Source organism: Rhodoflexus sp. (genome assembly GCF_053489755.1).
Genome location: NZ_JBRCHD010000014.1, coordinates 1 through 57,671, shown reverse-complemented (window position 1 = coordinate 57,671; position 57,671 = coordinate 1). Strand labels below are relative to the sequence as shown.

The 57,671-nt window shown below is 48.5% G+C and carries 47 protein-coding genes (1 of these 47 running past the window's edge); 22 read left to right on the top strand and 25 right to left on the bottom strand.

Annotated elements, in window-relative coordinates; genetic code table 11:
- From ACWIP2_RS03045 to ACWIP2_RS03035, 3 genes are all read right to left on the bottom strand, one after another.
- A protein-coding gene (locus tag ACWIP2_RS03045; RefSeq protein WP_448518428.1) for a glycosyl hydrolase family 95 catalytic domain-containing protein crosses the window boundary here: on the bottom strand, window positions 1–1,640 show its 5' portion. The gene continues 418 nt to the left of window position 1, outside the view; 1,640 of the gene's 2,058 nt are visible here — the first part of the coding sequence; it begins with the start codon at window positions 1,638–1,640; its stop codon lies off the left edge, out of view.
- Window positions 1,641–1,742: 102 nt separating this feature from the next.
- On the bottom strand, window positions 1,743–2,660 hold the full coding sequence (locus ACWIP2_RS03040; protein WP_448518427.1) for a magnesium transporter CorA family protein: 918 nt from the start codon (window positions 2,658–2,660) through the stop codon (window positions 1,743–1,745).
- A gap of 62 nt (window positions 2,661–2,722) precedes the next feature.
- Window positions 2,723–4,501 (bottom strand): ATP-binding protein, encoded by a 1,779-nt coding sequence (locus tag ACWIP2_RS03035; protein ID WP_448518426.1) that lies wholly within the window; start codon window positions 4,499–4,501, stop codon window positions 2,723–2,725.
- 104 nt (window positions 4,502–4,605) lie between these two features.
- On the opposite strand from ACWIP2_RS03035, the gene ACWIP2_RS03030 reads away from it, so the two are divergent.
- Window positions 4,606–5,751, top strand: coding sequence for a methionine aminotransferase (locus ACWIP2_RS03030; protein WP_448518425.1), 1,146 nt, complete (start codon window positions 4,606–4,608; stop codon window positions 5,749–5,751).
- Window positions 5,752–5,933: 182 nt separating this feature from the next.
- On the opposite strand, the gene ACWIP2_RS03025 is transcribed toward ACWIP2_RS03030, so the two are convergent.
- Genes ACWIP2_RS03025 through ACWIP2_RS03015 form a run of 3 tightly spaced genes read right to left on the bottom strand, consistent with a single transcriptional unit; the run spans window position 5,934 to window position 7,576 of the window.
- Entirely contained in the window at window positions 5,934–6,494 is a 561-nt protein-coding gene (locus tag ACWIP2_RS03025) for a hypothetical protein (protein ID WP_448518424.1), read from the bottom strand.
- A 27-nt stretch (window positions 6,495–6,521) separates the two neighbouring features.
- Window positions 6,522–7,187 carry an IMPACT family protein gene (locus ACWIP2_RS03020; RefSeq protein ID WP_448518423.1) on the bottom strand — a complete coding sequence of 222 codons (666 nt, stop codon included), beginning with the start codon at window positions 7,185–7,187 and terminating at the stop codon, window positions 6,522–6,524.
- Entirely contained in the window at window positions 7,154–7,576 is a 423-nt protein-coding gene (locus ACWIP2_RS03015; protein WP_448518422.1) for a hypothetical protein, read from the bottom strand. Before ACWIP2_RS03015 ends, ACWIP2_RS03020 begins: the two co-directional genes overlap by 34 nt.
- Window positions 7,577–7,680: 104 nt before the next feature.
- Between ACWIP2_RS03015 and crtD the strand changes: the two genes are divergently transcribed.
- Together crtD and ACWIP2_RS03005 are read left to right on the top strand one after the other, a co-directional pair.
- A complete protein-coding gene (gene crtD, locus ACWIP2_RS03010; protein WP_448518421.1) occupies window positions 7,681–9,183 on the top strand; it encodes a 1-hydroxycarotenoid 3,4-desaturase CrtD in 1,503 nt (500 codons plus the stop codon).
- 115 nt (window positions 9,184–9,298) lie between these two features.
- Window positions 9,299–10,561 carry a type IX secretion system plug protein gene (locus ACWIP2_RS03005; RefSeq protein WP_448518420.1) on the top strand — a complete coding sequence of 421 codons (1,263 nt, stop codon included), beginning with the start codon at window positions 9,299–9,301 and terminating at the stop codon, window positions 10,559–10,561.
- 163 nt (window positions 10,562–10,724) lie between these two features.
- On the opposite strand, the gene lpdA is transcribed toward ACWIP2_RS03005, so the two are convergent.
- On the bottom strand, window positions 10,725–12,131 hold the full coding sequence (gene lpdA, locus ACWIP2_RS03000; protein ID WP_448518419.1) for a dihydrolipoyl dehydrogenase: 1,407 nt from the start codon (window positions 12,129–12,131) through the stop codon (window positions 10,725–10,727).
- 50 nt (window positions 12,132–12,181) lie between these two features.
- Entirely contained in the window at window positions 12,182–14,029 is a 1,848-nt protein-coding gene (locus ACWIP2_RS02995; RefSeq protein ID WP_448518418.1) for a response regulator, read from the bottom strand.
- A 126-nt stretch (window positions 14,030–14,155) separates the two neighbouring features.
- On the opposite strand from ACWIP2_RS02995, the gene ettA reads away from it, so the two are divergent.
- From ettA to metK, 3 genes are read left to right on the top strand one after another with little or no spacing between them, the layout of a single operon-like run.
- On the top strand, window positions 14,156–15,820 hold the full coding sequence (gene ettA, locus ACWIP2_RS02990) for an energy-dependent translational throttle protein EttA (RefSeq protein WP_448518417.1): 1,665 nt from the start codon (window positions 14,156–14,158) through the stop codon (window positions 15,818–15,820).
- 2 nt (window positions 15,821–15,822) lie between these two features.
- A complete protein-coding gene (locus ACWIP2_RS02985) occupies window positions 15,823–16,518 on the top strand; it encodes a hypothetical protein (protein ID WP_448518416.1) in 696 nt (231 codons plus the stop codon).
- Window positions 16,519–16,537: 19 nt separating this feature from the next.
- The gene (metK, locus tag ACWIP2_RS02980) at window positions 16,538–17,815 is read left to right on the top strand and encodes a methionine adenosyltransferase (RefSeq protein ID WP_448518415.1); all 1,278 of its coding nucleotides are present in this window, start codon (window positions 16,538–16,540) and stop codon (window positions 17,813–17,815) included.
- 56 nt (window positions 17,816–17,871) lie between these two features.
- On the opposite strand, the gene ACWIP2_RS02975 is transcribed toward metK, so the two are convergent.
- On the bottom strand, window positions 17,872–18,987 hold the full coding sequence (locus ACWIP2_RS02975) for an acyloxyacyl hydrolase (protein ID WP_448518414.1): 1,116 nt from the start codon (window positions 18,985–18,987) through the stop codon (window positions 17,872–17,874).
- Between the two features lie 180 nt (window positions 18,988–19,167).
- On the opposite strand from ACWIP2_RS02975, the gene ACWIP2_RS02970 reads away from it, so the two are divergent.
- Window positions 19,168–19,557: a YbjN domain-containing protein gene (locus ACWIP2_RS02970; RefSeq protein ID WP_448518413.1), complete on the top strand. Its 390-nt coding sequence runs from the start codon at window positions 19,168–19,170 to the stop codon at window positions 19,555–19,557.
- Window positions 19,558–19,622: 65 nt separating this feature from the next.
- Window positions 19,623–20,378 (top strand): PspA/IM30 family protein, encoded by a 756-nt coding sequence (locus ACWIP2_RS02965; RefSeq protein WP_448518412.1) that lies wholly within the window; start codon window positions 19,623–19,625, stop codon window positions 20,376–20,378.
- A 75-nt stretch (window positions 20,379–20,453) separates the two neighbouring features.
- Here ACWIP2_RS02965 and ACWIP2_RS02960 read toward each other — a convergent pair whose 3' ends face one another.
- The gene (locus ACWIP2_RS02960) at window positions 20,454–20,945 is read right to left on the bottom strand and encodes a RidA family protein (RefSeq protein WP_448518411.1); all 492 of its coding nucleotides are present in this window, start codon (window positions 20,943–20,945) and stop codon (window positions 20,454–20,456) included.
- A gap of 46 nt (window positions 20,946–20,991) precedes the next feature.
- Entirely contained in the window at window positions 20,992–22,176 is a 1,185-nt protein-coding gene (locus tag ACWIP2_RS02955; RefSeq protein ID WP_448518410.1) for a M20 metallopeptidase family protein, read from the bottom strand.
- A gap of 107 nt (window positions 22,177–22,283) precedes the next feature.
- Between ACWIP2_RS02955 and ACWIP2_RS02950 the strand changes: the two genes are divergently transcribed.
- Both ACWIP2_RS02950 and ACWIP2_RS02945 read left to right on the top strand, forming a co-directional pair.
- Window positions 22,284–22,790, top strand: a complete 507-nt coding sequence (locus ACWIP2_RS02950; RefSeq protein ID WP_448518409.1) for a hypothetical protein — start codon at window positions 22,284–22,286, stop codon at window positions 22,788–22,790.
- 139 nt (window positions 22,791–22,929) lie between these two features.
- A complete protein-coding gene (locus tag ACWIP2_RS02945; protein ID WP_448518408.1) occupies window positions 22,930–23,634 on the top strand; it encodes a DsbA family oxidoreductase in 705 nt (234 codons plus the stop codon).
- A gap of 1 nt (window position 23,635) precedes the next feature.
- Here the strand turns inward: ACWIP2_RS02945 and ACWIP2_RS02940 are convergent, their stop codons facing one another.
- The 6 genes from ACWIP2_RS02940 to ACWIP2_RS02915 form a co-directional block, all read right to left on the bottom strand.
- Window positions 23,636–24,367, bottom strand: coding sequence for a tetratricopeptide repeat protein (locus ACWIP2_RS02940; protein WP_448518407.1), 732 nt, complete (start codon window positions 24,365–24,367; stop codon window positions 23,636–23,638).
- Complete coding sequence (topA, locus tag ACWIP2_RS02935; RefSeq protein ID WP_448518406.1) at window positions 24,364–26,973, bottom strand: type I DNA topoisomerase; 2,610 nt, start codon at window positions 26,971–26,973, stop codon at window positions 24,364–24,366. The genes ACWIP2_RS02940 and topA overlap by 4 nt, the downstream gene beginning before the upstream one ends.
- A 7-nt stretch (window positions 26,974–26,980) precedes the next feature.
- Window positions 26,981–27,211 carry a hypothetical protein gene (locus ACWIP2_RS02930; protein ID WP_448518405.1) on the bottom strand — a complete coding sequence of 77 codons (231 nt, stop codon included), beginning with the start codon at window positions 27,209–27,211 and terminating at the stop codon, window positions 26,981–26,983.
- A 50-nt stretch (window positions 27,212–27,261) separates the two neighbouring features.
- On the bottom strand, window positions 27,262–29,145 hold the full coding sequence (locus ACWIP2_RS02925; RefSeq protein WP_448518404.1) for a polysaccharide biosynthesis protein: 1,884 nt from the start codon (window positions 29,143–29,145) through the stop codon (window positions 27,262–27,264).
- Window positions 29,139–31,547, bottom strand: coding sequence for a glycoside hydrolase family 31 protein (locus ACWIP2_RS02920; RefSeq protein ID WP_448518403.1), 2,409 nt, complete (start codon window positions 31,545–31,547; stop codon window positions 29,139–29,141). The genes ACWIP2_RS02925 and ACWIP2_RS02920 overlap by 7 nt, the downstream gene beginning before the upstream one ends.
- Before the next feature lie 137 nt (window positions 31,548–31,684).
- Entirely contained in the window at window positions 31,685–33,883 is a 2,199-nt protein-coding gene (locus ACWIP2_RS02915) for a patatin-like phospholipase family protein (RefSeq protein WP_448518402.1), read from the bottom strand.
- Between the two features lie 133 nt (window positions 33,884–34,016).
- On the opposite strand from ACWIP2_RS02915, the gene ACWIP2_RS02910 reads away from it, so the two are divergent.
- On the top strand, window positions 34,017–35,447 hold the full coding sequence (locus tag ACWIP2_RS02910) for a PSP1 domain-containing protein (protein ID WP_448518401.1): 1,431 nt from the start codon (window positions 34,017–34,019) through the stop codon (window positions 35,445–35,447).
- A gap of 15 nt (window positions 35,448–35,462) precedes the next feature.
- Window positions 35,463–36,746, top strand: a complete 1,284-nt coding sequence (locus ACWIP2_RS02905) for a spinster family MFS transporter (protein ID WP_448518400.1) — start codon at window positions 35,463–35,465, stop codon at window positions 36,744–36,746.
- A gap of 79 nt (window positions 36,747–36,825) precedes the next feature.
- On the opposite strand, the gene ACWIP2_RS02900 is transcribed toward ACWIP2_RS02905, so the two are convergent.
- Window positions 36,826–38,127, bottom strand: a complete 1,302-nt coding sequence (locus ACWIP2_RS02900) for a RagB/SusD family nutrient uptake outer membrane protein (RefSeq protein WP_448518399.1) — start codon at window positions 38,125–38,127, stop codon at window positions 36,826–36,828.
- A gap of 42 nt (window positions 38,128–38,169) precedes the next feature.
- On the bottom strand, window positions 38,170–41,310 hold the full coding sequence (locus tag ACWIP2_RS02895) for a SusC/RagA family TonB-linked outer membrane protein (protein WP_448518398.1): 3,141 nt from the start codon (window positions 41,308–41,310) through the stop codon (window positions 38,170–38,172).
- Between the two features lie 206 nt (window positions 41,311–41,516).
- On the opposite strand from ACWIP2_RS02895, the gene ACWIP2_RS02890 reads away from it, so the two are divergent.
- On the top strand, window positions 41,517–44,552 hold the full coding sequence (locus tag ACWIP2_RS02890) for a glycoside hydrolase family 3 N-terminal domain-containing protein (RefSeq protein ID WP_448518397.1): 3,036 nt from the start codon (window positions 41,517–41,519) through the stop codon (window positions 44,550–44,552).
- On the opposite strand, the gene hemE is transcribed toward ACWIP2_RS02890, so the two are convergent.
- A complete protein-coding gene (hemE, locus tag ACWIP2_RS02885) occupies window positions 44,549–45,574 on the bottom strand; it encodes a uroporphyrinogen decarboxylase (protein WP_448518396.1) in 1,026 nt (341 codons plus the stop codon). The genes ACWIP2_RS02890 and hemE overlap by 4 nt on opposite strands.
- Before the next feature lie 242 nt (window positions 45,575–45,816).
- Between hemE and ACWIP2_RS02880 the strand changes: the two genes are divergently transcribed.
- Complete coding sequence (locus ACWIP2_RS02880) at window positions 45,817–46,701, top strand: carboxylesterase family protein (protein WP_448518395.1); 885 nt, start codon at window positions 45,817–45,819, stop codon at window positions 46,699–46,701.
- Between the two features lie 160 nt (window positions 46,702–46,861).
- On the opposite strand, the gene trxA is transcribed toward ACWIP2_RS02880, so the two are convergent.
- The 3 genes from trxA to ACWIP2_RS02865 form a co-directional block, all read right to left on the bottom strand.
- Window positions 46,862–47,182: a thioredoxin gene (gene trxA / locus ACWIP2_RS02875; protein ID WP_448518394.1), complete on the bottom strand. Its 321-nt coding sequence runs from the start codon at window positions 47,180–47,182 to the stop codon at window positions 46,862–46,864.
- Between the two features lie 88 nt (window positions 47,183–47,270).
- On the bottom strand, window positions 47,271–48,077 hold the full coding sequence (locus ACWIP2_RS02870) for an alpha/beta hydrolase (protein WP_448518393.1): 807 nt from the start codon (window positions 48,075–48,077) through the stop codon (window positions 47,271–47,273).
- A gap of 53 nt (window positions 48,078–48,130) precedes the next feature.
- Window positions 48,131–48,901, bottom strand: a complete 771-nt coding sequence (locus ACWIP2_RS02865) for a LexA family transcriptional regulator (protein WP_448518392.1) — start codon at window positions 48,899–48,901, stop codon at window positions 48,131–48,133.
- 165 nt (window positions 48,902–49,066) lie between these two features.
- Between ACWIP2_RS02865 and ACWIP2_RS02860 the strand changes: the two genes are divergently transcribed.
- Both ACWIP2_RS02860 and ACWIP2_RS02855 read left to right on the top strand, forming a co-directional pair.
- Window positions 49,067–49,240 (top strand): hypothetical protein, encoded by a 174-nt coding sequence (locus ACWIP2_RS02860; RefSeq protein ID WP_448518391.1) that lies wholly within the window; start codon window positions 49,067–49,069, stop codon window positions 49,238–49,240.
- Between the two features lie 29 nt (window positions 49,241–49,269).
- Complete coding sequence (locus tag ACWIP2_RS02855; RefSeq protein ID WP_448518390.1) at window positions 49,270–50,058, top strand: alpha/beta fold hydrolase; 789 nt, start codon at window positions 49,270–49,272, stop codon at window positions 50,056–50,058.
- Here ACWIP2_RS02855 and ACWIP2_RS02850 read toward each other — a convergent pair.
- Window positions 50,045–51,499 carry a DUF4384 domain-containing protein gene (locus ACWIP2_RS02850; protein WP_448518389.1) on the bottom strand — a complete coding sequence of 485 codons (1,455 nt, stop codon included), beginning with the start codon at window positions 51,497–51,499 and terminating at the stop codon, window positions 50,045–50,047. The genes ACWIP2_RS02855 and ACWIP2_RS02850 overlap by 14 nt on opposite strands.
- Before the next feature lie 63 nt (window positions 51,500–51,562).
- Between ACWIP2_RS02850 and pssA the strand changes: the two genes are divergently transcribed.
- The 6 genes from pssA (at window position 51,563) to ACWIP2_RS02820 (ending at window position 57,328) form a co-directional block, all read left to right on the top strand.
- A complete protein-coding gene (gene pssA, locus ACWIP2_RS02845; RefSeq protein WP_448518388.1) occupies window positions 51,563–52,240 on the top strand; it encodes a CDP-diacylglycerol--serine O-phosphatidyltransferase in 678 nt (225 codons plus the stop codon).
- A complete protein-coding gene (gene purS, locus ACWIP2_RS02840) occupies window positions 52,237–52,488 on the top strand; it encodes a phosphoribosylformylglycinamidine synthase subunit PurS (protein WP_448518387.1) in 252 nt (83 codons plus the stop codon). Before pssA ends, purS begins: the two co-directional genes overlap by 4 nt.
- Before the next feature lie 3 nt (window positions 52,489–52,491).
- Complete coding sequence (locus tag ACWIP2_RS02835; RefSeq protein WP_448518386.1) at window positions 52,492–52,746, top strand: hypothetical protein; 255 nt, start codon at window positions 52,492–52,494, stop codon at window positions 52,744–52,746.
- A 135-nt stretch (window positions 52,747–52,881) separates the two neighbouring features.
- Window positions 52,882–53,769: an alpha/beta hydrolase gene (locus tag ACWIP2_RS02830; RefSeq protein ID WP_448518385.1), complete on the top strand. Its 888-nt coding sequence runs from the start codon at window positions 52,882–52,884 to the stop codon at window positions 53,767–53,769.
- A gap of 108 nt (window positions 53,770–53,877) precedes the next feature.
- A complete protein-coding gene (locus ACWIP2_RS02825) occupies window positions 53,878–55,545 on the top strand; it encodes a S41 family peptidase (RefSeq protein WP_448518384.1) in 1,668 nt (555 codons plus the stop codon).
- A 286-nt stretch (window positions 55,546–55,831) separates the two neighbouring features.
- Complete coding sequence (locus tag ACWIP2_RS02820) at window positions 55,832–57,328, top strand: potassium/proton antiporter (RefSeq protein ID WP_448518383.1); 1,497 nt, start codon at window positions 55,832–55,834, stop codon at window positions 57,326–57,328.
- 21 nt (window positions 57,329–57,349) lie between these two features.
- Here ACWIP2_RS02820 and ACWIP2_RS02815 read toward each other — a convergent pair whose 3' ends face one another.
- Window positions 57,350–57,520 carry a hypothetical protein gene (locus ACWIP2_RS02815; protein WP_448518382.1) on the bottom strand — a complete coding sequence of 57 codons (171 nt, stop codon included), beginning with the start codon at window positions 57,518–57,520 and terminating at the stop codon, window positions 57,350–57,352.
- Between the last annotated feature and the right edge of the window lie 151 nt (window positions 57,521–57,671).

The following is a 57,671-nucleotide window of genomic DNA, read 5'->3' as shown; positions in this document are numbered from 1 at the left end:
TAAGCCAGCAGGTTAACATCTGCCTGTTTAATCGGCTCGCCGTTGTAGGTTGCGTGTTCGCGGGTAGTGCCGTCGGGGAATTTGAGAATTACCAGCCCGTCAGCTACTTCTTTCCATTTCGGATTTTCGGGCAGCCCCAGTGCGCGGGCCGCAGCATTGGCATAGCCCAAGACTTCTTTTGCCATACCGTTGGTAAAGGCGTTATCGTCCACATTTTCCGCCCATTCATCGGCACATACAACATTGATAATGTGATACTTGCCATCGCTGCCTTTTTCGGCGCGGCTTGCCCAGAAGTCTGCCACCTCTTTTAGCACAGGATAGCCACGTTCGCGCAGCCATACTTTGTCCTGCGTTACCTGATAATATTTCCAGAAAGCAAAACCCACGCAGCCTGTGATATGGTGTTGAAAGGGCCCTGTCAAAGCCCAAACAGGTGTGGCTTCCTGCCCTGTATCGTCCGATTCCCAAGGGAACATTGCTCCCTGATAGCCATGGTTGCGGGCGTTTTGCTTAGCTGCCTCCAATCGCTGGAAACGATACTCCAGCAGGGATTTAGCAATTTCAGGCTGCAAAATAAGCAGCGGGGGGTACATCCACAGTTCGGTATCCCAGAATACGTGCCCGTTGTAGCCCAAGCCGGAAAGTCCCATCGGAGAGAGACTGTACGCTGTGCCTTCGCGGGCAAAGCTGTACAAGTGGTACAACGCAGAGCGCACAGCACGTTGTACAAACAGTTCTGTATCTATCTCAATATCGCTTTGCCAGAGTTTTTCCCATGCCTCTGTATGGCGTTTGAGCAGGCGTTCGCGCTTTTCCAAAGCGGCAAAAATGGTAAGGCGTTCGGCTTCATTGTGCGGGTCGGCTATGTGTTCGGTAGAAATCACCGATCCGACAACAGAAAAGCGGTAGGTCTCCCCTGCTTTCAGTTTTTTGGTGAATTTGAGGCGGTGCATCCCGTAGTCCCACTCTTCGTGGATCAGCTGCGGCTCCTCGCCGCGATGCTCTTCAAACAGAAAGCTATTGCTTGCCGCTACGGTGTGCTTGCCTGTCGGGCTTTTGGCTACAGAAGTCATCAGCGGAATAAGCGCATGTGGGCGGTCTATTAGGTGGTAGCTATTTTTCACATCGCGCAGCACGTCCGGCGCTTGAATGACACTGTGAGCGGTAAACTCTATATCCTTTTTTGCCCGAACAGTTACTTCTATCAGCGCGGTATGGGGCAGATGGCGCAGCGCCATGAGGTTGTGCGTAACGCTTGCCTCATCAGCATAATCAAAGGTTGTGGTAAGGGTTGCCCGCTTCATATCCAGCGTTTGGGCGTAGTTGCTGATATTGGTGCGTCCCAGCCTTCTGCCGTTGATGTCCATGTCCATATTGGCAAACTCAAACACCTTCATGATGTTGCTTACGCGCCCGCGTCCGTAGGTATCAAATGCACCATTGAGTACTACTTCGCTCACTTTCAGTGGGTTAGGCGAGGATACAATACCAATCATGCCATTGGCTACGGTAACGCCAAAGTAGCGGTTCGGATCAATTTGCTGTGCCTGAATATGCCAAGGCGAGTCGGCTAAATTTTGTGCCTGTGCAAGCAATGATGCCCACAAAAGGCACAGCAAAACGGTTAGTTTTTTCATATAAGTCAAAGTTTGTGTGGTGGATCTGTGCATCCCGAAATTTTCGGGAGGCTCATTGAGATAATGATTGCGCTGTTTCTTATGCCTGCATAGAGCAATCTTTCATTCGCGCAGCCAGCCTTTGCGCCTGAACCAGAAGTAAATAAACGCCACTACACCAATCATAAATAGCCATGTCAGCCCATAGCCCCATTCCATCTCCAATTCGGGCATGTGTTTGAAATTCATACCATAAACACCTACGATGAAGGTTAGCGGCATGAAGAAAACCGAAAAGATAGTTAGGATGCGCATGACCTCATTGGTGCGATGCGAGGCTAATGACAAGTGAATGCTAAGCAGGTTATTTGCATCTTCGTAGAGTTGGTTTGCCTGATAGTGCAGCCGCGATGCGTTATCTACCACATCTTGCAGGTAAGGTGATTTATTGGCATAGGCAAGCCCTGTCTTGTTCAGAATCTCATTGAGCGACATGAGCATATTTTTCAGCACGGAGGCTCTGCGGCGCAGCAGATATAACTTGGCAATGATAGCCGTTGGAGAGTTATCGCTGAATATTAATGCTTCGTATCGGTCTAGTTCTTCGGCAGCGGCATTGAGCGGCGGCTCGAACGACTGTACGACCGAGGCATAAACATCCAGCAGGATCGAGAAATTGAGCGCTGTTTCGTTTTTGTGGTAAACGCGCCACTTGTTGCGGATAATTTTGAGGCTTTCGTGATCGTTGCGGTGGATAGATACCAAGAAATTATTGCCGATAAAAAAGGCAATTTTGTTCGTCATCTGACGCACCGTATCGGCTTCAATTGTGCAAGATTCGTCAAACATGCGTACAATGATAAAAGATACATCGCCGATTCGCTCATACTTGGGCAAATGTTCAGGCTCTAAGCAGTCCTGCACGGAAGTTGGGTGAAGATCGTACTGGACGGCTACCTGTGAAAGCTCCCGCAGCGTAGGATTTATCAGGTTTGTCCATTCAAAGCCTGTGGTCTTGCTTTTGAAAACTGACTCAATCATAGTATCGCAGTTAATATTGCGATGCACAAGCACCGGATGCAATTTAATGTAACAACGCGATATTAGAAGGTATTTGCCCGGTTGTTGCTCAAACACAGTTGTTGCTGATCTTTTGCTAATGGGAAAGACATGTAAAAAATAGTGCCTTGCGGTTTGTTATCTTCACACCAGACTGTTCCGTTGTGCATCTCTACCCATTGTTTGACGATAGAGAGTCCGAGTCCGGTCGAGCGTTCGCCCTCTGTGCCGTAGCGCTGAACTTGATTAGACCGCTCAAATAGGTGGCTTTTCAGATGGTCGGGAATGCCGATGCCTGTATCGGCAACTGCAACGAGCGCAAAGTCTTCTGCTTTTTCTACCGAAACAGTAATTTTCCCGCCCATGGGTGTAAACTTGATGGCGTTAACGATCAGATTTTCTAATGCACGTGCAATTTTATCGGCAACTGCATTGATACAGATGTCGTTGTTGGCGGGCTTTATTTGCAGCAACACACCTTTTTTAGCAGCGCGATAAATTTGCGGCACTGTTACCTGTTCTACCAGACCAAACAGATCAGTAGCCTGCCCCGATAGCTGTATGATGTGCTTTTGGGTACACAAATCCAGCAGATCGTTGATGATACTGATGGTGCGCTGTTGGCTGATTCGCATCATTTCGGCATATTCGAGCAACAACTTTCTATCCCCGCCATAATTGGACTTTTTTAACTCGGCAGTTGTAAGATCAATCAGTTGCAGCGTACTTGCTAAAGGGTTGCGCAGGTCGTGGCTGACCATCGCCAGTACCCGATCTTTTGCCGCAATGGTTTCCTGTAATTGCTGTTCAGTTTGCTTGGAGGTGGTGATGTCGTGCACAATTCCCCTGCTGTGGAAAAACAGCTTATTAGGCACGGGAACAGCTTCGATACAAGAAACGGCAATCCAGCGCTCGCCGTGCCGGGGGTGCAGGCGAAAGTTAAACAGGTATTTACCACCCTCTCGTGTGCCTCGGACTAAATTTTGGATAACGAAGTCAAAATCTTCGGGATGTACATGTTCTGCAATCAGCGCTTTATTTACTTTAGCGCCCCGCGGAATGTGCAGAATGTCGTAGGTTTCTTTGCTCCAGCGGGTTTGCCCGTCGGAGGTAAATTCCCAAAAGCCCACCTTAGCAAGTTGCTGAGCGATGCGCAGTTCCTGTCCTTGCTGGATGAGTTCGCGCTGTATTTGCCGATCGGCATCTATTCTGGCAATCAACTTCTCATATACCCGATTATTCATGTTGATCAATAGCCACCCCAAATAGGTGAGGATGGCAAAGTGAACCAACATAGAAATATTTGCAAAATACCGGACTTCCTCCGCCGAGCGCGATACAGGGGCTATTTGTGGAATATCAACAAAGAGAATCCCCGCCAGTATCAGCAGTGGAAATGCTATACTTAAACCAATTTCCAAAGGACGGTTTCGCGGCGTAATCGCAAATCCAATCAGCGGAATCAAGAGCAGGATATGTTGAGTATTGAGTTGATGTCCCTCCCGATAGGAAATATAACCATTGAAAAGAGATGAAAATATAATACAGACAGGGCGGGCGATGTGGTCGTAGCCTTTCTTATTTAAAAAAATCAGCCCCCAAAACAGAAATACCAACAGCAAAATAACCATGACCCGCTCGGAAGCGTTTGTTTCAAAGCCGATCAACGGGAGAGATAAAATAGCCAGCGAGGAGATATGAAACAGGATTCGATTAAAAACCCTGATTTGATACACCTCGTATCGGCTGCGATTGCCCTTAGGAACATCATCCAAAAACAGTTGCAGACGACACAATAGATTGTTACGGCGGCTAATTTTCATTGGCGTAGGTACTGTTTGTTGAGTAACGTAAAATAAATTAGTATATTATCAACCGATGAGCAAGAATACTGCATCAAAAAGATAAATGCCGACCATATAAACGAATGACAGACGCAATACAAAGCAAATTACCCCGCGTAGGCACGACTATTTTTACTGTTATGTCGGGGCTGGCAGCCGAATACGGCGCGATTAATCTTTCACAGGGCTTCCCTGATTTTGGCAGCGACGAGGCGCTGTCAGATCTGGTTTATGCTTACATGAAAAAAGGAATGAATCAGTATGCACCTATGCCTGGTATTATGCCGCTGCGCGAGCGGATTGCCGAAAAAACGGAGGCACTCTATGGCTACCAGCTTAATCCTGAAACTGAAATAACGGTTACTTCGGGAGCAACCGAGGCGCTTTACGCTGCCATTGCCGCCGTTGTCCGGCAGGGCGACGAGGTGATTGTGCTGGAGCCTTGCTACGACAGCTACATTCCTGCCATAGAATTGAACGGTGGAACGGTCGTTCCTGTAGCGCTCCCCGCACCCGACTTTCATTTGGACAGGGCGGCGCTGGCGGCGGCAATTTCGCCGCGCACACGCGCAATCATTATCAATACGCCGCACAATCCTACGGGCGCGGTCATGAGTGCAGACGATATGCAGTGGCTGGAAAACCTGCTGGCAGATATGGATATTTTCCTCATCAGCGACGAGGTTTACGAGCACATTATCTTTTCAGGCAGCCACGAAAGCGCTTTGAAATATCCGCGCCTTGCCGAGCGCAGTTTTGTGATTTCGTCCTTCGGAAAAACATTTCATGTAACAGGCTGGAAGGTAGGCTATGCCGTAGCGCCTGCCCCGCTGATGCGCGAGTTTAGGAAAGTCCACCAATTCCTGACTTTCAGCACGGCAACTCCACTGCAATACGCCATCGCCGACTATTTGCAGCAACCCGAAAAGTACCTCAGTGTTTCGGAGATGTATGTTCAAAAGCGCGACCGCTTCTGCAAATTGATGCGGGAGACGCGCTTCCGTTTTACGCCTGCGGAGGGCACTTACTTCCAACTGGCCGACTACTCGGCAATTACCGACGAAGCCGATACTGATTTTGCTGTGCGGCTCACCAAAGAAATTGGCGTGGCAACAGTCCCCGTTTCGGTATTCTACCAACAGCCCAAGCAGGAGCAACTGCTGCGCTTCTGCTTTGCCAAAACCGATGAAACATTAGAGCGAGCAGCCGAACGCTTGGTTAAATTATAGTTAACAGCGCTTTCATTGAGCGCATTATTTCTGCATCGTCCGTAGCAAGGTGTATAATATTTTCACCATTGCCAAAGAATATACCGCATAAAGTTGACCAAACGAACTTGGTAACATCTTCTTCGGCAGAGGTAAAATTGCTACTGCTTGCAACTTATCTACACCAACCTCCAACAGCTACACTATTGCACGCAGTCGCTGCCGTTCCAGCGTGGACGGTCAGAAGGACAGGGCTGCGGGAAATCGTACAGCCAACGCCGCGCGCGCGGCGTTCCCGGATTAGTGATTAGGGCAAACTGCAATCTGTTGACTTTTTGTTTATTAGAGTCAAAGCCAATAAATTGTCCGTGTACAGTAGAAGCAGGGTTTGTCTCGCCGGGCAGTAACGTCCCAATCACGGTTTCGTTACCTTCTATCTGCTGCTGATCAATCGTCAGTTCAACACCATTGCTGCCAACTCGCCCGAATTTGACTGTGTAGCTGATAGTGCGTGGTTGTCCCAGTTGCAGAAACGTTTCTTCAAAAATCACCTGATTGTTGACAGGCGCTTTGCGGACAACGACCTGTGTATAGCGTGAAAAATCCTGATCAGTAGTAGTTTTAAACCCTATGAAAGGGCCGTTATCTGCCATAATCTGCGCAAAGTCGGGCGGTGGTAATTCGATAATGTTCTCTTTACAGCCATTGCTAAAAAGGCTTGCTACAGCTAATCCGACAATAGCAAAAAACTTTCTTGTAGTCATTCTGGTCAAATATTTTGTGGTACAAATTTACAAAGTAAAGCTCGTGTTCGAAGAATTTTCAGTAGCTACTGTAACATAGTGCAGTTTTCTCAAGGCTTCTTCAAAGGCGGGCCATTCGGTCAGCCTTACCTGAAAAGCGAGTTGCTGCTGCTGTGGATCGTTCATATTTTCGATAAACATAGGTTGTTGCCTGTGTTTTTTAGCAATCATCATCACATCATTCAAATGCGCAAAAGGCACTTTCACGCTTAATAATGCGGTAAGGTAACAAGTTTGCAACTTGGCTTTATCTAAAACGCCTGCAGCAGCGGTTTTATATGCCTGCACCAGTCCTGCCACTCCCAATTTCGTGCCACCATAGTAACGCACCACTACTACCAGTACATTTTTAACACCCTTTGCTCGGATTTGATTCTGGATCGGCAGACCTGCCGTACCCGAAGGTTCGCCGTCATCACTCTGACGAGTAACAGCCTGCGGATGGCCCACCGTATAAGCATAGCAATGGTGCGTAGCATCGTAATATTTTTTGCGCAGTTCTGTTAATTGCTGTTTGGCTTGCTCTTCGGTTTGGACAGGCAGCGCAAAGGCAAGAAACTTACTGCCTTTTTCTTTGAACTGAAATTCAGTGGCCTGTTGCAAAACGTAGTACGTATCGTTCATGGTTTGGGTTGCAGGTAGGATGCGTTCCACAGGTAGGTGCTTTCAGGGCGTAATTTATCGGCGGAAAAGAAGTCGTACACACCTTCAAATAGCTTTTGCGAGGGATTGACGCTGTTTTCAGTGATTCGGATTTGCCCCGGCTTGAACTCAAAGAATAGCTTATTGGTATCTATGTTGCCCGAAAGTTCGGTAGAAACAAAAAATTTTTCTTTGTAAGGTCTGGCCTTGCCGCTGATATAGCGCGTTTGTCGGTTGCGCTTGGAAATGATTTGAAAAGCAATCTTTCCGTCTTTCAGCATCGCCACTTCCAGAATATTTCCCGCGCAGTAGTACAATCCTTCGCGCGGTTTGCCCGTACAGCCAAATATCGCCGTCATCAGCCACAGACAAGCCAACCGCCGCAAAATAGTTAATTTCATAAGCAAAAATACGCCAAAACAGCCGTAAATTGTTCGCTTCAAACTTTACTGGTCATAATCGGTTTTCGTAGCGTAGCTTTGTAATCAATTTATCAGCTGTGCGCATGAAAGCGGTCGTTATTGGTTCAGGAATTGCCGGCATTGGCGCGGCTATTCGCCTGCAATGTATGGGGTTTGAAACAGCAGTGTACGAAGCCAACCCCTACACAGGCGGCAAACTATCGGAAATTATGCAAGATGGTTATCGCTTTGACGCGGGGCCTTCGCTGTTCACGCTGCCTGAAATGGTGAACGAACTGTTCCGGCTGGCAGGCGAAAATCCCGGTGAACATTTTCCATACATCCAATTAGACACCATTACGCATTACTTTTTTGCGGACGGCACATGTCTGAAAGCCTATGCGGATCCACAACGGTACGCGGCGGAACTTGCCGACAAACTGGGCGCTGACGCACAAAAGGTAATGCGTTTTTTGGAAGGCAGCCGCGAAAAGTACGAACTCACCGCCGATATTTTCCTGAAAAGCACCCTGCATCGTTTGAGCGCGTTCACGCGCCCCCCTACCCTTGGGAAAGTGGCAAAAGCCATCGCGCAAATCGGCAAATTGGACTTGTTCCGCACCATGAACGAGGCAAATGAGGCGTTGTTGGAACATCCAAAATTAGTGCAATTGTTCAACCGCTATGCAACCTACAACGGTTCTAATCCTTACCAAACGCCTGCCACACTAAATATCATTCCGCATTTGGAACACGGTATTGGCGCGTTTTTTCCCAAAGGCGGTATGCACGAAATCAGCCAGAGTCTTGTCAGGCTGGCGCAGCGCAAGGGTGTGCAGTTCCACACAGAAAGCCCTGTCAGTCAGATTATTACCCAAAAAAAAGGCGGTAAAAAGTCGGCTGTGGGAATTGTGGTTAAGGGTCGGGAAGTTCGGGCAGATATTGTCGTGTGTAATATGGACGTTACCAATGCCTACCGAAAACTCTTGCCGCATGAAAAAGCGCCCGATAAAATCCTCAATCAGCCAAAGTCCAGCTCGGCGCTGATTTTTTATTGGGGAATTGCCCGAAGTTTTCCGCAATTAGACCTGCACAATATCTTTTTCAGCGCAGATTATCGCCAAGAGTTTGCAAGTATTTTTGATAAAAAAAACATTAGCGATGACCCAACGGTTTATGTCAATATCACCAGCAAATACAAACCCGACGATGCGCCCGAAGGCTGTGAAAATTGGTTTGTGATGATTAACGTACCCAATAACAGCGGTCAGGACTGGGACGCGCTCATTGCCAAAGCGCGCCGCGACATTATCGCCAAACTTAGCCGCATGTTGCAAACCGACATTGCCCCGCTGATTGCTACGGAAGCGATTTTAGACCCGCGCAGCATTGAGTCGCGCACTTCTTCGGCAATGGGCGCGCTTTATGGCAACAGCAGCAACAACCGCTACGCGGCATTTTTGCGACACGCCAATTTTTCCAACAAAATCAGCAACTTGTATTTCTGCGGCGGCAGCGTACATCCGGGCGGCGGCATTCCGCTGAGCCTTTGCTCTGCCAAGATTGTCGGCGATTTGGTAGCCGAAGACTTTGGCGCGAAATTGTAGGCATAGTTGTAGCATACGCTTTAGCGTGTGAAAATCTCATGTATAACACACCCTGAAGGGCGTGCTATAATGTAACATACGCTTTAGCGTGTGCAATACTCAAACAGAAAAATATATGAAACACCTACTCCTGCTTATGGGCTTTTGGATGGCAATTTTAACGGCTGCCTTTGCTTGGCCCGTACTGAAAATGGAAGACCTGAACTATCAGCCGGACATCCGCACGGTACAACTCTACCCGATGGCAGGCAACCCGATGCAAAGTCAGTTGCTGCCGCCTGTAGTACCCAAAGGCGGTCAACTCATCCTGACCTTTGACAAACTGACCAACGAAATAGAGCGGCTTGCCGTGAAAATCATCAATTGCAATGCGGACTGGACAATTTCGCAGCTTAGCCCCGTAGAATATCTTGCGGGCTACAACGAGTTCTTTATTACCGACCGACAGTTGTCGTTCAATACCAAAGTCAATTTTGTACATTATCGCTTTGAAGTGCCGCGCGTGCAGGTTTCGGGCAATTATGTGCTGGTTGTCTATGAAGAGGGCAACGAGCGCAACTTGTTTCTCTCGCGTCGGTTCATGGTTTATGAATCGCAGGCAGGCATCAGCGCTTCGGTGAAAAATCCTGTGGGAGTAGAGGAGGCATTCCGCAACCAGCAGGTGGACTTCAGCATCAGCTACGGCGCTTTGCAGGTAGGCAATCCGCAGCAGCAAATCCGCGTGATGCTCCGCCAAAATTTCCGCTGGGACAATATGATGCGCGACTGGCAGCCTTCCTTTGTGCGTGCGCACGAGCGTGTGTTGCAATACGACAACTTCTTGCCGGAACGCCACTTCAAAGGGGGCAACGAGTTCCGCATGTTCAACATAACCAACATGAACACGCGTCTGCTCAACGTAGGGCAGATCAATTTGCGCCCGCACCTGAACGAAGTGTTTATCATGCCTGACGAGAACCGCAACGGATGGGTTTACAACCGCATGTTCCCCGACCAAAACGGGCGGTTTATGATTGGCACCGTGCAGGGCAGCCGCGACCCGGGCACAGAGGCAGACTACGCCGAAGTAGTGTTTACCTTCAAAAGTCATGAACTGCCTGAAGGCAAAGTTTTTGTCAGCGGAGGCTTCTCCGACTGGCGCTTAGATGAGGCTTTTGAAATGAAATATTACCCGACGCAGCAAGTCTATCAAGGCGTTGTTTTGCTCAAACAAGGCATCTACGATTATCAATATTCGCTCCTACGCAAAGACGGCAAGCGCGACGATGTGTTTCTGGAAGGCAGTCATGGACAAACGCAGAACAACTACGAAATTTTTGTTTATTTCCGTCCTTTTGGCGCGCGAACGGACTTTCTGGTAGGCTATAAAATGTTGTAATAAACCTCGAGATCGCTGTCAAAGCAAAGAGGCTGTCCAAAAAGACTGAATATAGCACGGACTTCAGTCTGTAGCTATTTGATTAGCAAGTGATTAATAAATCACACACCAAAGTCTGTGTTACTTTTTAGACAGGCTCTTCATTTTTTCCGGTAGCAAGTGCTTAAACGTGTAAAGCGCGGTTTTCGGTCGCTGCTAAGCAGGCTTCCTTCATGGCTTCGCTGAAAGTTGGGTGCGCATGGCTCATACGGGCAATATCTTCTGCCGAAGCGCGATATTCCATAGCTACCACAGCTTCCATAATCATATCTGCTGCGCGCGCACCGATGATGTGTACGCCGAGAATCTCATCTGTTTGTGCATCGGCAAGTACTTTTACTAATCCGTCGGTATCCATGCTGGCGCGCGCACGCCCCAATGCTTTGAATGGAAACGAACCTGTTTTGTATTTTCTGCCTGCCGCTTTCAGTTCTTCTTCGGTATGCCCTACACCGGCTACTTCCGGCCACGTGTAAACTACACTCGGAATGAGCAGATAATTGATGTGTGGTTTTTGTCCTGCGATCAGTTCGGCTACGAGTACGCCTTCCTCTTCGGCTTTGTGGGCCAGCATTTGCCCGCGCACCACATCACCAATGGCATAGATGCCTTTTACATTGGTTTCCAGATGCTCGTCAACAGCTACTCTACCACGATTGTCTAAGTTTACACCTACTTTCTCCAAACCCAGCCCGTCGGTATAAGGGCGGCGACCTGTGGAAAGCAGACAATAGTCTCCACGGAAAGTAACTGTTTCGCCTTTGTCATTTTCGGCAGTCAGCACTACCTCGTCGCCTTCTACTTGTCCGCCTGTTACTTTGTGTTTAAAATAGAAAGTAAAGCCAAGTTTGGCAAGTACTTTCTGTAATTCTTTGCCCATCGTCCGATCCATCGAAGGAATCAGCGAGTCGGTATATTCTACTACGGTTACTTTCGCACCCATGCGGCCGTAAATAGAGCCGATTTCCATACCGATAACACCACCGCCAATAATGATGAGGTGCTTAGGAATTTCTTTCATTTCCAGCGCTTCGGTAGAGGTGATGAAGCGCTTTTTGTCGAAAGGAATGCCCGGCAGCACGATCGGCTTAGAGCCTGTCGCAATGATTACTTTATCGGTTTCCAGTATCTTCACCGAGCCATCGCCAGCCGTTACTTTTACTTGATTGCGGCTTTCAAATGAGCCAAAGCCGTAGTAAACATCAATTTTGTTCTTCTTCATAAGAAACGCTACGCCTTCGCAGGTTTTGCTGACGACGTCGCGCTTGCGCTGAATCATTTGCTCCAGATTGACCTTCAGATCGCTCAGTTCGATGCCGTGCGTTTTGAAGTTATGTACAGCATTATGGAAATGCTCCGAAGAGTCGAGCAGCGCCTTAGAAGGGATACAACCCACATTGAGGCAAGTTCCGCCCAGCGTATTATATTTTTCGATGATGGCAGTTTTTAGGCCGAGTTGGGCAGCGCGGATGGCAGCTACATATCCGCCCGGTCCGGAACCGATTATCGTCAGATCATACTTAGTGCTCATAGAAGTGAATGAATTGGTATCAATAATATGCTGCAAATTTACAGTAAAGGCTATTGTGTAGCCTTCAAAAATTGCATCACGTTTTTTATTTTTTCTGCGTCCAGCGGTTTGATGATAAAGTCAATGACTGAGGCATACTTCTTTGCTTCCTCGTGATCAGATTTGCGCAAAGAGGAGGAAAGCATACAAACAGGTGGTTTATAGTCAAGTTGCTCGAAGGCTGCTAGGAATTGCCAGCCGTTCATTTCGGGCATTACTACATCCAGCAAAATGAGTGCAGGCTGTTCTTTGGTTGTTTTGAGAAATTGCAGTGCATCTTCTGCCTTCAAAAAGGTATGTATGATGATGCCCGGATAGCTGCGTTGCAGCAGGGTTTTGCTCACCATATTGACAATCGGATCATCGTCAATCAGCATGATAGACGGTGGACGAGCAGTATTGTTAATAACAGGGACGGATTTAGTAACAGGGACGGATGACATGATAATTTCAGCGGATTGATTGATTTGTAAAGGCTCCAGCGATCGGTTCATTTCACTGACAACATAATTAAGCTCTTCAGAGGCGCTTCGCAATCGTCTGATCAGGTCTTCGGTATCTTCCCTGCTCATATTGAGATCCATTTCAAACACATTGATCAGCCCCAGAATACTTGCCAGAGGCGCTCTGAGCCGGTGCGCCGTCAGGAAGGCAAACTCCTTGATCTGTTCATTCTGGATGAGCAGTTTCTCTTCGTTGTGTTTACGTTCGCTAATATTGATGCCATTGACGATAACCCCGATAGTAACCCCCATGCGGTCTATGACAGGAGTGTAACTAAAGCGATACCAACTCTTGTGTTTATCAAATTTTACTTCCTTAGTAACAATCTGACCTTTAAGTGCTAGTTGGAAATCTTGCTCGAAAGATGTCTCATCTGCCCAGAAATGCAGGGTACGAATATCAAGCCCCGGCAGCAACCTTTTTTGCACCTGCTTTAGAAATACGTCTACGGCTTCTTTATTGAACGATATGATGCGGTAGTCTGTACCGATAAATATGTTGATGTCCGACGAGCTGGCAAATACTGCTTGCAACTGACTTTCGGATTGCCGCAGCCGCTCTTGTTGCAACCGCATAAGATCCTGTATCTTTTTTTGCTGGCTGGTGTCTCTCATCTGGACGTGTATGCCAAGCACATTGCCTGCCTCATCTATGGTAGGTATCAGATGAAACGCAATCCAATGCTCTCTACCTGCTGCATCCAGTAGTTCCTTTTCTGTTACAACAACTGTTTTATTTTGCAAAGCATCCCAGATCAACGCAGCAATTTCTCCAAAAGGCGACTGCACCAGTCGTGCAAGTACGTCAGTAGTATTGATGCTAAGATCCAGATCGAAGCGTTTGAGCAATGCAATCGCTTTTTTGTTAATTGCCAGTAGTTTGCTTTCGGCAGAAATGAATAGGTTAGCATAGGGATGATTGTCGAAGAGCGAACGGAAAATGGTTTCCGATCTGGAAAGTTCGCGGTACTGTTCGCCAACAGTCAGCAATTGCTGCGGCAATTCCTCTAAGGGATAGTAGGAAATACAAACACGAGCCGCTGCGATGTCTATCGGAATGCATCGCCCTTTGAGTTTGACAACAGCGCCCGTGCTGTCGGTAACGTTGATACTAAAACCTGTAGCAATGCCGGACAGCGCTTGTTGAAAGCCGATAATCAACCTGTCCCGTTCTGCCTCCGTAGGAATATAGCGCAAAAAAGATGCGCCTTCCGTCATTTCCAGCGCAAAAAGCCGATGCATGGTCTCACTCGCGGATTGATTAAACGCTACAATCCGCATTTGGTCGTCAAGTAGGACGTTTCCTAAAAGCGGGCTGTGGAAAAGCGCATGAAATCCGTCGGTGGTGGGTAGCATTGTGAGTGTTTATTGTGCGTATCGGGATTGTATAAAATAACAATATTACAGATTTTATTTCGCATATTTGCGAAGTTTTTCATTCTCTACGCGAGCTAAAAATATTTATTCCATAAACATCTGCATATGGGCGAGACCATTATCTTTTCGATGGCGGGAGTAAACAAAATATATCCTCCTTCCAAACAGGTGCTCAAAGATATATACCTTTCTTTTTTTTACGGTGCGAAAATAGGCGTATTGGGTCTGAACGGATCCGGTAAGTCTTCACTGTTGCGTATCATTGCCGGTATAGACAAAAATTTTACGGGGGAAGTGGTTTTCTCTCCGGGCTACAGTGTCGGTCTGTTGGAGCAAGAGCCGCAGTTAGATCCTAATAAAACCGTTCGTCAGGTGGTAGAAGAAGGCGTTCAGGAAGTAGTAAACCTGCTGCGCGAGTTTGAAGCAATCGGCGAAAAGTTTGCCGAGCCGGATGCCGATTTTGACAAACTGCTTGCCCGTCAGGCGATTATTCAGGAAAAACTGGAGGCAGCAGATGCATGGAATTTAGATAACAAGCTAGAACGTGCGATGGATGCCCTGCGCTGTCCGCCCGAAGACGCAGTAGTCGGCAATCTTTCGGGGGGTGAAAAGCGCCGCGTTGCCTTGTGCCGCCTGCTGTTGCAGGAACCCGACGTATTGCTGCTCGACGAACCTACTAACCACTTAGATGCCGAGTCGGTACATTGGTTGGAACAACATCTCAAGCAGTATAAGGGTACTGTTATTGCCGTTACTCACGACCGCTACTTCCTCGACAACGTAGCCGGCTGGATTTTGGAGCTTGACCGTGGCGAAGGCATTCCATGGAAAGGGAACTACTCTTCATGGTTAGAGCAAAAACAAAACCGCCTTGCACAGGAGGAAAAGCAAGAAAGCAAGCGTCAGCGGACACTACAGCGCGAATTGGAGTGGGTGCGAATGACCCCTAAAGCCCGTCAAGCCAAACAAAAAGCTCGTTTGAATGCTTACGAAAGTATGCTCGGCGAAGAGTCTAAGCAGAAAGAAGAAAAGTTGGAGCTCTACATCCCGCCCGGGCCGCGCTTAGGCACCAAGGTGATTGAAGCACATAACGTTTCTAAGGCTTTCGGCGATAAGCTCCTTTTTGAAAACCTTTCTTTCTCGCTTCCACAAGGAGGGATCGTAGGGGTTATTGGCCCTAACGGCGCCGGTAAAACCACACTCTTTAAACTCATTACGGGCATTGAAAAACCAGATACAGGTACTTTTGAAATAGGCGAAACTGTACGCTGGGCCTATGTTGATCAGACCCACGACAACTTGGATCCCAACAAAACCGTTTGGGAAACCATTTCGGGCGGCAATGAACTGATGCTTGTTGGCGGTCGCGAGATCAACTCCCGTGCATACGTAAGCCGCTTCAATTTCAACGGAGCCGACCAGCAGAAAAAAGTAGGACAACTTTCGGGTGGCGAACGCAACCGCGTACACCTCGCTATGACCCTCAAGCAAGATGCTAACCTGCTATTGCTCGATGAGCCTACCAACGATCTGGACGTAAATACACTTCGTGCATTGGAAGAAGGGCTGGAAAATTTTGCAGGCTGCGCCGTGATTATTTCCCACGACCGATGGTTCTTAGACCGTATTGCCACGCACATTATCGCATTTGAAGGCGACTCGCAGGTGCGCTTCTTCGAGGGCAACTTCTCGGAATACGAAGATTTTCGCCGCAAGCAAGAAGGATTTGTCGAACCCAAGCGCATTCGCTACAAAAAGTTAGTGAAATAAAAATGCAAAGTCGGTTCACAAATCATATCGGCAGCATCTTAGTCCTACTGCTGGCAGCATGCTCGCTCACTTCCTGTTTCGAGGTGCGCGAAGATATTACGATAGACAAGAACGGTGCAGGCAGCTATGCCTTTCTCATAGACATGAGCAGCAGCAAAGCGATGATTGACCTTGCTGTAGGAATGCAGGCAACAAAAGATCGTACCCCATTCAACCAAATGGATTCATCTTTTGCCAAAGGCATAGCAAGGCTAAGCAATATGGAAGGCATCAGTAATGTGCAGCCTATCAACAACCGCGAGCAATATATTTTCGGCATGTCTTTCGACTTTGCCAACATTGATGCACTCAATGCAGCCCTCAACCAGTCCACACAAGAGCAAGCTGAGCAGAATAACAACCCGATTTTCAGTTTTAGGAAAAAAGTACTTATCCGAAATGATCGTTCGATGGTTAGTTCGCTGGCCGATCTGGAGGTACTGCGCAGCACCCCCGAAGGAGCAACACAGATAAAAGCCCTACTTGAAGGGGCTTCGTATGTGTACACAGTGCGTCCTAAGACAGGTAAGGTGCGTTCGTTCAGCAACAAGCAAAGCGAACTACAAGACGGCGGAAAAGTCCTGCATTACCGCGTTGGATTATTAGAAATGATGGAGGGCAAAGTTGCCCCTGCCAATACTATCAAATTTAAATTTTAACCTGACTCACTAACAAAGAATGGCGTATTTATTTACTTCGGAGTCCGTTTCGGAAGGACATCCCGACAAAATCGCAGACCAGATTTCGGATGCTGTATTGGATGCCATGCTGACGCAAGACCCCGACTCGCGCGTAGCTTGCGAAACATTAGTAACAACCGGCTTGGCAGTAATAGCCGGTGAAGTAACGACTAAGGCATATGTAGAAATTCCCGATGTTGTGCGCGAAACTATCCGCCGCATTGGTTACAACAAAGATCAGTACCGCTTCGATGCAGAGTCGTGCGGAGTCATTGTTACACTGCACAGCCAGTCGCCCGATATTGCACGTGGGGTGGATGAAGACCAAGCCGCCAACAAAGAGCAGGGAGCCGGCGATCAGGGAATGATGTTTGGCTATGCAACTAAGGAGACTTATCAATACATGCCAATGGCGCTCGCCTATTCACATCAGCTGATGAAAGAATTGGCAAACATTCGCAAAAACGAACCTGAACTGATGCCTTACCTGCGCCCCGACTCAAAGGCTCAGGTTACAATTGAATACGACAACAACGGCAAGCCCAAACGCGTACATACGATTGTTGTTTCAACACAACACGACGAGTTTGCAAGCGAAACAGCAATGCTCAATAAAATCCGCGAAGATGTTATTGGTATCCTGATCCCGCGCGTGATTCCTGTAGAACTGATTGATAAGAATACCATATTCCACATCAACCCGACAGGTAAATTTGTGATTGGTGGCCCGCATGGCGATGCAGGCCTGACCGGGCGCAAAATCATTGTAGATACCTACGGCGGTAAAGGTGCGCACGGCGGCGGAGCTTTCTCAGGTAAAGATCCATCCAAAGTGGACAGAAGCGCTGCCTATGCAGCCCGCCACATTGCCAAAAACCTCGTAGCCGCAGGAGTAGCAGAAGAGGCATTGGTGCAGGTAGCCTATGCTATCGGCATAGCACGGCCTGTTTCGGTAAACGTGAATACCTACGGCACATCCAAAACCGGCATGACCGACGTACAGATTGCCAATATCGTTTCTGAAATGTTCGATCTGCGTCCGCGTGCCATTATCGAGCGCTTCGGGCTGAAAAATCCGATATTCTCGCCAACAGCAGCCTATGGACACATGGGTCGCGAACCGTTCGAGAAAGAAGTTGAAACCTTCCGCGTAGAAGTGAAAGATGCAAATGGTGTAAAAGAAGAAATTCGTCGCAGACAGCAGCACAATGTACAGTTCTTCGGCTGGGAAAAGTTAGATTATGTGAAGCAGTTACAAGACGCATTCAAGCTGTAATTGCTTACTGCGAAAACTTTTCAATAGACAGCAACCTGACGGGCAATATGATCCCGTCAGGTTTTTTTATTGTTTCGGAAAATATATCCAATGCGCAGATCCATAAAATCTGCCGTGCGCGTATGCGACTTGAGGCTCATGCCCGCAAACAAGCCACTCGGTGTTTTGTAGCTTAGCTCAAATCGCTGATATACGGGATGCATCGCTCTGACGGGTGCGTATACATAAACCCCCAGTTGTTGTCTGAAACCAATGCGCCCCAGCAGCAACTCGTGCCCCAGCAGAACTGCTGCCCTTGTAAACTGGCGACTGCGTTCGGGTTCATTGCGCAGCAAGCGCTCGCGCAGCGAATAGTCCACAATTACCTCCATACCTGCATTAAGCCCACTTAGCCTGCCTACGCGGCGCGAAGCATCGGCTGTTGCGCCAAAAATCCAGTAGCGGCTATCGTCGTTGCGTTCGGCAGTTTTGGCTGTAGTGAAGGCAGCTACCCGATACTCCCAGCCTTGCTGATACTCCTCCCGCCAATCTGTCTGCTCAAACGAGGGGAACGCAATATTTTCCAGCGAATAGTCTATACCCAAGCCAAAAGTCGGGAAGTTGATGCCTTTGTTTGGCTCTTTCAGCCCGCCGTTGGAGATGTGATTGAAGTTACCGTATAAGCGCAGTTTTGTTTGCTGCGTGAGCCGATAGTTCAGGCTCAGGTTCGTCAATAAATTGAAACTAATAGCGGTGCTGTAAAACAGATTTTGCGGATTGCTGACCGGGTCAAATACGCGATCCAGATAACTAAAACCCGCTCCCATGCGGTAGGACACGTTGAACCGAGCAGGCGCAGCCATAAATGGTTCTACAAAAGCAATCGCCGACCATGCATTGCCAAGAATCTGCGGATTGTCGAAGCTATAGTAGCCCACTGAAAGTCCGATGCGCGGGTAGCAGGAGCAGAACTGCCAATATTGCCTACGCAGCAACTGCCGGCTGATCTCAATTTCCAAGCCACGAGGACGCGAAAAGGAAATGCTTCTGATCTCTTCGGAATGCGGCAAGATGAAGCCGTAATGCGTACGAAGTCCTATGGCAACGGGCTGCCTGACTACGGAATCAGCGTTTTGTGCCTGCACTACCCAAACCCAGCAACTGAAAATAAGCACCGATAGTATTCGTTTCATCATCTTTCTGTTTTGATAGACTTTGTTAAAAACGCGTAAGCCCGTATGTAGGTTGCTAATCGGAAAAGACACAACATTTTTCAGCCTCTTGCGTATCTAATCCTGATTTATCGGAAGATTTTGCTAACTTCCCACTGCCTTTGGATTAAACGCATTTGCATCACTCAAAAGTTAAACAAGATGAGTAATTTCGAGAAAGTAAAACACTATTTGCAGGAATTGGGCTACGACATTGCCTTTGAAGACGTAATAGACCAGATCTACATGATCAATGCGCCGGAAGACGGCATCCAGAACCTGATTATAGATTGCAACGATCCTATTCTCATTATTGAGCAATATCTGTTTGATATTGACAGCAGCAATGCTCAAGTGTTGCAGTCCTTATTGAAAAAAAACCGCGAAATCGTTCACGGTGCATTCGCCTTAGACGACGAAGGCAAACGTTTGATTTTCCGCGATACTCTACAATTGGACAACCTCGATCTGAATGAACTTGAAGCAAGCATCAATTCGCTCAAACTGCTGATGGCAGAATATGCAAGCGAAATGCTTCAATTTGCCAAGTAGTCCGCAACCAATCGAGTAAAACAATAGTTTACATGTTCATTCCACCATTCAATTAATAGAAGCATATGGGAATTTTCAGCAGACTTTTCGGCATTGGTAAGGCTGAAGCACATAGTGTTTTGGATAAGTTAGAAGACCCGATCAAAATGACTGAGCAGGGCATCCGCGACCTGAAAGAAGATCTTAATAAAAGTTTGCAGGGACTCGCTGAAATAAAGGCGCTTGCCATCCGTGCAAAAAATGACAACGCCAAGTTCATCAGTGATGCTAAAAACTATGAGCAAAAGGCGATCATGTTGCTACAGCGCGCGCAGACAGGACAACTCGCACCTGCAGAGGCTGACCGGCTGGCGGGAGAAATGCTCCGTATGAAGGAAAAAGCTGAGCAGGAAGCGGCACGTACGGCTAAGGAGATGGCGATGCACGAGCAGAGCGTGGCTACTATGGAGCAGAACATCAACAAGCTGAAAAGCAAGATAAGCACTTATGAAAATGAATTGCGCACACTAAAAGCACGTGCCAAAGTAAGTGAGGCTACCAAGAATATCAACAAGCAGTTGGCGCAGATTGATTCCAACAGCACTATTTCTATGCTGGAGCGCATGAAAGATAAAATTGCACAAGACGAGGCTCTGGCACAGTCTTACGGTGCAATTGCGCTGGAAAGCAAGTCTATTGACGAGGAAGTGGAGCAAGTGCTTGGCTCAAGCGTTCAGAGCGACGCACTACTGGAGTTGAAAGCCAAGATGGGGCTGCTGCCTCCGCCGCCTAATACAACCGGAGACGACGGTAAAACATCGCTCCCTCCACCTCAGCAGTAAGCAAACAACCCCGACATATAAAATGATAAATCCGACAGGTCTTTAGGGCTGTCGGATTTTTTGTATCTGATAAGGCTACTTTTCTACAGCAATTGCCTCTATTTCAATCAGATAATCAGGTGTAACTAACGACTGCACCCCCAATGTGCTGCGTGCAACTTTGATCGGATTCTGCGGGTTGTTGAAAAATAGTTTGTAAGCCTCAAACCACGCATTGTAGTCGGGCTGATTGCCTTTTTGCGGATCAGGCGCAACATAAACGCGCAGGAACACTACGTCGTTCAGAGTCATGCCGCCCTGTTTCAAAATTCCTTCGATGCGTTTCATAATGCTGATACTTTGCGTGTAGGTATCGCCCAACCGCTGGCGATTGCCCGGCGCTGCGGTACTATCAGCAGCAGCGGCAACAATGCCGCTCGTATGTATCCAGCGTTTCCCTGCCGGAATTTCTACACCTTGTAGGATAGCAGATCCCGGATTGTTATCGTAGCGTTTTACTAATCCTACAGGCTGTTTACAAGCTGTTGCCAGTAGTAAGATGATGCAATAGAACAAGAGTTTTTTCATGTGTTTATTCAGGTTATACCGTAAAAATACGCTCGTACCCACAAAATCACGCATGCCTGAGTTCTTCGAGTGCCAGCCAGCTCATCAGCCCGCAGCCGATCGCAAGCGCTGACTCGTCTATATCGAAGGTTGGCGTATGCACTTCTGAAACAATGCCTCGCGCTTCGTTGCGCGTACCGAGCCTGTAAAAGCAGCCGGGTATTTCCTGCGCATAATAGGCAAAATCTTCGCCTGCCATCCATAGATCTAAGTCTATCACATTGGCGGCGCCAACGTAGTCTTTGGCAACTTTGCGCATACGTGCCGTCAGTTCGGGATCATTGGTCAGGTAAGGGTAGCCCTTGCGGATTTCTATTTCACAAACGCCGCCCATGCTGCCGACTAATTCAGTGGCAAATTTGTAGATGCGCCTGTGTGCTTCCTCGCGCCACTCTTCGTTCATTGTGCGGAAAGTTCCTTGCAGAAGCACCTCATTGGGAATAACATTTGTTACACCTTCGGCGATAAAGCGGCCAATGGAAAGTACCGAAGGAATGCGCGGAGGAGCCATGCGGCTGACCACCTGTTGTAGACTCACTACTAAGTGCGCTGCTATGTACACAGGATCTATGAGTCGCTCCGGCATAGCTGCATGCCCGCCTTTGCCAACGACGCGGATGTAGAGTTCATCGGTGCTTGCCATGTACATACCCTCGCGGAAGCCCACCTGACCAACAGGCAGTTGAGGCGTTACGTGTTGCCCGATAATATGCGAAGGGGCGGGGTTCTGCAACACGCCGTCTGCAATCATCAGCGAAGCGCCGCCGGGTATTTTTTCCTCGCCGGGCTGAAAAATTAACTTGACTGTACCCTCAAACGAGTCGCGGACTTGCTGTAAGATATGCGCTACACCCAACAGCGAAGCAGTATGCGCATCGTGCCCGCAGGCGTGCATAATACCTTCGTGGACAGATTTGTAAGGAACATCGTTTGCCTCTTTGATTGGCAGCGCATCAATATCTGCCCGCAACGCGATGGTTTTCTTATGTGGATTTTGTCCCTCGATTAGGGCTACTACCCCGGTCGTTGCCATTGGCTGTGGGTGTAAGCCTATGTTTTTCAGTTCATTGGCTATAAACTCCGCTGTCCGGAACTCCTGAAATGACAGTTCGGGATGCGTATGCAGATGGCGGCGAAAACCTGTTACAAGCGCTGCAATAGATTGGGCGATGTCTTGAATTTGCTTAAGCATTAGGCAGTTTTTGGTTTCATTTTTGTAAAGTTTAACAATAAAGCGCGGCTGCTTTTTGGCAGTATGGCTTAATATTGCGTTTCATCCATCATCTAAATTACGTTCTTATGAAGAAAAAACTGAGTCTCACCTTCGCATTTTCGCTGTTTGCTTTTGCATTGTGCTATGCACAGACCGAATCCCCTGAAGCACGTGCAAAGAAAAGAATTGAGCCGGTTATTAAATATATCGACTCAAAAATTACCGACCCTGCAAAAAAACTGACCGCTGCACAGAAAAAAGAACTTACTGATGCGCGTTTGGCTTACGAAATAGGATCGGATAGTATTCCATTGTTGCGTGCCGAAATTGTTAAGGAAGCAGAAGAACTACGTGCAAAAGCTGCGGAACTTAATGAAAAAGTTGCAGAAAACGACGAAGAAGCGGCTAAAATCAACGAAGAAAAAGAAGCTGTCGCCAAGCGGAGCGAAGACTTGAAAGACAAGCAAGAATACCTGAAAGCAATGCCTGAGCGCCTGAAAGCCGATATGGAAGAGGCGATCAAAAAAGTGTTGAAAGGCGATCAGTTGAAAGCCTACAATGAAATGCTGGCTGCTCAAAAAGCTAAAAAATAGACCTGAGCGATACTTTGACTGCTTTAAAGCTGTCGTTTTGATGCGACAGCTTTTTTATTGTTACCCTATAAATGCATAGCGGCGCAACATTCCGGAAGCTGTGCGTGTTTTTATGAAAGTACATTTCCAACAACAGCGCATGAAAATAGAAATTTGGTCGGACATCATGTGTCCGTTTTGTTATATCGGTAAGCGCCGCTTAGAGCGTGCAATGGCGCAGTTTCCACAGGCTGCACAAGTACAAATTGAGTGGAAAAGTTTTCAGTTAGATGCGGAAAGCCGCACCGATACATCTAAAAACTACGCACAAATGCTGGCAGAGAAGAAAAATATACCGCTGCCACAAGTGCGCGAGATGTTTGCCAATGTAGCTGAGATGGGTCGCAACGAAGGGCTGCTGCTGGATTTTGATAAGGCAGTAGTCGCTAACTCGTTCAACGCGCACCGCTTTACACACCTTGCCAAAGCACAGGGCAAGCAGTTGGAAGCTGAAGAGTTGCTCTTTAGGGCACATTTTACCGAAGGCAAAAATGTGGACGATGCCGAAGTACTGACACAATTAGGAGAGGCAATCGGTATTGCAGCCACTACAGTACGCGAAATGCTGGCATCGGAAGCCTACAAGGCAGAAGTCCATCGCGATCAGTACGAGGCGCAGCAGATAGGAGTGCGCGGCGTGCCATTCTTCGTTTTTAACAACAAGTATGTCATTTCGGGGGCGCAAGAGAGTCGCGTATTTCTTTCTGCGCTACAGCAATCATTTGGCGAATGGCAGCAAGAACAGGCTACCCTTCAGAAGATACCATCCGAAGATGCATCCTGCACTAAAGACGGCATTTGCTAATTTATTGCCCGCACTTTTCGTAAAATAAGTCCCGCGCTTCGGGCATACCGAGGTTGACTGCTTTTTGCAAGTACTCGCAGCCTTTGAGGTCATTTTTGGCATTGGCAGGCAATTGTGAATAAGTAACCAGCCCCAGCATGTAATAGGCGCGTGCAAAATCGGGCGCTATTTCAGTGCAATATTGCAGGTCTTCGATAGCTTTGGTGAAATCTTTCAGCGCTAAATAACTTTGCGCACGGTTATAGTAGATGTTGCGGTCGCTTTTGTTCATGTTGGCGGCGCGGTTGAAGTCTGCAAGGGCTTCTTTGTGTCGCCCCATTGCTGCCAGCATCGCCCCGCGATTCAGGTAAAGTTCATAGACGGTTTGGTCTAATTCCAGCGCGCGGTCAAAATCTTTCAGCGCCTCCTCAGGCATTCCCATTTGCCAAAAAGCATTCCCGCGATTGTAGAAATATTTGTAGTTCTGGTTATTCAGCTTGATAGCCTGATTGAAGCAGGACATGGCAGAGTCGGTTTGTAGCAGCTCCATATAAGCAAAACCCAGCATATTGACTGCGTCTGCATCTCGTAAAGTTGCTTTTTTGGGTGCCAGCAGCGCAACTACCGAGCCGTAGTCTTGCTTACCCAGCAGTTCGCGGGCTTTGGTGGTAAACTGTTCATCAGTATTTTTTTGACAAGCCGAAAATGGGATTACTATTGCCAGCAATCCCATCAGATAAGTAAAAGTTTTCATTTTCTTTTGGTTGTGGTTGTCTTCTTGGTAGTTGCCGCTTTGGTCGTCGTTTTGGCAGATGTCGTTTTTTTCGTCGTTGCTTTAGCCGCAGACTTACCTGTTGTTTTAGCTTCTGCCTTCGCAGGTGTTTTAGGCGCTTCGGCCGCTATTATTGCTTTGACTTCATCAAAAGACAGTAAAGCAGGTTCCGCGCCTTTGGGAATCTTTATATTTTGCTTGCCTGCCTCAATGTAAGGCCCCCAGCGTCCGTTCAAAATGCGAATGCTTGCATCTTCAGAGAATACCCGGATAACCTTTTCCGCATCTGCCTTGCGTTTTTTCTCAATTATCTCTTTGGCTTCATCCAGCGTAATGGTAAGCGGGTCTGAGCTTTTGGGCAATGAAAAAAACTGCTTTTCATAGCTCACATAAGGGCCAAATCTGCCGATAGCTGCTATTACGGGCTTGCCGTCTATCTGCCCTACCTCACGCGGCAGTTTGAAAAGCTCCAACGCTTCTTCCAGCGTTATTTTGTCAGGCGATTGCCCTTTGCGCAGGCTTGCGTATTGCGGTTTTACCCCGTCTTCATCGCCGCCTAACTGTACATAAGGGCCGTACTTGCCGATGCGCACCACCATTTCTTTGCCGCTTTCGGGGTGATAGCCTAACAATCGCCCTTCGCGCGGCGTGGCGAGCAGTTCCAGCGCTTCTTCCAATGTAATGGTTTCTATGAACTGTCCTTTGCGCAAACTTGCGTATTGCGGCTTTTCTGCGCCGTTTTCATCGCTGCCCAATTGCACATAGGGCCCGTATTTGCCCAAACGAGCGATAATTTCTTTGCCTGTAGTTGGGTCATTGCCGATTTTGCGGGCAGTTGAGGCGCGGTCTGCATTGTTTTGCGTATCCTCTACCTGATGGTGGAAGCCTTTATAGAAACTTTCCAGCATCTTTTGCCAAGGCATTTTACCTTCGGCGATGTAGTCAAATTCTTCTTCTACTTTGGCGGTAAACGAGTAGTCGATGATGTTGGGAAAATGGGCAACCAAAAAATCGTTTACCTGCATGGCAAGGTCGGTCGGGAACAGTTTCATATTTTCCGCTCCCGTATTTTCTGTTTTTTGCGCTTTGCTGATTTGGTCTTGCTGCAAAGTCAGTTCGGTGTAGGCGCGTTCTTTGCCCTCGCGCGATTCTTTGACCACGTAGCCGCGTTCCTGAATGGTGGTAATAGTAGGGGCATAGGTAGAAGGTCTGCCGATGCCCAATTCTTCCAGTTTTTTCACCAGACTTGCCTCTGTGTATCGGGCGGGTGGGCGGCTGAACCGTTCGGTTGCTTTTATATGCTTCAAATCTAGCAACTGACCGATTTGCAGCGGCGGCAACATGCCTTTTTGCTCCTCGTCTTCTTCATCGCCGCTGAATTCCAGATATACTTTCAAAAAGCCGTCAAAAAGAATGACCTCGCCTGTGGCTTCCAGTATTTCAGGGGTAGTAGAAATGCTGACGCTTGCCGTAGCGCGTTCCAGTTTGGCATCAGCCATTTGCGAAGCGATGGCGCGTTTCCAAATTAATTCGTACAGGCGCTGCTCGTTGCGGTCGTCTCCAGCGACTTTTCGCGAGAAGTCGGTCGGGCGAATGGCTTCGTGGGCTTCCTGCGCGCTCTCCGACTTGGTTTTATAGCGGCGCGGCTGATGGTAGTCTTCGCCGTATTCGTTTTTAATCGCACGGGCCGCGGCTTCCATTGCCTCATCGGACAGATTGACTGAATCGGTACGCATATAGGAAATGTGTCCCGCTTCGTAGAGTTTTTGCGCCAGTCGCATAGTTTGCGATACGCCGAAACGCAGCTTGACGCTCGCTTCCTGTTGCAGGGTAGAAGTGGTGAAAGGCGGCGCGGGCGATTTTTTGGCAGGCTTCTTTTCCAGATTGGCAATGGTGAAGGCTGCCCCTATGCAGCGTTGCAAAAAGGCTTCCGCCTCGGCTTCGGTTTTGAAACGCTTGGGCAGCTCTGCCTGCAATTCTTTGCCTTTGTCTAAGGTAAAAACGGCGGCAACTTTATATTCCGACTCGGGCGTAAAGCGGATAATTTCGCGCTCGCGCTCTACAATAAGCCGCACGGCAACCGATTGCACGCGCCCTGCCGACAATCCGCCTTTGATTTTTTTCCACAAAATAGGCGATAGTTCAAAACCTACCAGACGGTCTAATATGCGGCGTGCCTGCTGCGCATTGACAAGGTCTATATCAATCGCGCGCGGCTGCTGAATAGCTTTTTGAATGGCATTTTTGGTGATTTCGCGAAAAACGATGCGCTTGGTATCCTTGCGGTCTAAGCGCAGGGCTTCGTACAAGTGCCAAGAAATGGCTTCCCCTTCGCGGTCGTCGTCTGTCGCTAACCAGACCACATCGGATTCTTTGGCAAGTTTAGCAAGTTGGGAAACTATTTCGCGCTTATCTTCCGAAATTTCATAGCGCGGCGTAAAATTGTTTTTTATGTCAATCGCATCATCGGTTTTGGGCAGGTCGCGAACATGCCCGTAGCTCGATTTCACCGTATATTCTTTGCCCAAATAGCCCTCTATGGTTTTTGCCTTCGCGGGCGACTCTACTATGACAAGGTTTTTTGGCATCAGTCGTTCAAGGTTGATGGTTAAGTTCGGTCGTATGTTTTTTAGCGCGCCCTGAAGGGCGCGTGTAAGTTAAGGTTCCAAAACTTGGTCGTTCGTGCGGACACAAACAACGGGGTGCGGTCTGACGCGAACGCACACCCTGAAGAATATGGTACATCGTTGCCGTTGCTCGTGCCTCCACGCGCAACTTTATTGTTTCGGTTTGACCAAGATGCACACCCTGAAGGGTATGATACATCTGTCTGTAACCACGCCTGATACATAACAAACGAAGAAAAGTTCCGATTGTTACAAACTTTTCTGCGCGCCGATGTCCGCAAACTTAGGATTTGTACTTTGAAATTCGGGTACTAAGCGCATCATCAGGCGCACAATCGCTGTATCGTCTGCGTTTTCTGCAATTTTATGTTGAAGTTCTTGTAATAAAAAATTCAACTCCTGCACAGCGATTGTAGGAATGTTTTTGGCGATGCGAATTTTGGGGTGATAGGTGGGCAAAGTATTTTCTCGCTCTAACAACAATTCCTCCACGAGTTTTTCGCCGGGTCGCAAGCCTGTGAATTGAATGGCGATGTCTTTGTCGGGTTGCAAACCTGCCAGTCGTATCATTTTGCGGGCTAAGTCGGCGATGCGGACAGGCTGTCCCATATCGAACAGGAAAATTTCCGCCTGCCTGCCCATTGCGCCCGCTTCCAAAATCAGTTGCGCCGCTTCGGGAATGGTCATAAAGTAGCGCACAATATCGGGCGATGTTACCGTCAGCGGTCCGCCTGCCTGCAACTGCTTTTTGAAACGCGGAATCACCGAACCGTCTGAACCTAACACGTTGCCAAAGCGCGTGATGGCAAAAGCCGTGGCGCTGCCCTGGGCATGCAAAGCCTGTATATACATTTCGGCAATGCGTTTGGAAGCGCCCATGACGTTGGTCGGGTTTACGGCTTTATCGGTAGAAACCAGAATGAATTTTTCCGCGCCGTAGCGCATAGCGGCATCTGCGGTGTGCTTTGTCCCGAAAATATTGACCTTGACGGCTTGTTGCGGATACATTTCCATCATAGGCACGTGCTTATAGGCGGCGGCGTGCAGGACTACTTGCGGGCGGTGTTGTGCAAATAGCCGCTCAACGCTTGCCGCATCGGTAATATCTGCCAAAATAGGTACGGCTTGTGTATAACGCTCCTCTTCGGCGAGCGATAAATGCAGTTCGTGCAGCGCCGATTCGGCTTTGTCTAACAGCAGCAGTTTTTTGGGTTGGCAGCGCGTCAGTTGGCGGCAAAGTTCGCGCCCGATAGAGCCGGCGGCGCCTGTAACCAGCGCCACTTTACCGCTGAAAGTTTCGCGCACGTGCGGCGACTCCATGCGGATGGGTTCGCGTTCCAGCAGGTCTTCTATTCGCACATTTTCCAATTGGGATGGATTAAAACCGCCTTCGTACCACTGGCTAAGCGGCGGCACTTTCATCACGGGCACGCCGGCTTCCAAGCACCACTCTATAAACTCCTGCCTGCGCTTTGCGGACAGTTGATGAATCGCAATCACGGCTTTTTGCACGCCGTTTTTGCGCACAATATCCTTAAAATGGTCGGCAACCTGAAAAACGCGCACGCCTTCAATAGTTTTGCCGCTTTTCATTGGGTCATCATCAAAAAAGGCGACTACTTTGTAGGAAAGTCCCGGCGCGTGTTCCAGCACGTGTTTGGTGATAAGTCCCGCGCTGCCTGCGCCGAAAATGAGCAAATGAATAGGCGGATGTTCTTCGGCGGCATCACTACCTGCGCTGAAATAGCGCGCCAACGCCCGATAGCCTGCCAGCGCAATTAGCGAAAGGGTGAAGTAGGCAATGCCAATAGCGGCGGAAAATTTGTCCCAAATGGCATAGGAAAATAGCCCAAGCGTCAAATCGGACGACATCAGCGCCAGCGTCAGCTTGACCACATCGCGCAAGTGGATGAAGCGAATGACAACCGCGTAAGTTTTGAACATAAAGAAAGCCGACAAACGCAAGGCGGCAGCCAGCGCCACCGTTTGCCCAATAGCGGCAGGCGCTTGCTCTTCAAATAAAAGCGCGGACAAAACGAAGGCGACCGCGCCCAGCAAAAGGTCGGTTGCCAGCAACGATAGTTTATTGAACGTGGCGCGGTTGGCGTATTGGCTAAGCCGTTTTCTTACCATGTAAATACCATCCGTTGGTTCACCAACGGGCAAGCGATTGTTTTATTTTGCTGCGTTACCTGCAAAATCGGCTTGCCCAGCGGGTCAAAGTTAGGCAGAGGCGCCAACAATGCCAGTTCTTCATCGGCAACCGAGAGCGGCCGCCCGTTGAGCGAAACCGCATCGCCGATTTCCTTTTCAAAGCCGTGCAGAATGAGTTTGAGATGGGTAAACGCGCTTGCAAACGCGCCTTCTGCGGCTTCCAGAATCAACTCACGCGATGCGCCTTGATATACGATGACGCGGCGGTAGTATTTGCCCTGCTCATAGTCATAGCTTTGTCCGTCATCTTCATAATACACAAAATCGGAACTGCCGTTGTGATGATATACGTGTAGGTAGAGCGTGCCGTCGTGCGCCTCCTGTGTGGACTGTACCAGACTCTGCATCGGAATAATAGCGCCTGCTTTGGCAAATACGGGCAGGAATTCCAGAGGACTTTCTACCAGCGCCTCACTGTCGCCGTGGTACGGCTGATTGTTGTACAGGTAATACCACTTGCCTTTGGGAAGAAATACTTTGGTGATGCTGCGACCGCTTTCGGTTGGGCAAACCAGCAAGCCGGGACCGAATAGGTATTCATTCTGATAATTGATGTCGTAAACGCGGTTGTCGTAGGGGTGGTCTAACGCCAGCGAACGCGCTACGGGCAATCCGCTTTGCGCGGCTTCATAAAATACCGAATAGAGGTAAGGCATCAGGCGGTAGCGCAGGCTGATGTAGTTGCGCGAAATCGCTTCCACTTCTTCGCCAAAGCTCCATGGCTCTTGGTCGCGGGTATTAATCATGCTGTGGCAGCGGAAGAAAGGGGCAAAAGCGCCTTGCGCTATCCATCGGGCAAACAGCGCCGCGGAAGGCTCGCCGACAAAGCCGCCGACATCGTAGCCAGCAAAGGGAATGCCTGTTAAGCCGATGCTGCTTACCAACCTTGCGCCCAGCAGCATGTGCTCATCCGAAGAGGTATTGTCGCCTGTCCAGAGGGCAGCGTAGCGCTGCGCTCCGGCATAGGCGGCTCTTGTCAGCACAAAGGGACGTTTGTTGCTCATCAGCTTTTTGCCGCCTTCGTAAGTAGCACGCGCCATTTGCATACCGTAAACGTTGCGAGCTTTGCGGGCGGTCGCTGTTTGTCCTTCGTAGCTAAATTCCACCAAATCAGGGAATTTTTGCCCCCATGTAGCGGGTTCGTTCATGTCGTTCCAGAAACCTTCTATGCCGCTTTGAACGTATTCCTCAAACTTTTCCCCCCACCATTGGCGGACTTTTTCGTCCGTAAAATCGGGGAAGTAGCACCAGCCGGGCCAAACCTGCCCTTTGTAGGGCGTTCCGTCGGGGTATTTGATGAACACATCTTTTTTCATGCCGTCGTCGTAAGGTTCGTAGCCCTCTTCTACCTTAATGCCCGGGTCGCAAATGACGACTACCTGAAAGCCCAACGCTTTGAGGTCGGCGATGAGTTGGCGGTGATTGGGGAAGCGCTCCTTGTCCCAACTGAAAATTTTGTATTTGTCCATGTAGTGGATGTCTAAATGGATGACATCCGCCGGAATTTGCTTGTCGCGGAAAGTTTGCGCCAGCGTGCGTACTTCGTGGTGCGGATAGTAGCTGTAACGGCTTTGATGAAAACCCAGACTCCATTTGGGCGGCAGCGGCGTCGTTCCTGTCAGGCGGCTGTAAGCCTTCACGATGTCGGCGACGGTAGTTCCGGCAAAGAAGTAGTAGTTCATTTCGCCTTCTTCTACGGTGAATGAGGCGAAGCGGTCGTTGGAAGCGCCAAAGTTGAAATGCGACTTCACGGGGCTGTCCATAAAAATGCCATAACAACGTTGGCTGCGCGGCAATATTCCTATATAAAAAGGCAAAGAGGCGTAAATCGGGTCGCTTTCCGTTCCATAGCCGAAAAAGTCGGTGTTCCAGTGCGAAAATCCGCTGCCTCGTCGGTCTAAGTTGCCTGTTTTTTCACCCATGCCAATGAATCGCTCATCGGGTTGCAGGGTTTTGTAGGCGGTCGCCTGATGTCCTATCCATGAAATGCCGAAAGCGGGGTCGTCTTGGTTGAGCAAAGTCCCTGTGGCATCGAAAAATTGCAGCCGCAGCGGGTGCGTTGCAATGCGGACGCTCAGTTCATCGCTTTTGAGCAGGTAGTCCTGTCCTTGTTCTTCCCATTGAACGGAAAAAGGTTTAGATTCCTTTGCAGCAAGGGCATAGGAAAAAGTTTCGCGTTCCGTGTCGGCTTGCCATGCTTGTACGCGCACAGTATCGGGGGCGCAGAAAGTAACAGCCAGCGAGCCAAAGTCAGTAGTCAGTTCAGCGCCTTTTTCGGTGCGCGTAAGGGTTAGAAGTTTGCCAAGTGATTTGCTGCGCATAAGATTAGGTTAGAAAGTTTGCTGCGGGTGAATTTACAAAGTAAATCATTTTTTGCAGCACACACTCTCTCTATCTGTTACTGGCTGCCATAGTGTGCGCTGACGATTTTGAAAAATTTCGGCAGGCTGCAATAAGTTTACTTTAAATACCTGCTCAGTTTTCGCATTGCGCTTTGGTTTTCGGGAGAGTAAATCATGGCTCGAATACCATCTAATTCGCGGGCGGTCAGTCGCCAGCTGAGCGGGGCTTTGCGCATGTTGCTGAGCGTGTCTAACTGCCCTCGAGCCAAAAGTCCCGGGTTGTATTCCAAATCAACCGTTATGAGTTCATTTTTGAACCAGCCGCCTGCGATTTCAAGCGCTGCATCGTTGCGTCCATCTTGCAGAAAGTACATGTTGCTTACAAAATGTTCAACGGGGGTAAACAGTTTAAACAGCAGCGAGCGCCCTTGATAGGGTTGGACTGCTCTTGTCTTGGGCGAATCGCGGATGCGGATAACAATTACCCCGGAGGTATTTTTAGCAATCCAATCGCGGAAGACATACAAAAACTGTACGGCATCATCAACGCCGAAGTTATCGGAAAGTCCGGCATCTATAACTTCCATAGCAGGCTCGGAAGGCAGCAACACATTGGGCATGATATAAGGAAAAGTCGCATTCATGCGCAGCGCTGTTGTAAATCGCAGGCTGTCGGCATTGTGGTATTTGAAAAAGCGCCCGAATTCGATTCCGCGCATACGCGTGCGGATGGTGCGACGGGCTAAAGGGGCTGCATTGTTCATATAAGAAAGGGGCTGCGGAGAGAAATACAGCCGCCGTCCGTCATTGACGACTGAAGCGGCAATAATCATCATCGGAATTTGTGCCTGCTGCTCGGCTGCGCGGTAGGCAGAGATAGGCTTGTCTAACCAGCCGTCCAGATCGGCGTTGAGCTTTTGCTCGAAGGCATAACCTCTGTCTTTGAAATAACGTAGCGAGTCGCCATGGATTGCCTGAAAAGGCATGAACAAATCGCTTACGATCCATGAAAGCACAAGTGGATTGAGCCGGTCTTTGGCTATTTTTTCGATGTACTGGTCGTCCTGTGTGTCGGGTATTTCGCCTTTGCTTGCTCTGTAGTAGATTTCGCGGTAGTAAGCAGCCCCAATCATGCCGCCCGATGCGCCTGTCATCAGCATGGTTTGTCGCATGACGCGCCCGCCAAAGGCGCTGTCTAAGGTTTGCAGACAGCGCAATGTCCATGCGGCAGCCCTTTGCCCGCCGCCACTGGTACAAATGAAAATCATTTTAGGTGGGTTTTCTTCGGGGAATTTTGATCGCCAGTTGTCTAATATCTTGAGCGTGTGCGCAACGTCGGCTGCATAGTAGGCATCGTTGCCGAGTTGCTCCAAGCGTTTGAGGCTGTATTCGGCGCGGATGGTGTCGTAGTTCAGTCCAAAAGCGCGATAGTATGGGTTTTGTCCGCTGTCAGTTGCAAGGATGCTGAACAGTAAAATTGCAGCTACGGTTACGCCCCATGTCCATTTTTTGAGCCAGTAAGTTAGTGCACCTGCCAGCATCGTTAGCATCGCCAGCAGCAGCAAACCGCTTGCCGCCGCCGGAATTTGAAATACGGCATTATCGCGAAACAGTCCCAGCGTCAGGAAAAGCGCAAACAGAAACAGCTCCACCATCAGCGCATTGAACTGATTGCGATCCAGAAAATGCGAGTGGTCGTGCAGTATCATCGTTGGTATTTCGTGCAGATGCCTGATGCTCGGAGGAAATGATGCGTCTATATAGGAATGTACATCATATCGGGTATCGCGTTGGCCAATATGATGCACGCGCCGTAAATTAAGGTAGCGAGTGATTTTGGACTTTTGAAGTTGCTTGTCTACATGCCAGCTTATGCCACTGAAAAGTGTTTGCCCTGTCAGGCGGAAGTAGATGAAATAGAGAAGTACTACAATCAGTTGCCCGCTGAAAAAGAGCAACACGTTGAGCATAACTTCAGAGAGTTGCATCAATTCCTCGCGAAGTTGGTAGCGAACAAAGGCAGGTACGAACAGCACGTTGAATACAAGCGGTAAAATGCCATTGTTCAAACAAAAAAGCGCCATCGGGCGTGGCAGGAAATTGAGAAAAGTAAATTTATTGATGGCGAAAATATACGCGGTAATGTGAAATGACATGATGAATGCTCCTACGGCAATGCCTGTAATGAACATCGCTGCGCCGCCCGACTTGCCGAGGTATTCCGGCGAGAGGAACAAATAGGGAATCCCTAGATCCTCGCCCCATCGCCCGATCGTAACGCCAAGCAACAATATCCACAACGAAAGTAACAGCAAGTTGCGCCGCAATTGAAAAAGTAGCAGCTGAACAGGAAACGAATAGAAAATCGCATCTAACATTGACATCAAACGCGCAATTCTTGTACCTTTAAACTTTGATTGATAAGATACTCATTAAATTCAGATATATATGGGTTGTAGTAATTGCGGAACCGGAGGTTGCGGTTCTCATGCGAAAAAAGCAGACGGAACAGTTGCCGGCTGCCGCAACAATGGCACCTGTGGTACGTCGGGTTGTAATAAACTCAATGTTTTTGATTGGCTGAGCAACATGGATTTGCCTGCCTTTCAACGTTTTGACATTGTCGAGATTCGCTTCAAAGGCGGTAGAAAGGACTTCTTCCGCAATCAGCAGGCATTAAATCTGACAACGGGCGATGCTGTAGTTGTCGAGCCTGCGGGGGGCGGCTATCATATTGGCTATGTCAGCCTGCAAGGAGAATTGGTGCGCCTGCAAATGATGAAAAAGAAGGTAAAAGACAACACAGAGATAAAGCCAATTATACGGATAGCCACAGCAAAAGACTTGGATAAATTCGCCGATGTACAGAACCGCGAAATGCCGACCCTGTACCGAACCCGCGAAATCATCAAAGACATGAATTTGCAAATGAAACTATCTGATGTTGAGTTTCAGGCAGATAATACGAAGGCTACATTTTACTATTCGTCTGATGATCGCGTAGATTTTCGCGAGTTGATTAAAGTACTTGCGGGCGAGTTCCGCATTCGGGTAGAAATGCGCCAGATTAGCCTGCGCCACGAAGCCAGCCGCCTTGGAGGGATTGGTGTGTGCGGGCGCGAACTCTGCTGCTCTACATGGCTTACCGATTTTAAGAGTGTTTCTACGACGGCAGCACGTTATCAGAACCTTTCGCTCAACCCGAGCAAACTTTCCGGGCAGTGCGGCAGGCTGAAGTGCTGCCTGAACTACGAGTTGGAAACCTACTTAGACGCGCTGGTAGATATTCCCAAAGTAGAAAAGCCGCTGCAAACCATTCGCGGACTGGCACACTTACAGAAAACTGATATTTTCAAAAAAATCATGTGGTTCAGCTACGATACCGAAAGTACCTGGTATCCGCTGGCTGCCGAGCGCGTGCGGCAGATTATAGACCTCAACAAGCAGGGCATCGTAGTAGAATCGCTGATAGAAGATAAACCTGTGGCTGCCTCAGGTGGCAATGTTCCCGATCCTGTAGTTGCCGACCAGTGGGTTGTGGATAGCATGGATGAGGATGCGTTTACTGCTAAAACGCGCGGCAAAAAGAAGCGCAAGAAGAAAAAGTCAATGCGTCCGGGTGAAGAAAATACCAGCAGTACAGCAACTGCAACAACGGCAAGTCCCGAAACGGCCGCGCCTGTTGTTGTCCGCAATCGCCCGCCGCGTCAGTCAAAACCCGATATGCCTGCTACTAACAGCGAAGAAAAAAAGCCATCTGTCAATCAGGAAAATCAGCCTAAGAAGCCGTCGCATCCGCTTCATAAGAGACCTCACAACAACAAAAATCGCAGGCCACCTGCCAGTGGAGACGGCAGCGCAAAGAACAAAAAAGAATAGAACAACAGCGCTCCAATGAGGTCTATCTTCAGGCATCCGTGGTTTGCTGTCGGTATGTTGATGCTGGCTTACGTCTGTTCTTTCATGGACAGATATGTGCTCAACCTGCTGGTAGAGCCGATGAAGCGCGATCTTGGTCTGAGCGACACAGCTGTGGGCTTGTTGCTGGGTGTGAGTTTTGCACTGTTCTACACTACGCTGGGAGTGCCTGCGGGCTATCTGGCAGACCGCATCAATCGCAAAAATCTAATTGCTGCCGGTATTGCTCTTTGGAGCTTGATGACTGCACTGGGCGGACTGGCACAAAACTATGCGCAGTTATTCCTTGCCCGCATGGGCGTTGGAGTAGGTGAGGCAACGCTTTCACCTGCTGCGTATTCGCTCATTGCCGATTTGTTTCCGCGTGAGAAACTCGCCTCGGCGCTTAGTGTCTATTCCGTAGGCATCTACTTAGGTTCGGGGCTTGCTTATTTGGCAGGTGGTAAAATCTTAGACTGGGTGAAAGATCTGCCCCCGATTGGGTTGCCATTGGGGGGGCAGATTTTTAACTGGCAACTCGTGCTGATTGCTGTCGGCTTGCCCGGTTTGCTGATTGCGCTTGGAGTAGCGCTTATACACGAACCGGTGCGCAAACATGCTCCCCGCGCAGAGAAAGTACCCTTCACGCATCTGTTTACCTCGCTTTGGGAGCTGCTGCAGACGCAAGTTGTTTTTCGCTGGCTTTGTCTGGCATCCTCTTTCTTTACAGTGGTCAGCTATGCCTTCTCTTCGTGGGTTCCGGCAGCGATGATGCGCGTTTGGGCAACTGATCTGAAAACAACGAGTATTTTCATGGGCTTGCTGATGATGTTCGGTGCGCCTGCGGGCGTGCTGCTGGGCGGTTATTTCGCCGATAGTGGTAAAACTGCCGGGCAGAACAGCGCTAAAACAACGATTTTTATTGCTACTGCTGCGGGGCTGTTGCCTGTGATGGCTTTGCTGCCTTTTTGTGAAACAGCATTAGAGGCGATGCTGCTTTTTATCCCTGTAGTGCTGTTGCTTAGTGCGCCTGTAGGGGTTACGGCAGCCTTTGTGCAACACTTAGTACCTACCGAATTGCGGGGATTAGCTTCTGCATCGCTGCTACTTTGCCAAAATTTGCTGGGGCTTGGGCTGGGGCCTACGCTGGTTGCGCTACTCACCGATTACTACTTTGGTAAACCTGAGGCAGTTGTACAGTCGCTCAGTATCGTGAGCATAGGCATGTCGTTGCTTTCCTTGTTTGCATTTACCAAAGTCAGGCAGCATTTGCGGCTATAAAAATGAGTCATCCCGAAGAATTTTTGGGATGACTCATTTAGATAAAAGTCGGGTACGATGTAGTATGCCCTTTAGTACATTACCCCGCCGGATCAGGCGGAGTATTCGGGTTGTTGTCGCGCTCTGTAAACGGATACGGGTAGAAATTGCGGTTGCGTTCAGAACCCGCAGCAGCCGGCCCCGGACGGCCAAAACGGCGGCTGTCTTCCAGACGCATACCTGTCAAGTACAACTCGATGCATCGGTTGCGGTAAATCTCTGTCAGGATAGCTTCCTGCGTTATGGGGCCTGAGTAAGGGGGCAAAGCAGCACCTACGCCGAATATGTCCTGTGCAGGGGTTTTGGTCAATACGCGGTTCAATTCTGCAACAGCTTCTGCCAAACGGTTCTGACGTGCCTGTGCTTCGGCACGGATCAGGATCATTTCGCCAGGCAGATACAGCGGAATAGGTGTTTCATCGGCTAAGAAGAACCCGCGACCGCGTGGAGGCACAGCCGCTGTGATATAAAACGGTATCCGCTGGTCATCAGCGGCAGGAGTCAAGGCGGCGGGCAGGCCTAAGTTAGTTTGTGCCTCGTGTACGTTATTAGTTACAAACGAAGTGCGGAAAATAGGGTTCTGTACCACGTTATCAAACAAAAAGCGGGAGCGAGAGGTCAGTGAAACGCGCCCTGCTGCGTCAAAAGCCTGCTGATGGCGACCCAGCATGAGGTTGTAGCGTGCGGAAAGCGCATTGAGCGCATTGGGCAGGTCTATGTCGTTACCCACCACATTAGTAAAAGCCGCAGGCACAGGATTAGCCGCAAGCAAGGTAACGGCTTCATCGCACAAGCGCACAGCGGTCTCTAATAAAGCATTACGGTTGCTGAAGACAGCGTTTCTGCCGGTGGTGATCGGCGCTTGTTCCCAAAAAGTTGCCAGCCAACCCAGCGCCAGCGCTTTGTAGAGGTGCGCATGCGCCTGAATGGCGGCGGCGGTAGCGCGGTCAGGTACGTTGCGTACGTTGGCGATGATGCGGTCGCAGTCTGCATTGAGAATGTTCAGATTTTGCCACATGTTGATAATTATAGGGTTCAGACCGTTTACGTTGTCTCTGCCATTAGATAGCGCGGCAATATCTGCATTACCTGCATTTACTACGCGCAACTCGTTGGTTGCCAAGCCTGAAGTGGTAATGACAGTGTAGAGTGGGCTTGCTCCACCGGCAATATAGCGGCGGCGCAGACCGTTGGAAAATGCGAGCAGCCCTGAGGTATTACTCAATACGTCGTCTTCGGTTGCGGCGTTGGGGTTGGTGTAGTCCAGCGTACAAGAAGGGTTTATCAGCATTGCTGCCAATAGTCCGCAGAGTACGAGTTTTTTGATATGAAAAATTTTCATGTTATTTCCGAATTTAAATCTTGGATGGTTAACAATACCGGATTAGAACTGGGCAGACAGGTTAAACTGGAAAGTGCGCGGAATAGGCACAGTACCAAAGTCGTCGCCCCGGATACGGTTACTCTGACCGCCTGAGTTTACTTCAGGGTCAAAGCCCGGGTAATTATCCCACGAGATCAGGTTACGACCTGAAATACCGAAAGTAAGATTGCTGAGTCCGAGCGCTTTCGGTGTCAGGGTGTAAGAGAGTGAAATTTCGCGTAGTTTGACAAAAGAACCATCTTTAATCATCTCTTCGCGGATGCGCTCGCCGCCGAAACCTCCTAGAATGCTCACCCAGCCGCGAGGCAGTTCGCCGCGCAATTCTTGCGCTGCCAGCGGGCCAATGCCTACGTTATTAGCGGTTGTCCAGTTAAGGTTATTTACTTGGAAACCTTGTACGGCATCAAACAGTACGCGGAAGTTGAAGTTTTTCCAGCTAATGTCGTTAGCCAATGAAGCAGTGTAACGCGGGTTGGGGTCGCCCAGTACGCGATTGACAAGTGCGCCTGTGGGCTGACCTTCTGCATCGCGACCTACGCGGTCTGGCTGTGGCAAACCTGCTTGCAGCGTTACCCCACCAATAGTTTGTGGTCGGTTGGTCAGCAGCAGCGAGCCGTCCGGATTGCGAGCGTAGGCTGTGCCGTAGAATACGCCCAGCGGGAAGCCGTTCACTGCGCTGCTCATGCGGTTTGCGTCGGTAGAGAAGCGAATTACTTCCTGCGGAATATTGACCCTATTGCGGTTGCGGCTGTAAATCAGTGTAGCGTTCCAGTTCCAGTCTTTGTTTTTCAGAATATTAGCGCGCAGCGCAAGCTCGATACCTTTGTTAGTCATGCTGCCTACGTTGGCGTTGATAAATGCACCACCTTCAGAAGGTGCAATAGTGCGCTCCAGCAAAAGGTCGCGTACTTCTTTGTTGTACCAAGTAAATTCCAGACCGATGCGGTTATCTAAGAAATAAATATCCGAACCAATCTCGATTTCCGCCTGACGCTCCGGCTTTACATCAGGGTTGCCCAACACTGCACTACGGAGCAGCGCCTGACGACCGACAACTTGTACCGGAATCGTGTTGCTGAAACGATCATAGGGCCCAATACCTGTCAGGTTACCTGATTCGCCATAAGCTGAGCGTATTTTGAATGTACTTACTTTTTCGGCAAAAGATGCGTTTTTCCAAAAGTCCATTTCAGAGAGTACTAAGTTGGCGGAGGCTTTCGGGAAGAACTGCCAGCGGTTGTTAGCTCCGAATACGGAAGAGGCATCTATGCGCCCCGCTGCTGTTACGAATAGAAAGTCGCCATAATTGAAAGTCTGCTGGACGAAGTAGCCCTCAATACTGCGTTGGGTACGGGATTCGGTGGTAGGGGTAAAGAGGTTAGTTGCGCCGCTGACCGTTTCGATGAATGGGGCCATGTTGCGCCCCTGCGCCTGTGTAAAGTTGCTCTGGTCATACTGCCAAGTAGCGCCCAATTGTGTGGTGGACTTGAACTTATCGCTAATATCTGCCTGATAGCTGATGTTCAGGTCGTTATTGAGTTGCAACACCTGTGCGGTTGCCGTAGAAGCGTAACCATCGGGAAACTGTGCGGCATTTACGCCCGGATAGGCAATGCGTGGGAAGAAAGTTTGCCCCAACTGCGTGTAAGAGTCAAAACCGAAGATATAGTCAATGCCCAAACCTTTGATAGGCGCTAGATTTAACTGAAAGTCCCCAATGGTACGGTTGGTCTGGTTGGTTTGCTTCAGATCTTTAATAACGCTCATGGGATTGATGCGCACCGGTTCTACGGGCAGCAGATTGCCGTTGGCATCGCGGGCGTTCAGATCATACACGTTATCGGTGATGAATACCGAGTTAATCGGGCTGTTGAAGGTGTTTGCATCGGGCTTTTCGTTGGCAAAACTGCGGGTGTAGTTCAAACCTGCCGAAAACTTTGCCCAGTCGTTGATCTTCTGATCAATGCGCAACCGGCCGGTAATACGCTCAAAGTCAGTATTGCGCACAATGCCTTCATTTTTGAAATACGAAGTAGAGAAAAAGTATTTTGTATCGTCTTTTCCACCTGCCACAGATACGTAATTATCTGTACCGATAGCAGTCCGGAATACATCATCCCAATAGTTGTAGCGCGTTACAGGCGTTTTTTCGGTGAATAGGCGATTGAACAAGAGCAGCATGGTTAAGCGCTGGTCGTTGCCAAAACCTGTACGGGTTACGGGAGGGCCAAAGCGTTCGGGGTGCGTATTGAGCGGGAATTCCTTGCGCAGTTGGCTGATCATCAGCGACGTTGAGAAAGTGATCTTAGGTTTGCCTGTACTGCCGCGCTTGGTGAAAATCTGGATAACGCCGTTGTTGGCTCGCGAGCCGTAGATAGCTGCAGCTGCTGCACCGTTCAAAACTTCGATGCGCTCAATATCGTTCGGGTTGATGTCCAGCAGGCGGTTTTGTCCGGGCTGGAAGTCGTTGCCGCCGCTGATGCTCACCGAAAGGTTGGATACGTTGTTCGTATTGTTATTCACAATCACGCCGTCCACAATGTAGAGCGGCTCGGAAGAGGAATTAATAGAGTTTGCGCCGCGCAGGCGAATCGAAACACCGCCGGCAGGATCGCCCGAATTTTGGGAAATCTGCGCACCGGCAATCTTGCCTTGCAAAGCTGCCGAAAGGCTTGGCGTGCCTACCTGCTGCATCTGCCTAGAAGAAACCGTGTGGATAGAGTTGCCCAACTGTCTTTTGCTGGTTGCGATGGATGTACCTGTTACTACTACCTCGTCCAGACCTATGAAGTCTTCGCGCATAGCCATATCCACGGTTACAGCTGTTTCGCTGCCCAGCGTAATTTTCTGTTCTCTGCGGGCATAGCCTACGAAACTGAAAACGAGCGTGTATTCGCCCGATGCAAGGCTCGCAGCCATACTGAACTTACCTTCTACGTCGGTAATAGTCCCCGTAGAAGTACCTTTGATTTGTACACTTGCACCTATGAGCGGCTCGTTGGTGCTTGCGTCGGTGATCCGTCCGCTAATAGTGTACATTTGCACTTGGGCAAAGGCAGCAGCGCCAATCCCCCAGCAGCATAAGAGTGCGAATAGCCACTTTACACACAAAAATGGGCGTAGTAGTTTGTTTTCATTCATCATATCGTTCAAAATAGTTAATGAGGTGAACTAACTTCAAACATATAATATTTACGCGCACGGGAAAATATTTAGGCGGAAAAATTTTGTGCATCATTGGGCGTTTATTGATAAAATGATTCTTTTGTAAGCGTACAGGTGAGATGGCACATTTTGTGTCTCTGTTTCAATATACTTTTTCACGTCTCAAAATCGGGTATTCAACAATGATGAAGTGGCTGTCGCTTAGTCTGGCATTGTTTTTTTTATTAAGTGCCAAAAGTATTTACTCACCTACACTGGCATCGGTGCAGGGCAAGAGTACGCCGCCCGAACCGGATCCGGCATATTTGGAAAAACTGAGAAAACAGCACGAATGGGCCGACAGCGTGCTGCGCACGATGAATGACGACCAGAAAATCGGACAGCTATTCATGGTGGCAGCCTATTCAAACCGCGACGAGGCACACTACAAAGAAATTGACCGTTTGGTGAGCCAATACCACGTAGGCGGACTGATCTTCTTTCAGGGCGGGCCGGGCAGGCAGGCTGTACTAACCAACCGCTACCAAAAGCAGGCAAAAGTGCCACTGCTGATTTCCTTAGACGGTGAATGGGGACTAGGGATGCGCCTAGACAGCACCATTAACTTCCCCAAAGCAATGACACTGGGTGCGATCGGCGAAAACAAGTTGATCTATGACATGGGCGCAGAAATAGCCCGCCAATTCAAACGCATAGGCATACACATCAATTTTGCACCCGTTGCCGATGTAAACGTCAATCCTGCCAATCCCGTCATTGGTATTCGTTCTTTTGGTGAAAATAAAGAGCGCGTTGCTGAAAAAGCGCTGAGTTATATGCGCGGAATGCAGCACCATGGCATCATTGCCAATGCCAAGCATTTCCCGGGACACGGCGATACGGACACCGATTCTCACTATGCCCTGCCGATTATCAAGCACGACCGCCGCCGGATAGAGGAGATCGAACTGTATCCTTTCCGCAAATTGATCGAAGACAGCATTATGAGCATCATGGTGGCGCATATTAATCTGCCTGCGTACGACGACGATCCTAAAAAACCGACTACACTTTCTCAAACGGTTGTAACAGACCTGCTCATTCATCAAATGGGCTTTCAGGGGCTGATTTTTACTGACGCACTCAATATGAAAGGGGTTTCTGCTAATTATGCTCCCGGTGAAACCGATTTGCTGGCATTCAAAGCAGGCAATGATTGTTTGCTATTCCCTATGGATGTGCCTAAAGGTGTTGCCAAAATCAAAGAAGCAATTGCTAAGGGCGAAATCCAGATGACCGAGGTGGAGCGCCGCGTTAAAAAGATATTGCTGGCAAAATATTTTGCAGGACTGCATCAGCTAAAGCCTGTATCGCTCAAAAACTTGCAAGAAGACCTGAATACCCCACAAGCCAAAGCACTGCGCATGAAACTCTATGAGCAGGCGATTACTGTCGTGCGCAATGCTGACAGCCTGATTCCTTTCAAAAATCTGGAAGAGCAGACTTTTGCATCAGTAACGGTTGGTGCAGGTGCAGGCAATACTTTCCAGCGCATATTGAGCAAATATGCAGCCTTCGAGCACCACCAGATCGCCGATAAGTCCGCAGGAGATGCAACCTACGATGCGCTGATTCCTAAGTTGAAGAATAAAAAGGTAGTGATTGTCGGGCTGTTGGGCGTAAGCACTACCAACCGCATCGAGAAAGACTTCGGCATTGCGCAGGCTACACGCAACTTTATTCAAAAACTTTCAGCCTACACTAATGTTATTCCTGTCGTTTTCGGCAACCCGTACAGTCTCAAATTTTTTGACGATGCCAAATATTTGGTTTGTGCATATGAAAATAATACTGACGTACAGACAGTAGTCCCGCAAGTGCTTTTCGGTGCTGTAACAACGGGTGCAAGGCTACCCGTCAGCGTTTCGCCAAACATCAAAGCCGGAGACGGCTTTTCGATATTTTCGCTCAACAGGCTGAAATATTCTTTTATTCCTGAATGGGAGGGAATGGACAGCCGCATTCTGAACCGCATAGATAGCATTGTGAATCAGGCAATTGCTAACCGCGCAACTCCGGGCTGTCAGGTACTTGTGGCCCGCAACGGCAATGTAATTTTCAGCCGCAACTATGGGCGCCATACCTACGAGCCTACCGCTTCTGCCGTCAGCGATGAAACAGTCTATGATCTTGCCTCAGTAACCAAAGTGGCAGCAACAATGCAGGCGGTGATGTTCCTCCACGACCGCAAACTGCTGGATGTGGACAAAAAAGTATCGGATTATCTGACAGGACTGAAAGGTACAAACAAGGCCAACCTAATCCTGCGCGATATTTTACTGCACCAGGCTGGATTGATCCAACGTGCGCCCCATTGGTGGCATACGATGGAAAAAGGCAAGCACAAGCCCGAATACTATGCGCAAGAGCCGACCGAAGAGCACGTAATTCCGGTGGATGAAAATTTATATGCTTCGGCTAAAATTCATGCAGATGTGTGGAAGTGGTTGCGCGACAGTCCGCTGCGCAGCGCCAAACGTCCCGACGGCTCTTATGGCTACTTGTACTCCGACGTAGGCTTCTATATCCTCAAGCAGATCGTTGAGCAGGAAACAGGGCTTTGCTTGGATCAGTTTGTGGAAGGCTATTTTTATCGTCCGCTGGGTTTAGCTACTATGGGCTATCTGCCCTTGCGCACTTTGAACAAGTCGCAGATCGCACCTACGGAAGAGGATAAGCATTTTCGCAAAAAGCGCGTACAAGGCATTGTACATGATCCTGATGCAGCTTTACAAGGAGGTGTTGCAGGGCATGCAGGAGTCTTTAGCAACGCCAATGATTTGGCGATCCTGATGCAAATGAACCTGCAAAACGGCTACTACGGCGGCAAGCAATTTTTCGATGACCCGCAGACCATCGCATTTTTTACCGACAAGCGTACTGTTCCACATAACCGACGCGGACTTGGCTGGGATAAACCTATTAGAGGCAACAGCGGTCCTACTTCGGGGCATTGCTCGCCGCGCACCTACGGACACAGCGGATTTACGGGTACAGGGGCTTGGGTGGATCCGCAATACAATATAGTTTACATCTTTCTGGCAAACCGTACTTACCCCAGTTCGACTAACTGGAAATTGATCGAACAAAACATCCGCAACAAGGTGCAGGATCAGATCTACCTTTCTATGGGCATTGCCCGCAACTATCTGGAAAAAGAGCAGCACATGGCAGACTAAGCCATGTTCTTAATCGTATCTATGAAACAGCGGACATGATCAGGGTGAATGTCCGGATAAACACCGTGCCCCAGATTGGCAATGTAGCGGTGTGTACCAAAAGCACCTACCATTTGTTTGGTTTCTTTGCGGATCGTGTCGAAGTCAGCGTAGAGTGCGCAGGGGTCTAAATTACCTTGCAGCGTTTTCTGTCCGCCTGTTTGCTGTCGTGCCAGTTGCGGATCCATGTTCCAGTCCAATCCTACTACCTGGCAGTTGAGTTTTCCGAAATCCTCCAGCGCAAAAAAGGCTCCTTTGGCAAATACTGTTTTGGGTGCTTCGTTGATCGCATTGCAAATCTTGGCAATGTAAGGTAGCGAAAAAGCACTGTACTGCGCAGGAGAAAGAATTCCCGCCCACGAATCGAAGATCTGAACAATATCTGCACCTGCCGCAATCTGCATTTTCAGGTAGCTGATGGTGCTGTCTGTAATCATTTGCAGGAGCTGATGCGAAAGTTCAGGCTGCTGATACAGCATTTTTTTGGCTTTAGAGAAGGTTTTAGAGCCGCTGCCTTCTACCATATACGCAAAAATAGTGAATGGCGCACCTGCAAAACCGATCAGTGGTACCCGTCCATTGAGTTCGCGCTTAGTGATGCGGATGGCTTCGGCTACGTAGCCCAGATCTGCGTGCGGGTCTGCTACGCGGACTTTCTTCAGATCGTCTATTGACTGAATGGTTTGCGGAAAAATCGGGCCGCGTTTTTCTATCATTTCGTAGGGCAACCCCATCGCTTCGGGGATCACCAGAATATCAGAAAAGATAATGGCAGCATCTACTCCCAGCAAATCTACAGGCTGGATCGTAACTTCTGCTGCCAGTTCGGGCGTTGTAACAAGTTCTATAAAGTCTTTCAGGCGCTCGCGCACAGCGCGGTATTCAGGTAGAATCCGTCCTGCTTGTCGCATCAGCCATACGGGCGGGCGCTCTACGTATTCGCCGCGTACCGCACGCAGCAATAGGTCATTTTGAAGTGTCATAGACGTTGGAAATAGCCGCTTTGACAGGCGGCAGGTGTAGTTTTTTTGCACAAATATACACGTAAAGCCCTCAATAAGTATAGGATAGGCACAGTTCTGCACTTGAGAAGCGCTAAGAGCCATGTAAGAAAAAGTGCAATTTTAGATTATTAAAACACAATTTTTTTCTTTGAAAAATTTTACGTTTGTACATAAGCAAGTCTCTTGTGCCGTTATATGCTCAACTAACGCCACTTTTCACGATGAATTACGTATCCTCATTAGTAAACACCTATTCATTGACTACTCTCTTATACATGTGCCTGATAGGCCCAATATTACTTGTTTTAGGTACACAAACCCATGCACAGCGCTTTTCTTCTTGTCGCACGGCAGATGGCATCGGCTATCTGGAACACCTGCCCGCAGACTACCAGCAAAGCAACAAGAGCTATCCGCTGCTGATCTTTCTGCACGGAATCACTGAGCGAGGTAATGGCACAACAGATTTGCGAAAAATAGCAGGCGGTGCAATGCCCTTTCAAATTGAAAGACAAACGCTAAAAATGACTTTTACTGTCAAGGGTGAAACGTTTTCCTTTATCGTCTTGTGTCCGCAGTTGAGCTATAACTATGGCTCATGGCCTGTCTCTTATGTAGATCGGGTAGTGGAATATGCCAAAGCAACCTATAGAGTAGATGAAAGCCGCATCTATGTTACAGGTCTTAGTTTGGGCGGCGGCGGTACATGGGACTATGCCGCAGCTTATCCCGATAAAGTTGCTGCCATTGCGCCGGTATGTGGTGCATCGGGCGCTAACAAGATGAAAATAGCATCATTGGTGAGCAATCAGATACCTGTGTGGGCTTTTCACGGCACAGCCGATAACGTAGTGCCTACTCATGTAACGCTTGGCTGGGTGCGAGGCATCAACGAATTTCAGGGACGCAATGCCGATGCTCCTAAGGCAAAAGTTACGCTATATCCAAAAGTAGGACATAATGCGTGGAAGCAGGCGTATAGCCCGAATCCTTTCGTTGCTGACCCCGTAGCACCTAATCCCATGACAGTCTATGAGTGGATGCTGCTGCATTCCAAACCTGCTGCTGCAACCAGTTTTGGATATACTTCAATAACAGACGATTAATTGCCTTGTCTGACAAGAAAAAGTAGCTGTCCAAAAAGGCTGAACGTAGCATAGACTTTAGTCTGTAGCTATTTGATTATCAAGCGATTAAGAAATCACAGACTAAAGTCCGTTTTACTTTTTGGACAGCCCCTTCTTACTGTGTATGCGCCAAAGGGAATTACATATGAGGTTCGAGCAATTTGACCAGTTCGCTCTTAGGTGCTGCACCAACTTTCTTAGCCACTACTTCACCCTTTTTGAATACCATCAGTGTTGGAATACTGCGGATGTCAAACATAGCCGGGATGCGCGATTGTTCATCTACGTTTACTTTTCCAATGACTGCTCTGCCTTCCAGTTCTGAAGCCATTTGCTCGATAGTGGGGCCAATCATTTTGCATGGGCCGCACCACTCTGCCCAAAAATCTACCAAAACGGGCTGGTCGCCGTTAATGTATTGCTCAAAATTGCTGTCCGTTAATTCGATAGCCTTTGCCATAATGAGATGATTTTTTATTTAAGTTCAAAACTGTTAATACAACAATGATGCGGTCAAATAAGTTTAAGACAAATCGTCAGATAGTCTGCTAATGACCAAAAGCCCAAGCCATAAAGTCAGGAAAAGCCTTTGCCCATGTACGCTGGTTGTGTTGCCCGCCCTGAATTTCAAGGTAGCGCACATCGGTGAGGGTATTGTAGCCTTTATGATACAGTTCGCCAATCAGATCCAACGTATCATCTATTGCATCTATGATGCCGTTGTTGTTCCGGTCTTCTTTTTCATCGTCTGTTCCTGCTTCAAACCAGAACCGAAGGCCTTGCTTATGGTGTCCGTTGCGGACTACTGCATGGATGATGCGGTCTGAGTTAGCAAAATAGTCATTGGCTGAGTGCTTGCGCCACCAGAATGCACCTGAACAAACTCCAACGCACCCAAATAGCCAAGGATGATGCCATGCAATATCAAATGCTGAAAGCCCGCCCAATGAGCAGCCAAAGATGGCATAGTTTGCCGGCGGCTCTAAAAGTGAAAAGCGCTGTTGCAACACAGGGATCAGTTCTTTTATGAGAAAAATAGCGTACAGATTTGCCTTGCTGCCGCGTTTGGCATAGTCGGGTATATTGGCAGTGCCATACTCCTGAGTGCGTTCGGCTGCATGGACAGCAGCTATAATCACCGGGCGAATCGTGCCTTTGTCTATCAGCCGATGTAAGGTTTCGCGTACCTGAAGTGCCTGTGCATCCTGCCCATCGTTGAGGATAAGTAACCTACAAGGCACATCTGAATGATAGTCTTTCGGCAGAAAGAGGTCAATCCTTTTCTCAAATTGTAGATGTACAGAATCCAGATAAATGGTCAAGTCGGCATAGGTCGCCGCAGAGGATTGTTGCATGATCAAATTCCGGCTTCAAACGATTAAAAAACACAAAGATAGCCCAAAATCAGCTATTGCGTGCGTTGTTTTTCTACGCGCTCTAAGCGGGCTTCCAATTGCGCAATTCTATTGTTGAGATCTTCGGAGGTTGGATTGAGCTGACCAGTGAGCCGCCAGTTGACTTTCCAGATTTCCATGACCTCATCATGTCCTATGTCGAAAGGCGGGTGTTTAGGATTATCCGATACTAGCGTTAGATACTCGCTGTGGAGTTTATTCTTGATGCGCTTGACCTGCAGTCCCCGCTCGGAAACAATCACGCAGATATGCCCTTCGTCCAAATATTCCCATTCGGTGCGGTCTATCAGGTGGCAGATCAGGTAGTCATCTTCGTAGAGTGTAGGCTCCATACTGTCCCCTGTAACTTGTAGCGCATAGCATTGTTTCCCTTTAACGAAGCTGCGCGGCAGGCTAAGTACATCCAATTCTTCAAAATACTCTTGAGTTTGGTAGCCTGCTAAGTAGTTGGCTGCTGCTCTTCGGTTAATAATAGGTACGCTGATCGTATCGGCGATGGTTAGGGGCAGTGGGCTGCGCTCAGGTGCATTCATGTGCTTGAGCATCTGCCCGTTACCGCTCAGAATCCATTCAATGTTCAAATCGGTGTAGGTGGCAGCTATTTTTTGCAGCACTTCGAATCCTGGTTTGCTTTGCTGTTTGCCTTTGGTATAGTTGTTAATAACAGCGGGTTTTACCCCGATAGACTCGGCAAAACGCTTTTCGTTACCATCGGCAAAATGCCTAATTATCTCTATCAACCGCTGACTAACTGCACCCTCCATAGATTTCTAAGTATTTTAATTAATAAAAATTGATTTTTAAATCCTTAATAATTAAGTTTGTCGGACAAAAGTAGGTAAATAATTAAATATCTGCAAGCGATGCAGCGGTTAAGTACTTGTATTGCTTGCAAAAAGACGGGTTTTGCGATCAATATTTAATAGCAGATGAAAACAGTTTATTGCTCAGAGAAAGAACGGCAGGTTGCTGAACGGCAGCAGGTCGTAGTGATGCGCAACAAGCAATATGTGCGTGTACAAGACGATATGACTGATTTGTATGTGCAAAACAGCACAGCTAAGGTGCCTCGTAAACGCAAGCGCATCAAAGTAGCGAGTTGAGAAAGGGCTATATTTGCCGGAAAAAAATTATGGCAAAGCCTTATCTGCACTACAGAACTTTTGGTTCGGGAGAGAAGGTTTTGATCGCTTTTCATGGCTTTGGACAGGATAGCAACTTTTTTGCACCCCTTGCCCAAGCATTCCCTCAATATACGGTTTATGCGATTGATCTGTTCTTTCACGGCAAAAGTCATTGGCCTGAGCCTTCTCAACCGCTTAGCTTCGATCTTTGGCGAGCCTTGTTTGCCGAATTGCTCGCTACTCATCAGATCACCCGATTTGACTTGATGGGCTTTTCTATGGGCGGACGTATTGCGCTTGTAACTTACGAGTTATTTGCTGCACAAATTGATTGCCTGTGGCTGCTCGCACCCGATGGCATCAAGGCCAATGCATGGTACAGGATTGCTACGCGCAACCGCCTCCTGCACGGGCTTTTCCAGTATATCACTGCCGAGAATGCCAATATTTTCCATTACAGTGTTCGGGTTTTGGAGAAGCGGCGGCTCCTCCATCCGATGCTTGCCAAACTAGCACAACAGCAAATGCGCACACCTGAACTGCGCAAGCGCGTGTACCATACATGGATGTTGTACAGGCATTTGGAACCTAACCTGACAGCAGTCGGCGATGCAGTGCGTCAGCATCAGACACAGGTACATATTGCAACGGGGGCCTACGATCGGGTAATCCGCCCAAAGTATATGCAAAAACTGACGGCGCTTTTGGGCAAGTTTTGTACACATACGGTTTATCCTTGCGGTCATCAGGGGATACTGGCAGCCTTGCTGAACGCACAGTCCGCTAACGTCTCCTGATTTCTATGACCATCGGAACGGCTTTGCTCTGTGCTTTGGCCGAGAAATTGGCAGTTGTGTAACGGTAGTCAATTTTACTTGCCTCGCTGTAAAGTTCTTTTTCGCGTAGTACCTGTTTCAGCCTTTCGAAGGGATGTCCGCTTATTTGCCGGATGCGCTGGATCAGTTGGTCTATGTCAAGTGCTTCGCGGCTATAAATCAGGCACATGTATTCACTGCCCGGTGTGTTGTCTATTTCGATGTGCAAATCCTCGCCGGGAAGCGCCATATTGGATTGCTGATAGCTCAACAAAGGGCTTTGGTTGTACGCGTGAGGAAACAGTCGGCTGATATGCTCGCGACTGTCAATGCTGAAAGCATAAAAGTACATTTGCTCGCGGTTGGAAACCTGTATTTGAAAGCGTGTACCTGTCGTGTAGGCTTGTTGCGTATAATAAAATCCGGGTTTACTGCTTCCCATCAGGCTCATAATTTGGCCGTTGGGCTGTTTGAGCAGCAATGTGGCTGCAAATTCACCTCCTACAGGCAACCGCACATTTGTATCGTTATTGGCAGGCGTGGCAGGTTCTTTGGCAACTACCGTTTCGGCAGGAAAATCAATTAATTCGTAGGCTTCCATGCAGATGCTTTGGTAGTCTGCGTACCTGATCCAGATGAAGCCGCCGTTCCCCCAAGTTGTACCCCAACTGTTCATAATCTCGAAAGCGCCTCCGTACTGGTTATCATCATAACCGATAATTGCTACGGCGTGATTCTGTGTACTTATTTCTGACAGATTGGGCAACCAGACTCCTTTGGCATGATCTAAAGAAGGCAGGTAGCGAATAGAGGTTACGACAGGCTTTCCTTCTGCCAGCGATTTTTTTACGTAGCGCACAATTGCAGAGCGATCCGAGGTGGCAGTGGCGCTGAAAAGCCGCCGATAGTCCTGAATGGCATTGCTGCGGGCGCGCAATTTATAGTCGAAAGAAACCTGCTTGCTACAGTCGAAACCAAAGTCGCTGTACAGCGCTGCTCCAACCGATTTGAGCGTAAATAGGGCATCGGGTAAAGGCGCACCAATGAGGCAGTTTTGATCTTGCGGACGGCGTATCTGATTGTAGATAAACGAAGGCGAATAAGATAACTGATTGATAAGCAGCGGATTAGTAACACCTCTGCGCTGCGCGGTCAGGATGGTTCGCGCACAGTAGGCAGCCGCCCAGCCTGTGCAAGTGCCTGTATTGGCCTGATCCTTAGGGACAGGACAGTATTTTTTCAAAGAAGCAGCTTTGGGAACTGCATAGTCGCCGCGCATGAGTGGCGTAGCAAAAGGTACAGAATCGGCTTTAATCGGATCAAAGAGCGCGCCCGCACCGCGTTGCTGTGCGGCAACGGGTAGTAGGTGAAACAATGCCAATAGAGAAAATGGCAATAGGGATCGGGAAGCGAATATTTTCATAAGAGGGATAAATTTGTCGGATTAAGCGAATTCCTTAATTTTCCCGAAAATAACGTGCCGAACATGATCACACAAATTAAACAACAAATTCCCAATGCGCTCACCTGTGCTAATTTAGTCTGTGGCTGTTTCGGCATTATTTCGGTTTTTCAGGGATCTTTGGTGTGGGCTGCGTATTTTATTTACATAGCAGCGCTTTTTGACTTTGCCGATGGCTTCGTGGCGCGGTTGCTTAGGGTGCAAGGGGAACTGGGCAAGCAACTGGATTCACTCGCAGACGTAGTGAGCTTTGGCACACTGCCCGGCTTTATCCTCTTCCGCCTGATGAACGAGGCGCAAGGCGGACAGTGGGCTTATCTGGCGATGCTTGTACCTGCATTTTCTGCCCTGCGGCTGGCTAAATTCAACATAGACCCGCGCCAGAGCGATTCGTTTATTGGTGTTCCTACCCCTGCCAATGCGCTGCTCATCAGTGCGTTACCGTTTACAGGCGAGCATTTGCCTGCGCTGCTCAGCCTGCCTGCGCTGGCTGCTGTTGCAGTGGTGATGTCGCTGCTGCTGGTGGCGGAGTTGCCCTTGCTGGCGCTTAAATTCAAGGGCTGGAACTGGCAGCAGTACAAATTTCAATACATCCTGCTGCTGGCGGGGCTTATTTTGTTTTTTACTTTTAAATTTGCAGCCATACCGCTGATTATTTTCATTTACATCGGTCTTTCCCTCATCAAAAAAATTGCCGCATGAAATTTATTGCTGAAATTCAGGTAATGCCGCAAAAAGAAATTTTAGACCCGCAAGGCAAAGCCGTATTGCTTGGCTTGAAAAATCTGGGCATTCAGAATGTAGCCGATGTCCGTATCGGAAAGCACATCCGCATGGAGCTGGATGTAGCCGATGAAGCCGCTGCCCGCGAAGAGGTTGAAATGACCTGCAAAAAATTGCTTGCTAACCTGATTGTGGAAGATTACAGCTATCAACTTTTTCCTGCCTGATAAATGAACGACAAAGCGCGGCGCCGTCTCTATCGCAAATGGTTGTTGCTTGCCCCGCTGGGGCTGGTGCTGATTGGCTTCGGTTTGAGCCTCTTCGGAGAAGCCGCGATGCGCAAATATGCCCAAGCCGATTTTTGGGATTGGTTTCTGTATGGAACGCTTAGCCTCGTTGTGTTCAATGCGGGGCTTTCTATAGTCGGCGAAGCTATTGTCTGCCGCAGTCGCTACATGGCAATGAAAGACCGCAATGGAAACTGATTCTTCAACAAATTCAACCTCAGTGTCTTGGCGTAAAACTCGGCGTACTTTGCGATGGAGAAGTTCAATAGTAAAGACCGCACAATGAAAATTAATCTTTCCTGATTATCTTTCGCAGGATAAAAAACCTGCTACATGAAAAAATTACATACGCTTGTTTGTGCAACGCTTGTTTGGTTTGCGCTTGTTCCTGCTTTTTCTTTTGCCCAAAGCGGGCAGGTACAGGAAAGCCTCAAAATGAACAGCAAAATTCTGGGGCGCGATGTGAAGTACACGCTCTATCTGCCGCCCGATTACGCCACCTCGCAAAGGCGCTATCCCGTACTCTATCTGCTACATGGCTACACCGGCGGCGAAACTGACTGGGTGCAATTTGGCCAAGCCAATCACACGGCAGACAAAGCGATTGCCGCAGGTGAAATACCGCCCATGATTATTGTAATGCCCGACGGAGGCAACGACTGGTACGCAAACGATTACCAGGGCAAAAACCGCTACGAGGATATGTTCATTCAAGAGTTGATCCCCTTTATTGATGCGACTTACCGCACGCGTCCTAAAAAAGAATTTCGCGCCATTGCCGGGCTTTCTATGGGGGGCTACGGTTCGCTGCATCTGGCGGCTAAAAATACCGAATTGTTTGCTGCTGTAGCCGCGTTTAGTCCGGCAGTATTCACCGATCAGGAAGCCATTGAAGCGCCTAAGGATCGTTATGACCAGACTTTCGCTTGGATTTACGGCCCGGGCGAAGGCGCCGCCCGCCTGACCGATCACTGGAAAAAGTACAGCGTATTGGAACTCATGAAAACTCTCCCTAAGGAAAAGTTGAATTCGGTGCGCTGGTACATAGACTGCGGCGACGATGACTTTCTTTACAAAGGCAACGACGCGCTGCACACCACTATGCGCGATATGAACATTACCCATGAGTACCGCATCCGCGACGGCGCGCATACATGGACTTACTGGCGCACTTACCTGATTGAAGGGTTGAAGTTTGTCGGGCAAAGTTTCCAACGCTAAACTAATCGCTGAATTTTTGCGTTCTTTAAAAGAATGGCAAGCGTGAATTTACAGCCTTGCTCGTGTTATTCGCTCTTAAAATCGCTTATTTTTCAATACGAACCGCTTATGAGTATTCGCAAAAAAGTTCTTTTCGCAAGTTTCGGCGTTTTGCTGACGCTGACCTTTGCATTTACTAATCCTGACGAAAAGTATTTTGAGATTGCCAAAAATCTTGAAATATTCGCCAGCCTATTTAAGGAAATCAATATGTTTTATGTGGATGAAATCAATCCACAGGAGTTGATTCAGCAGGGTATTGAGTCTATGCTCAACAACTTAGACCCCTACACCAACTACATCCCCGAAGAGCAGATAGAAGACTACCGCGTGATGACTACGGGGCAATACGGCGGCATTGGGGCAAACGTCGGTACGCGCACAGACCCTGTTACCAAAAAGGAAAAAGCCGTGATTCTAATGCCGATGGAAGGTTTTCCGGCACATAAAGCAGGTTTACTCATTGGCGATGAAATCATCAAAATTGATGATGTCAATATTGAAAATAAAGACAGTGAAGAAATCAGCCAACTGCTAAAAGGGCAGGCAGGGACCACCATCAAACTCGTGATTCGCCGCGTGGGAGTAGATAAACCATTGGAATTTGCCATCAAACGCGAAAAAATCACGATTTCCAATGTGCCTTATTACGGCATGGTTACCCCTGAAGTTGGTATGATTCAACTGACCGACTTTACACAAAATGCCGGCAAGGAAGTCCGCGAGGCATTAGTCAAACTCAAAGAACAGGGTGCTAAGAACATTATTCTTGACCTGCGCGGCAATCCGGGCGGTCTTTTGAGCGAGGCTGTAAACGTATCTAACATATTCATTCCCAAAGGAAAAGACGTGGTGAGCACTAAGGGAAAAGTTAAAGAATGGAATAAAACCTACCTTGCCCTGAACAATCCCGAAGATACAGAAATTCCGCTGGTTGTACTGACGAGCAGCACCAGCGCTTCGGCTGCCGAAATCGTTTCGGGTGTGATTCAGGACTACGACCGCGGCATTGTTGTTGGTCAAAATAGTTTTGGCAAGGGGCTTGTACAGGCTACGCGCTCACTTTCGCACAATTCCAAGCTGAAAGTAACGGTTGCTAAATATTACACTCCCAGCGGCAGATGTATCCAAGCGATTGACTACAGCCATCGCAACCCCGACGGCAGCGTAGGTAAAATTGCCGACTCGTTGCGCACCCCGTTCAAGACTGCCGGCGGGCGCGTGGTGTACGACGGCGGCGGCGTAAAGCCCGATGTAGAGGTAGAAAAACCTAACTATGCGCCCATTACTAAAAGCCTGCTTACCAAAGGGTTTATTTTTGATTACGCTTCCTACTATCGGCAGAAAAATCCAAGTCTGCCCGCCGCCCGCGATTTTAAATTGAGTGATGCGGCTTATCAGGATTTTGTAAAATGGCTGTCGGGCAAGGACTACGACTACACCACACAGGTGGAAAAAACGATTGACGACCTTGCCAAAATCGCCAAAGCCGAAAAATATTACGACGATATCAAAGGACAGTTAGAAGACCTGCGGCGTAAAGTTTCACACAACAAGGAGCAGGATTTGCTGAAATTTCGCGCTGAAATTTCCGAGCTGCTGGAAAAAGAAATTGTTTCGCGTTACTATCTGGAAAAAGGCAGCATGGAAGCCTCTTTTGATGATGACCCCGACATTCTAGCGGCGTTGGTGCTGTTTAAAGACCCCGCCCGATTCCGCAAAATTTTAGGCAAGTAAATTAATCAGTTAAGTCAAAATACTGTTCTTTTATCGCGTTTACGCACTGCGGTGCCATACTTGTAGTGTTTTAGCTAATAAAATTACAAGATAGACTACGAAGGTACAATCCTACGGGCCTTGTGAAAGAAGATAAAAACCTGTCAGGCTTGTTTCCTTTGTAGTGCAAATAGGTGTTTCATTAACAAAACATTTGAGGCATCACGGCTACAAATTCTTGTATCAGGCTACTGAATATCGAATTTCGCACAACCACTTAAAATATCATTAAACCAACCGATTGCCCATGAGTTTTACCACTGAGAACAGTTTACTGATAGGTTCTATTCTTTTGATCATCAGTATATTAGCAGGTAAAACTTCTTTTAAATTCGGCATTCCTACGCTGTTGCTCTTCTTGCTGATCGGTATATTGGCCGGTTCGGAGTCAATTGGTGGTATTCACTTTGACGACGCGCAAACCGCTCGGTTTATTGGCGTGATTTCGCTTTGCTTCATCTTATTTTCAGGGGGGTTGGATACCGACTGGCAGGCAATACGCCCTATAATCTGGCAGGGGGCGTTGCTCTCTACGGTCGGGGTACTTTGTACAGCCATTGCAGTTGGCCTATTTGTTAGTCAAATTCTAGACTTTACGATCTACGAAGGGCTGCTACTGGGAGCGGTCGTGTCCTCTACCGACGCGGCGGCAGTCTTCTCTATCTTGCGCTCCAAAAACATGGCTTTAAAGGGTAGTTTGCGTCCTATTTTAGAGTTGGAAAGCGGCAGCAACGATCCAATGGCATATGTACTTACACTTGCCTTTTTGGGGCTTGTCATTAATCCCTCAACCGATAGTTTTTCTGTTTTGGTGATGCTTTTGCGGCAAATGATCTTCGGAGGCATCAGCGGACTGCTGTTTGGGCAGTTGAGTAAGTTTGTCATCAATCGTATCCATTTGGGCTTTGAAGGGCTTTATCCCGTGCTGGTTATTGCGCTGATGTTCCTCGCCTTTGCCACTACCGACCTGATCGGTGGCAACGGCTTTTTGGCAGTCTATCTCTGCGCTGTCTATCTTGGCAATCAGAATCTGATCCATAAGAATACGATTATGAAAATGTTTGATGGACTGGCTTGGCTGATGCAAATTGTACTTTTCCTGACATTGGGTCTGCTGGTCTATCCTTCTCAAATCATCCCAATCATCGGCGTTGGTATCGTGATTTCGCTATTTTTAATGTTTGTAGCACGTCCGCTGGGAGTTATGATCTCGCTGATGTTCTTCAAACTCAGTATGCGCAAGCGATTGTACATTTCTTGGGCAGGTTTGCGCGGTGCCGTACCGATTGTATTTGCTACTTATCCGATGCTGGCGGGCATAGAAAAGGCAAATATGATTTTCAATATTGTATTTTTCATAACACTGACTTCGGTATTGATTCAAGGTTCGTCGCTATCAATAATGGCAAAATGGCTGCGCGTTCTGTTGCCCGAAAAAGTCAAGCCTCGCAGCCCTTTGAACTTGTTTCTTTCCGAAACTGCCAAGACTATCATTGACGAGATCATTATTGCATCCGATAGCAGTGTGCAGGGAAAACAAATTGTAGATCTGAATTTTCCGCCCACAGCCATCATCGCAATGATCAAACGAAAAGGAAAATTCATTGTACCCAATGGATCTACAGAACTACAGGCAGGCGATAAATTAGTTGTGCTTTCCGATACAATGGAAAATATCAGCAAAGCACACCGCTGCTTGGGGCTGATGGACGACGAGGTGCATATCCCCGACTTTTCATCGTAAGAAAACGCTATTTAACCCAAATTATGCGATTAGGTCTTTGAAAAGTTCAATTTGAGAGAGGGATTGGAAAGTTTTAGCTTGGGGCAGGGTATCAAAATAAGTGTAAGCAATCAGTCCGCTGAACAGGTTGACGAACATACCTATTGGCGACCGATGCCGCGTGTGGTCAATATCGGCTTGAAAAGACAGCAAACCAAAGACGGTTTCTATAAGCCCTCTTTGTTTGAGATAGTGTTTTTATGCTGCATGCAACTTGCTTTTTTCATATTTCTTCTCACTTTGGTAATGAGTTGTACGCCTTGTTCAGCCGATTTTGCTTTGCGTTGGGTCAAATAGCCTTTAT

Excerpts from the sequence above, each read along its gene's own strand:
- ACWIP2_RS03040 (WP_448518427.1), bottom strand. The coding sequence starts at position 2,660 with ATGATTGAGTCAGTTTTCAAAAGCAAGACCACAGGCTTTGAATGGACA.
- ACWIP2_RS03035 (WP_448518426.1), bottom strand. The coding sequence starts at position 4,501 with ATGAAAATTAGCCGCCGTAACAATCTATTGTGTCGTCTGCAACTGTTT.
- ACWIP2_RS03030 (WP_448518425.1), top strand. The coding sequence starts at position 4,606 with ATGACAGACGCAATACAAAGCAAATTACCCCGCGTAGGCACGACTATT.
- ACWIP2_RS03025 (WP_448518424.1), bottom strand. The coding sequence starts at position 6,494 with ATGACTACAAGAAAGTTTTTTGCTATTGTCGGATTAGCTGTAGCAAGC.
- ACWIP2_RS03015 (WP_448518422.1), bottom strand. The coding sequence starts at position 7,576 with ATGAAATTAACTATTTTGCGGCGGTTGGCTTGTCTGTGGCTGATGACG.
- crtD (WP_448518421.1), top strand. The coding sequence starts at position 7,681 with ATGAAAGCGGTCGTTATTGGTTCAGGAATTGCCGGCATTGGCGCGGCT.
- ACWIP2_RS03005 (WP_448518420.1), top strand. The coding sequence starts at position 9,299 with ATGAAACACCTACTCCTGCTTATGGGCTTTTGGATGGCAATTTTAACG.
- lpdA (WP_448518419.1), bottom strand. The coding sequence starts at position 12,131 with ATGAGCACTAAGTATGATCTGACGATAATCGGTTCCGGACCGGGCGGA.
- ACWIP2_RS02995 (WP_448518418.1), bottom strand. The coding sequence starts at position 14,029 with ATGCTACCCACCACCGACGGATTTCATGCGCTTTTCCACAGCCCGCTT.
- ettA (WP_448518417.1), top strand. The coding sequence starts at position 14,156 with ATGGGCGAGACCATTATCTTTTCGATGGCGGGAGTAAACAAAATATAT.
- ACWIP2_RS02985 (WP_448518416.1), top strand. The coding sequence starts at position 15,823 with ATGCAAAGTCGGTTCACAAATCATATCGGCAGCATCTTAGTCCTACTG.
- metK (WP_448518415.1), top strand. The coding sequence starts at position 16,538 with ATGGCGTATTTATTTACTTCGGAGTCCGTTTCGGAAGGACATCCCGAC.
- ACWIP2_RS02975 (WP_448518414.1), bottom strand. The coding sequence starts at position 18,987 with ATGAAACGAATACTATCGGTGCTTATTTTCAGTTGCTGGGTTTGGGTA.
- ACWIP2_RS02970 (WP_448518413.1), top strand. The coding sequence starts at position 19,168 with ATGAGTAATTTCGAGAAAGTAAAACACTATTTGCAGGAATTGGGCTAC.
- ACWIP2_RS02965 (WP_448518412.1), top strand. The coding sequence starts at position 19,623 with ATGGGAATTTTCAGCAGACTTTTCGGCATTGGTAAGGCTGAAGCACAT.
- ACWIP2_RS02960 (WP_448518411.1), bottom strand. The coding sequence starts at position 20,945 with ATGAAAAAACTCTTGTTCTATTGCATCATCTTACTACTGGCAACAGCT.
- ACWIP2_RS02955 (WP_448518410.1), bottom strand. The coding sequence starts at position 22,176 with ATGCTTAAGCAAATTCAAGACATCGCCCAATCTATTGCAGCGCTTGTA.
- ACWIP2_RS02950 (WP_448518409.1), top strand. The coding sequence starts at position 22,284 with ATGAAGAAAAAACTGAGTCTCACCTTCGCATTTTCGCTGTTTGCTTTT.
- ACWIP2_RS02945 (WP_448518408.1), top strand. The coding sequence starts at position 22,930 with ATGAAAATAGAAATTTGGTCGGACATCATGTGTCCGTTTTGTTATATC.
- ACWIP2_RS02940 (WP_448518407.1), bottom strand. The coding sequence starts at position 24,367 with ATGAAAACTTTTACTTATCTGATGGGATTGCTGGCAATAGTAATCCCA.
- topA (WP_448518406.1), bottom strand. The coding sequence starts at position 26,973 with ATGCCAAAAAACCTTGTCATAGTAGAGTCGCCCGCGAAGGCAAAAACC.
- ACWIP2_RS02930 (WP_448518405.1), bottom strand. The coding sequence starts at position 27,211 with ATGTATCATACCCTTCAGGGTGTGCATCTTGGTCAAACCGAAACAATA.
- ACWIP2_RS02925 (WP_448518404.1), bottom strand. The coding sequence starts at position 29,145 with ATGGTAAGAAAACGGCTTAGCCAATACGCCAACCGCGCCACGTTCAAT.
- ACWIP2_RS02920 (WP_448518403.1), bottom strand. The coding sequence starts at position 31,547 with ATGCGCAGCAAATCACTTGGCAAACTTCTAACCCTTACGCGCACCGAA.
- ACWIP2_RS02910 (WP_448518401.1), top strand. The coding sequence starts at position 34,017 with ATGGGTTGTAGTAATTGCGGAACCGGAGGTTGCGGTTCTCATGCGAAA.
- ACWIP2_RS02905 (WP_448518400.1), top strand. The coding sequence starts at position 35,463 with ATGAGGTCTATCTTCAGGCATCCGTGGTTTGCTGTCGGTATGTTGATG.
- ACWIP2_RS02900 (WP_448518399.1), bottom strand. The coding sequence starts at position 38,127 with ATGAAAATTTTTCATATCAAAAAACTCGTACTCTGCGGACTATTGGCA.
- ACWIP2_RS02895 (WP_448518398.1), bottom strand. The coding sequence starts at position 41,310 with ATGAATGAAAACAAACTACTACGCCCATTTTTGTGTGTAAAGTGGCTA.
- ACWIP2_RS02890 (WP_448518397.1), top strand. The coding sequence starts at position 41,517 with ATGATGAAGTGGCTGTCGCTTAGTCTGGCATTGTTTTTTTTATTAAGT.
- hemE (WP_448518396.1), bottom strand. The coding sequence starts at position 45,574 with ATGACACTTCAAAATGACCTATTGCTGCGTGCGGTACGCGGCGAATAC.
- ACWIP2_RS02880 (WP_448518395.1), top strand. The coding sequence starts at position 45,817 with ATGAATTACGTATCCTCATTAGTAAACACCTATTCATTGACTACTCTC.
- trxA (WP_448518394.1), bottom strand. The coding sequence starts at position 47,182 with ATGGCAAAGGCTATCGAATTAACGGACAGCAATTTTGAGCAATACATT.
- ACWIP2_RS02870 (WP_448518393.1), bottom strand. The coding sequence starts at position 48,077 with ATGCAACAATCCTCTGCGGCGACCTATGCCGACTTGACCATTTATCTG.
- ACWIP2_RS02865 (WP_448518392.1), bottom strand. The coding sequence starts at position 48,901 with ATGGAGGGTGCAGTTAGTCAGCGGTTGATAGAGATAATTAGGCATTTT.
- ACWIP2_RS02860 (WP_448518391.1), top strand. The coding sequence starts at position 49,067 with ATGAAAACAGTTTATTGCTCAGAGAAAGAACGGCAGGTTGCTGAACGG.
- ACWIP2_RS02855 (WP_448518390.1), top strand. The coding sequence starts at position 49,270 with ATGGCAAAGCCTTATCTGCACTACAGAACTTTTGGTTCGGGAGAGAAG.
- ACWIP2_RS02850 (WP_448518389.1), bottom strand. The coding sequence starts at position 51,499 with ATGAAAATATTCGCTTCCCGATCCCTATTGCCATTTTCTCTATTGGCA.
- pssA (WP_448518388.1), top strand. The coding sequence starts at position 51,563 with ATGATCACACAAATTAAACAACAAATTCCCAATGCGCTCACCTGTGCT.
- purS (WP_448518387.1), top strand. The coding sequence starts at position 52,237 with ATGAAATTTATTGCTGAAATTCAGGTAATGCCGCAAAAAGAAATTTTA.
- ACWIP2_RS02835 (WP_448518386.1), top strand. The coding sequence starts at position 52,492 with ATGAACGACAAAGCGCGGCGCCGTCTCTATCGCAAATGGTTGTTGCTT.
- ACWIP2_RS02830 (WP_448518385.1), top strand. The coding sequence starts at position 52,882 with ATGAAAAAATTACATACGCTTGTTTGTGCAACGCTTGTTTGGTTTGCG.
- ACWIP2_RS02825 (WP_448518384.1), top strand. The coding sequence starts at position 53,878 with ATGAGTATTCGCAAAAAAGTTCTTTTCGCAAGTTTCGGCGTTTTGCTG.
- ACWIP2_RS02820 (WP_448518383.1), top strand. The coding sequence starts at position 55,832 with ATGAGTTTTACCACTGAGAACAGTTTACTGATAGGTTCTATTCTTTTG.